Origin of the sequence: Nocardia sp. NPDC057272, assembly GCF_042668615.1 — a bacterium.
Lineage (GTDB): Bacteria > Actinomycetota > Actinomycetes > Mycobacteriales > Mycobacteriaceae > Nocardia.
Window position 1 is genome coordinate 113,098 of sequence record NZ_JBHUYK010000007.1, and the last position, 56,631, is coordinate 169,728.

The following is a 56,631-nucleotide window of genomic DNA, read 5'->3' on the forward strand; positions in this document are numbered from 1 at the left end:
CGGAAGAACTCCGCGGCGTAGGCGATTTCGCCGCGCGCCTCGGTGAGCGGCTTGCCCATCTCGAGCGTCATGACCAGGGCGAGGCGTTCGGTGTCGGCCAGGAGCGCGTGGTGCGCGCGCATGAGGATGTCGCTGCGGGTGCGTGCCGGGGTGTCGGCCCAGGCCGCCTGGGCGGCGGCGGCCGCGGCCAGCGCGTCGAGTCCGTCGGATGGACTCGCGTCCGCCACCGCGCACAGCCGCGCACCGGTCGCGGGATCGAGGACGGGCAGCGTGGCGGCGGACTCACGCCATCGGCCCCCGATGAAAAACCCCTGCGGAACGCTGTCGACCGCGGCCCGCTCGGCGGCGCTCAGGGTGTCGAGCAGCTGCGCGCTGCCCCCGGACTCGTCCATGCGGTGCCTGCCTCCCGACGCGGTGGATCAACCGTTGCTGTGAACCCTGCCGCCATGTTATGCATATTGTCAACAATCCGACAATAGACAATCTGGGGAGTCCTTGATGACCGAGCTGTCTCCCGTCCTGAAGCAGGCCACGCCCGTCCATGTCGACCACGGTGCCGGCTGCTACCTCTACGACACCGACGGTCGCCGGTACCTGGACTTCACCGCCGGGATCGGCGTCACCAGCACCGGGCACTGTCACCCCACCGTGGTCGCGGCGGCGCAGGCCCAGGTCGCCAGCCTGATCCACGGCCAATACACCACGGTGCTGCACCGGCCGCTGCTCGAGCTCACCGAGCGCCTCGGCGCTGTGCTGCCCGAGGGCTTGGACGCGCTGTTCTTCGCCAATTCCGGCAGCGAGGCGGTCGAGGCCGCGCTGCGACTGGTCCGCCAAGCCACCGGGCGCCCGAACGTGATCGTCTTCCACGGCGGTTTTCACGGCCGCACCGTCGCCGCGGCGACCATGACCACCTCGGGAACCCGATTCTCGGCCGGGTTCAGCCCGCTTATGTCCGGGGTGCACGTGGCCCCGTTTCCGACCGCCTTCCGCTACGGGTGGAGCGAAGCGGAAGCCACCGACTTCGCGCTGCGTGAGCTCGACTACCTGCTCGCCACCCTCACCTCGCCCGCCGAGACCGCCGCGTTCATCGTCGAACCGGTGCTCGGCGAGGGCGGCTACATCCCCGGCAACACCCGGTTCTTCCAGGGCCTGCGCGAGCGCGCCGACCGGCACGGCATCCTGCTGGTCTTCGACGAGATCCAGACCGGCTTCGGCCGGACCGGAAAGTTCTTCGGCCACCAGCACTTCGACGTCCGCCCCGACGTGATCACCATCGCCAAGGGGTTGGCCAGCGGATTCCCGCTGTCGGGCATCGCGGCGTCGCGGGAGTTGATGGCCAAGGCCTGGCCGGGGTCGCAGGGCGGGACCTACGGCGGCAACGCGGTGGCCTGTGCCGCCGCGGTCGCGACACTCGAGGTGATCGAGGCCGAGGGTCTCGTCGACAACGCCGCCGTCCGTGGAGCGCAATTGCTCTCCGGCGTCGAGAGTCTCGCCACGAAGGCGATCGGGGACGTCCGTGGCCTCGGTCTGCTCGTCGGCGCCGAGTTCACCACGGCGACCGGCGAACCCGACACCGCGACGGCATCGGCCGCCCAGAAGGCCGCCGTCGACAAGGGGCTGCTGCTGCTCACCTGCGGGGCGCACATGAACGTCGTGCGCATGATTCCGCCGCTGATCGTCACCGAAACTCAGGTCGAGGATGCCCTGGCGATCTGGTCGGAAGTCCTCGCCGAGCTGTAGTCCGCCACGCTGTCCCCGCTCGGGTTCCGGGCGGGGACTCGCACCACAACCGGGGCAATCCCGCACCGCACAGGAAGCAGGAGCCGATGGCCCGCTACATGAGCATCACCCTCACCAAAGCCGGCGTCACCTGCCGCGCGCGCCTGCTCGACGACGAAGCTCCGCGCACGTGTGCCGCCGTCTGGGACGCGCTCCCGCAGGAGGGCGACGCCTTCCACGCCAAATACGCCCGCAACGAGGTCTACGCGCTGGTGCCCCGCATCACGGCGGCCCCACATCGCGAAAACCCCACCGTCACACCGATTCCCGGCGACGTCTGCCTCTTCGACTTCGAACCGTGGGAAATCGGCAACCCGGCCTACGGCTACGAACCGGGCTCCGCCGCCCACCACGCCCAGGGCGCCACCGATCTCGCCCTGTTCTACGGCCGCAACAATCTCCTGATCAACGGCGACCTCGGCTGGGTTCCCGGCAGCGTCTTCGCCACCATCGAGGACGGCCTCGCGGACTTGGCGGCAGCCTGCAACGGGCTGTGGTTGCGCGGTGTCGAGGGCGAGACATTGGCGTTCGCCCGCGCGTGAGACAGCGACCGCTGCGACGCCGCCGAATCCCTCGGCGGCGTCGAAAGTGGTGAACGCCCTCCACGTTTCAGGAGTTCAGCACGAACTCGGCGTGCCGGGCTACCGCGAGGATCAAGTCGTCGGAGTGCCGGGGGCCGACGATCTGCAAGCCCACCGGCATTCCGGTGCGAGTCGTGCCGACCGGGATGCTGATGGCGGGTTGCTGCGTCATGTTGAACGGGTAGGTGAACGGGGTCCAGTCCGGCCAGCCGCGCAGCCCGCTGCCCGGCGGCACATCGTGGCCGGCCTCGAACGCGGTGATCGGCATGGTCGGGGTGATCAGGACGTCGTAGGCGGTGTGGAAGGTGCCCATCGTGATGCCGACTTCCGCCGCGACATGGCGGGCGTCGAGATAGTCCACGGCGCTGACAGCTTCGCCGCGAGCCCAGACCGCGCCCAAGCCGGGATCCACGTTCGCGCGGGAGCCGGCCGGGAACTTCGACAGCATGGTCGCCGCACCCGCTGCCCAGAGGGTTTCGAAGGCTTCGCGTGGGTCGGCGAATCCGGGATCGACCGCATCGATGGTCAGATCGGCCTCGGCCAGGCGCCGCACCGCGCTCTCGACGATCTCGGCCACCTCCGGGTCCACCTGGGCGTACCCGAGCGTGGCGGAGTAGCCGACCGACAGCCCACGCACATCCCGCTGCATCTGACTGCGGAAGGTCGTCAAGGTGGGCGCCAGCGCGGTCGGGTCACGCGGATCCGGCAGCGAGAGGATGTCCATCAGCAGCGCCGCGTCCTCGACGGTGCGCGTCATCGGCCCGGCATGGGCGAGGGGCCCGAACGGGCTGGCCGGGTACAGCGGCACCCGCCCGTGTGTCGGTTTGAAGCCGACGATCCCGCAGAACGAGGCCGGAATACGGATGCTGCCGCCTCCGTCGGTGCCCACGCTCACCGGCGTCATCCCACCCGCCACCGCCGCCGCGCTGCCCCCGGACGATCCGCCCGCGGTCGTCGCGGGATCGGCGGGATTGCGGGTGACGCCGGTGAGCGGACTGTCGGTGACACCCTTCCAGGCGATCTCCGGGGTGGTCGTCTTGCCGACGAACACCATCCCGTCCTCGCGCAGCCGAGCGGCGACCGGACTGTCCACCAGCCACGGCCCGCCCGCGTCGACACAGGTGGAACCACGCAGGGTCGGCCAGCCTTCGGTCAGGAAGATGTCCTTGATGGAAATCGGCACACCGTCGAGTAACCCGCGCGGATGGCCCGACTGCCAGCGCGCCTCGGAGTCCTTCGCCTGCACCAGCGCCCGGTCCGGATCGACCAGGCAGAACGCGTTGAGAGCGCCGTCGCGGGCCGCGACGGCGTCCAGGCAGGCTTGCGCTGCTTCGACGGGGGAGAGCTGCCCGGCCGCATAGGCCGAGACCAACTGAACCGCCGTCAGCACGGTGGGATCGGTGGGGAGATCGGGCTGCGTCATGGCGGGGCTCCTTCAGCCGGGCACGTACCCGAGCGTCTTGTCGACAACGTTGTCCAGCGGCAGTCCGGCTTCCCACCTGCCGAAATTGTCGGTGAATGCGCGGACGATCTCGGTGCGCCAGCCGTGGAAATCACCCGAATTGTGTGGCGTGAGCACCACGTTCGGTAGATCCCAGAGCGGATGACCCGCGGGCAGCGGTTCCGGATCCACCACGTCCAGTGCGGCCGCGGCGATCGAACCGTTGCCGAGCGCGGCGACGAGATCGTCGGTAACCACTAATTCCCCGCGCCCGACATTGACAAACCTGGCATGCGGTTTCATGGCCGCGAACGCGGCGGCGTCGAACATGTGCCGGGTCCGCGCGGTGAGCGGCGCGATCGCGATCACGTAGTCCGCGCCGGGTAGTTCGGCGTGCAGGTCGTCGCTGATGGTGCCGAAATCCGGGTCACCGGAGCGGGCGCGGCGCCCGACCCCGCGCACCGTCATGCCCGCGGCGCGCAGCAATCGCGCGGTGGTGCGGCCGATCGAGCCGGTCCCGACGATCAGTGCCGTGGTCCCGGCCACGCGTTCGGATTCCCGGTGCCGCCACTCGTGCCGCTGCTGCAACCGGATCGAGCCGGGCAGGTCCTTGGCGAACGAGATGATCTGTCCGAGGACATATTCGGCGATGGCCGTATCGAAGACATTGCGGGTATTGGTGACCACCACCTCGGATGCGCGCAGCTCCGGGAACATCACCGGGTCAACCCCCACACCGCCCATGTGCAGCCAGCGCAGGCGATCGGCGCTGGGCCACGCACCGGGAACGGCGCGGGTCTGGAAGTCGTAGACGAACAGCACATCGGCGCCGTGTAGCGCATCGGCGAGCCCGTCGGCCTCGGTGTAGCGCACGTCGGCGCGCTCGGCAACGGGGGCCATGAGGTCCGATTCGGGCAGGCTGTCACGATGTAGGACGGTGACAATCGGCCCGTTTTCCACATTGACACCGTACGATCAGATCGTATGATTGTCAACAATCCGATCGTGTTCGGAGGTCTGCCCGGCTGAGCGCGAGAGGGGCCGCAGTGGAGTTCAGCTTCCCGGACATCGACGGGCCGGTAGCCCAACGAGGTATCGGCGTGATCGCGCCGTTCGACCTCGCCCTCGAACGGGAACTGTGGCGGTGGGCGCCCCTGGAGGTGAGTCTGCACCTGGCCCGCACACCCTATGAACCGGTGCCGGTCTCCCTGGCGATGGCCGAACTCGTGTCCAACCCGCTGCACCTCACGGCGGCCACGCACGACGTGCTGCACGTGGAACCGGAAGTCGTTGCTTACCTGTGTACTTCGGGCAGTTTCATCAACGGGCTCGCCTACGAACGATCCCTGCGGGAAACGATCTGCCTGGCCGGCGCACCGGACGCGGTGACCACCTCCGGCGCCCTGGTGGAAGCGATCAAGCACCTCAACATCACCCGCATGTCGGTGATCACCCCGTACGACGAGATCCTCACCGGCAAACTGCACGAGTTCCTCGACGAAGCGGGCTGCACCACGATCAAGTCCGATCATCTCGGGCTCGGCGGCGGCATCTGGAAGGTCAACTACCGCACCATCGCCGAACGGATACTCGGCGCCGACGACCCCCGCTCGGAAGCGATCTTCGTCAGCTGCACCAACCTGCCGACCTACGACGTGATCGAGCCACTCGAACAGGCACTCGGCAAACCCGTCCTCACCGCCAATCAACTGACCATGTGGGCCTGCCTCGGCCGGATGAAACTCCCCATGATGGGCCCAGGAAAGTGGCTCGTGAATGTCTTCTGACCGAATGGGGACGCGACATTCTGCCCAGGAAAGTGGCTCGTCAATGACTTCTGAACGGAGCGAGATGCACACGCCCACCATCGGATTCATCTACCCCGACCACGCCGCCGAGGACGACTACCCGCGCGCCGCGGCCCTGCTCGGCGCCGCGTTGCCGGTGGCCCACATCTACGGCACCGACCTGCACGCCGTCCCCGAACTGCTCGATCTGGGCAGCCCGGAGAAGCTGAGCCACGGCGCTTCGTTGCTCGCGGCCGAAGACCCCGCCGCCGTGGTCTGGGCGTGCACCTCGGGCAGTTTCGTCTACGGGCCACAGGGTGCGCGCGGTCAGGTCGAGAGTCTTGCCGAGGCGGCCGGAGTGCCAGCCTCGAGCACGAGTTTCGCGTTCGTCGAAGCGGCGCGGGCGCTCGGTGTGCGGCGCGTGGCTGTGGTCGCGAGCTACCCCGAGGAGGTGGCACGGTTGTTCGTCGACTTCCTCGCCGACGCGGGCATCGAAGTGGTGTCGATGTCGAGCGCCGGGATCGACACCGCTGCCGAGGTCGGCACCCTCACTCCCGACCAGGTTTTGACCCTGGCCGTCACCAACGACCACCCCGACGCCCAGGCACTGCTCATCCCGGATACGGCGATGCATACTCTCGAGGTGCTCCCGAAACTCGAGGCCGCGCTCGGCAAGCCGGTGCTGACGGCGAACCAGGTCACCATCTGGGAAGGTCTGCGGCTGGCCGGGGTCACCGCGGTCGCTCCCGAGCTGGGCGCGTTGTTCGCGGAGGGGAGTCGCCATGTCGATCATTGATTTCGAGCCGGTCAACCAGCAGTCCACCGCGGAGATGATCGCCGACCGCCTGCGCGAGGCGATCATGCGCGGCGCGCTGGCGCCCGGCGCCCAACTCGGGGAAGCCGACCTGGCAACCAGTTTCGGCGTCTCCCGTGGACCCGTGCGCGAGGCCATGCAACGCCTCGTGCAAGAGGGCCTGCTGTTCAGCATCCGCAACCGCGGCATCTTCGTCATCGAACTCACCACCGACGATGTCATCGACATCTACCGCGCCCGCACCGCCCTGGAAGGCGGTGCGCTCGACCTCATCCTCGACGGCCGCCGCGACATCGCCTACGCCGCACTGCGACCCAGCGTCACCGCCATGCGGCGCACCGCCGAGGCGGGCGATGCCGCCGGTGTCTCCGATGCCGACCAGGCCTTCCACGAAGCGCTCGTCACCGCCGCCGACAGCCCCCGCCTCGTTCGCGCCGCCCGCACCCTGCTCATCGAAACCCGCATGTGCCTGGGCGCCCTCCAAACCACCTACCCCGACCTGCGCGAACAAGCTCGCGAACACGTCGAACTCCACGAGGCGATCGGCGTCGGCTCACCCGAGCGTGCTCGCGCTCTGCTCGTGGAACACATGGACGACGCGGTGCGGCGCCTGCGCGACCGCTAGCTCCGTTGCCCCCGTCGTCACGTCGGTCCGTCGTGGCTGAGCCGGGAGCGGGTGACGTGCGAGGCGATGGTGCGCGACGGGCAGAATGGACGCGTACGAACACCCCGACTCCCACCAGGAGCTCTCGTGGACAGCGAACAGCGGACACGCGCACAGGCTTTCGTCGATCTGCACCGCGACGGCTGCTTCCTGTTGCCGAATGCCTGGGATGCCGGGAGCGCGCGGATCCTGGAGTCGGTGGGATTTCCCGCCATCGCGACCACCAGCGCTGGGGTCGCCTTCTCGTTCGGTCGACCCGATCACGACTTCTTCACCGAGCACGGTGAGCACGGCCGCGTGGATCGTTCGACGATGATGCGGCGGATCCACGAGATCACCAGCTCCGTGCGGGTGCCGGTCAGCGCCGATCTCGAGGAGGGGTACGGGCCGGACGCCCAGGATGTGGCGACCACCCTCTCCCTCGCCATCGACGCCGGTGCGGCGGGCGGCAACATCGAGGACTTCACCGGCGACCGAACCACGCCGCTGTTCGACGAGGTGCACGCGGTGGACCGGGTCCGGGCGGCGCGCGCGGCGGTGGCCGCCAGCGGTGAGCCGTTCGTGCTCGTCGGCCGTACCGACGCGCTGCTCGTGGACGCCGGTCTCGACGAGGCGATCCGCCGCGCCAACTCCTACCTCGCCGCGGGCGCGGACTGCGCCTTCGTCCCCGGGGCGGCCGACGCCGCCACGATCGCCACGCTCGTCGAGGCGATCGACGGACCGCTCAACGTCGTCATGGGCCTGACCGGTGGCGGCTTGTCGATGGCCGAACTCGCCGACCTCGGCGTCCGCCGGGTCACCGTGGGCGGCAGCATCGCCCGCCTGCTCTACCGCCACCTGCTCGACGCGGCCACCGAGCTCTCCGAGCACGGCACTTTCACCTACGGCGACACCCAACTCACCCAGACGGCGCTCAACGCCCACTTCACCGACCGCACCTGACGGGTGAGCTCGCTCGTCGGTCTCATCAGGAAGTGGGCCGGGCACCTCGCAGGTCGAGGAGCATGCCGAGGTACCCCATTTCCTGACTTTGGGATTGGGCCATGGCGCGGGCGGCCTGTTTCACCGGACCCGAGGTGAGCAGGGTGTCCGCGGCGCGGGCCATCGTGACGCCGCCCGCGTGATGGCGGTACATCAGTTGCAGGAACAAGGTTTCGGCGTCGGCCGCACGGGCCACCGCGAGGGTGTCGAGGTCGGCGATGGTGGCCATACCGGGCATCGTGGTCGGCGCGGCGGTCGAGTGGTGGTGGGTTCCCGCCATCCAGGTCATCGGGACGTCGGCCGTGGGGGCGGCGCCCGCCAGCTGGGTCCAGCCGAGCAAGGTGCCGATCTCCACGCGCTGAGTGTCGGCGATCTGGTCGGCCAGCCGGCGCACGGTGGGATCCGCGGCCGGGTCGAGGCGCTCGGTGAGGATCAGCGCCTGCTGGTGGTGCGCGGTCATGTCCTGGACGAAGCCCAGCTCCGTCGTGGTGAGAACCGGTGCGGGCGTGGCTGTCTCGGTGACGAAGAGCGGTCGCAGGGCCGCCCCGAGTGCCAGCAGGAAGAGGACGGCGGCCCCGGCGAACGCCACGCGGATCACCCGGTTCACGGTCACGACCCGACCGTGGACTGCTGATTCGCGGGCGGTGTGTACACCTCGTTGTCGAGCTGCAACACCATGAACCCGTTGTCGGAACAGGTGACATACAGCTGATCGCCACGCCACTCCGGCGGGGACAGGCACCAGTCCGTGGACAGGTCGCCGAACGCGATATCGCCGGCCCGCGCGGTCAGCACCTGCGTGGGATCGAACAGCCCCTCGGCCATCGACCGCAATGCCGCCGGGGCGCTCATCACCGGAATGCCGATGATCGAGGCCAGGGCATGGGGCGAGTTCCAGATCTCGAGATTGCGTCCGGTGCGGGCAGGCGGATTAAAGTAGGCGATCTCGCGGATGTCGCCGGGATCGCGGACGTCGAACACCCGGATACCGGAGGAGATCCAGCCGCAGGCCAGGGCGGTCGGATCGTCGGGACGGTCGGCGGTGCAGTAGTGCGATTCGTAGGAGAACGCCGAACCGCCCATCGAGGAACCGATGCCCGCGTCGATATTGGCGGGCAGATTGATCTCGAGTTTGATCTTGGCGGTGATCCGGGGAGCGCTGTCGTCGGACACATCGATGAGTTTCACGCCACCGGAACCGCCCTCGTCGACCGTGAACAGATGGGGCACACCGTCATAGGTCACGGGCACGCTGTGCTGGGTGGCCCAGCCGTCGGTCCAGAACGTGCGGCCGAGATGGGGGACATGTGGATTCGGGTCGCGGCGTTGCACCGCGCTCACATCGAGCACGGTGAATCCGCCCAGGGCGGAGATGTAGAGCCGGTTTCCGTCGGGGCTCACCCCGAGCCCGTGCGCCTCGATCCCCGTCAGCCCCTGCCAGATCACCCGGGGATTCGCTGGATCGGTGAGGTCGATCGCACTGAGAAAACCGGGGACAAGGCCAGACGCCCAGTACGTGCGCCCGTCGGGGGAGAAGCCGCCCTCGTGTGTCGTGATCGGTAGCGGCATCAGCAGATTCGAGCCGGTCCCGGGATTGAGCAGCCGGGGATGCGCGCAATCGGAGATGTCGTACACCGACAGGTATCCGGCTCCGATGCCGACCGGCACACCCGTCCCGACGAGCAGTTTGCGAGCCGTGTTGACCTTCAACGTCTCCCAGGTGCCAGCCAGCATGGCGGGTTCGGCGAGGGTCGCGGTCAGCCTCGGATTCGCCGGATCGGAGACATCGAGGACCTGGACGCCGGGGTGCTCGCTGAGCATGTTGCCGGGGAAGAACGTGCCCATGTAGGCGCAGTGCTCGAAACTCGTGGAGGTGATGCCCGCTCCGCGCCCGGCGTAGCCCCCGGCCATCGACATATTGCAGCGATAGCCCTGGGTGCTGCGCCCGCTGTCCCGGTCACCGGCGGGCACGTCGCCCTGCAATCCGGTCTCCGGCAGCGATCCGGGTCCGCAATCGGCCCGCGGCACCGCCGTTCGGCCCACATCGAGGAATTCCTGCACCGCGCCGCTCAGGTCGGCGCCGAAATCGGCTGACGCACCGGAGGGCAGGCAGACGGCCACGAGTGCGGTGATCGCGGCCGCCGCCACGATCCGCACCAGCGAATGTCGTCGGCTGTTCGGCGGTGCCGCACCGGAATCGCCCGGCGGAATCGCGGGCGCGGCCTCGGGTCGTGTGTCGGTGTGCGGACGTGATGGCATCGTTGCCCTCCCGAATCAATGATGCGGCCAACACAACTGGCTCAGACAGTTGTGCCGCATCACGAATAGTAAGCCGGTCGAATGGTTGCCGAAGGGTGTTTCGGGGAACAGGGTGTTGGGCGGGGCTCGCGCTTACCTCGGGTCGCCACCCATACGCTGTACGGTTGCTCTGCACGACCAGCGCGTCTGAAAAGGCGGGGAGTTTCCGCGATCGGAGAGGACTCGGACCCATGTCGAACGATGTCGTAGGAAGTTCCGGCACCGCACCGCCGCCGGGCGGATCGGTAGCCGGTGGGTCGCCGGGCAAGCCGAGGCTGGATCTGCTCATCTTCTGCGCCACCGCGATCGGCGCACTCGCCTTCGTCGCCTGGGGTGTCCTCGACGACGAGAGCCTCGCCTCCGCGGCGAGCACCGCTCAGAAGTGGGTCATCACCAATACCGGCTGGTTGTTCGTGCTCACCGCCACCGCGTTCGTGGTGTTCGTGATCTGGCTGGCGATCAGCCGCTACGGCCGGATCCCGCTGGGCGCCGACGACGAGAAACCCGAATTCCGCACCGTGTCGTGGATCGCGATGATGTTCAGCGCCGGCATGGGCATCGGCCTGATGTTCTGGGGTGTGGCGGAACCGTTGTCGCACTTCGTGAACCCCCCGCCGCACACCGCCGAGCCGGGCTCGCCGGCCGCGGCGGAGGTCGCCATGGCCACCACGCTGTTCCACTGGACACTGCACCCGTGGGCGATCTACGCCGTCGCAGGCCTGGCCATCGCCTACGGCACATTCCGAAAAGGCCGCTCGCAGTTGATCTCCTCGGTGTTCCGCCCGCTGCTGGGCCGGCACGCCGACGGCATCGGCGGCCGGGCGATCGACATGATGGCGATCTTCGCGACCCTGTTCGGCTCGGCGGCCTCCCTCGGCCTCGGCGCGCTGCAGATCGGCGCGGGCATGGAGTTCAACGGCTGGATCGACGGCATCGGAAAGATCGGCCTGGTGGCGATCATCGCGGGCCTGTCGGTGGCCTTCGTGCTGTCGGCGGTCTCGGGCGTCGAACGCGGCATCCAGTGGCTGTCCAACATCAATATGGTGCTGGCCCTTGCGATCGCGGCGTTCGTGTTCATCGCGGGCCCCACGCTGTTCGTCCTCAATATCCTGCCCACCTCCATCGGTGACTACATCGAGGGCCTGCCGACCATGGCCTCGCGCACCGGCGCCGGTGACGACGCGATGCAGACGTGGCTGTCGAGCTGGACCATCTTCTACTGGGCCTGGTGGATCTCGTGGACGCCGTTCGTCGGCATGTTCATCGCGCGGATCAGCCGTGGCCGCACCATTCGTCAGTTCGTCACCGGCGTGCTGCTGGTGCCGAGCGTGGTGAGTCTGCTGTGGTTCGCGATCTTCGGTGGTGCGGGCATCGCCGAACAGGCCGAACACGGCGACCTCACCGAACCGGACGGCTCGGTCGACTCGAACTTCGCGCTGTTCCACCTGCTGGACCAGTACCCGATCACCTCGGTGACCACGGTGGTCGTGATGATCCTCGTCGCGATCTTCTTCGTCTCCGGTGCCGACGCGGCCTCCATCGTGATGGGCACCCTGTCCGAACGCGGCAGCATCGAACCGTCGAAGTGGGTCGTCATCTTCTGGGGCGCGGCCACCGGCGCGGTCGCCGCGATCATGCTGGTGATCGCCGATTCCGACAATCTCGGCGGCGCTCTGACCGGCCTCCAGGCGTTGACCACCGTGGTGTCACTGCCGTTCCTGGTGGTGATGGTGGCGATGTGCGTGTCGCTGTACAAGGACCTGCGCGACGACCCGCTGATCCTGCGCATGGATCGTGGCATCGAACTGGTCGAGGTCGCCGTCGACCAGGGCACCGAATTGCACGAGGGTGACTTCGCGCTCGTCACCGAGGCCTCGCCGGACAAGGTCGAAGTCGCCGACGATCCCCCCGTCGCCGGTACCGAACGCGGCTAGTCCGCGGCGTCGATCCTGGCCTGCGCCGACGACAATTCGGCGCAGGCCAGTCGCAGGCGATCCCGCAGTGCGTCCGCGGATTCGGCGATCGCCGCCTGGGATCGGACGTACTCCGCTCGTCCGGCCGGTGTTTCGATGCGCACCGGCTCGTAGCCGAAGCCCGACAGATCGTAGGGGCTGGCCCGCATGTCGAGTTCCCGTGCGGTGCAGGCGAGTTCGAAGCAATCGAGCAGCAGGTCCGAGGAGATCAGGGGTGCGAGCTTGAAACCCCACTTGTAGAGATCCATATTCGCGTGCAGACAGCCCGGCTGCTCCCGCTGCACCTGGTCCGCGCGAGTGAGCGGTTCGGCATTGCGCCCCACCGCCTCCGGGGTGAAGAACCGGAACGCGTCGAAGTGCGTGCACCGCAACGACATCGACTCCACCACCGCGTCCGTCCCCGCGTGTCCCAGACGCAGCGGAACCTGCTGATGCCGCACGTCGTCGGTGCGATAGACCATCGCCCACTCGTGCAGCCCGAAACACGACAACTGCGCCGGACGTCGTGCTGTCGCGGTGAGCAGTCCGGATACGAAGGAGATCGTGTCGCGCCGCTTGGCCAGATAGGCCGGGTCGGCGGTGAACACCCCCGGCTCGCCCGGTCGCTCGTAGTACCCGCGCGCGCCCCGATATTCTCCCGCCGCGCGCAGCCCGACCCCGAACCCTGGATGCCATCGGCGTAGCTGCGACGGCTTGTTGCCGTAGTAGGTGAACAAGAAATCCACGACCGGATGCGTGGTCCCCGCCGCACGGCGCTCGAGATAGGGACCGACCAGCCGATCGAGCCGATCACAGTGTGCGCGCGCGGCGGTCCGCCACTCGACCGCAGGCAATACCCGCAGGTCGAGAGCGTAGTCCAGGTCGCCGTACGTGCTCACCTGAACATTCTCCCGCACCGATTCTGCGCGGTGGATTCACCCCGAATCCAGACTCTGGGTGGCTGGTCGGGCTGGACGGAGGAGCCTGATGATCGACGTCCGATGTTGCCTACGTCGGTGCAGCTCGTCTCAGCTGGAACCGCTGGGCAACAGTCCAGCCGAGCCACTGCCGAGCTGGGGGTCTCCGGTGATCTCGATGACAAGGGTCTTGGTGGAGGAGCCCTGAGTGGCCACGATCGTGTATGTGCCCTTGGCCGGCGGGCGCCAGGTGCCGCGGATCGCGCTGCGCTCCCGGTCCGGATAGTCCAGGCGCTCGGGCGAACTCAGCTCACGGCCGTTGATCGTCACGGTGGCGGGCAGTGCGTAGTCGGAGCCGAACATCCGGGCCATAACGCTGCAGTTGGCACCCACATAGTCGCAGGCGACGGGTACTTCGCTGTTACCCCAGGCGTAGATCGTGATGTCCTCCACCTCCGCCGAGGCCGCGGGAGCCAGGGTAGCCGGGAGGATCAGTGCGCCCGCCGCGACGGCGGTCAGTCCTGCGATTCGCATGGATTCGGTGGTCCTTCGTATCGGTGTGGTCGGCCCCGGCGCTCGATCGGGAACCGCGTGAAGCGGTAGCGTTCCACAGTTTTCGCGGGGCCGGTACCCCGAAAACCCAGGGCTTGACCCTATGTTCGGGCAGCGGCCGGCGGGGTTGGCGACGGTGGCGTCGACAAGGCGGTGGTCGCCCTCGCCTGGGAGATAGTGTTGCGGGGGTGTCTTCGTCTTCGGCCCTGGTGGGCCCCCGATCGGACCGCGTCGGCCGCAAGCGAGGGCTCACGCGCACGGTCTCGGCCCTTCCCGTTCCGATCCGTTTGATTCTCGTGTCGATCGTTGGGTTCAACATCGGCTTCTACCTGGTCGTGCCCTTTCTCGCGGTCCATTTGGCCGACGATCTCGGGTTGGCGGCTGGAGTGATCGGCACCGTGCTCGGATTGCGGATGTTGGCACAGCAGGGACTGTTCTTTCTCGGTGGGGCGCTGGCGGAACGCCTGGGGTATCGGCGTATGGCCCTGAGTGGAATCGCGTTGCGGGTCACTGGTTTCGGCGTACTCGCTGTGGCGGACTCCTTGGCGACGGTGATCACCGGCGTGCTGCTGGTCGGTGCGGCGGCCGCCCTGTTCGCGCCCGCGGTCGAGGGCGCGAATGCGGCGTACGGTCGCCAGTTGGAGGACGCCGGGGTACTGCCGCGCGCCGAGGTGTTCGGACTCGAGCAGATGGCCGGTCGCGTCGGAATGGTCATGGGGCCGATACTGGGTGCGTTGCTGCTGACAGTGCCGTTCGCGTGGACCGCCGGTATCGCCGCGGCTCTGTTCGCGGTGATCGGAATGCTGTTCCTGCGCTGGTTCCCGGAACCGCCGCGCCGTGATATCGACGTGGTGTCGATCGTCGGGGTATTGCGTGTGGTGGCCCGCAATGGCGAGTTCCTGGCCTATGCCGGATTGTGGGCGATCCAGCTGGCGGCTGTGAGCTTGGTGTATCTGATGCTGCCGATGGAATTGGCCGCAGTCGGCGCTGATCGGTTCGTCGGGTGGGCCTACGTGGTGGCGGCGCTGGTGGTACTGGGCGGACAGATCCCGATGCTGCAGATTATCGCCCGCATCGGAAATCGCCGAGCGTTGACCTGGGGGTTCCTGATCATGGGCGGCGGCTTCGTCGTTCCCTCGATAGTTCCGGTCACTCAGCTATGGGTGTTCATGGGAGTGCTCGGCTGGCTGGTTCTGCTCAACGCCGGTCAGATGCTGCTCGTTCCGGCACTACGTGACGCGGTGGCCGCGACCGCCCGGGAGAGCTACTTGAGCGCACATTTCGGCGCGATGAACTCGCTGGGTGGAGTGCTCTGCGTCTTGGCCTCAGCCGCCGCCGGATCGGCTTACGCCGCGATCGGTGCGACACCGTGGGGTCGGGCGATGGTGTGGTTGGTAGCCGCGGTGTGTATCGCGGGGGGGTCTGCGGTCACACTGGCGCTGTCCCGCCGCCGACGCGCGATCGCGCCGCCGCCGGAGGGCGCGAGCGGCTAGTTCGGCAGCTCGATCGCACGGAGCCGGTCGACGAGTTCATCGAGCGCGAAGGGAATCGTCAACGGGTTCGGCATGGAGATGGCATCGCTGGTGATGGCGTCCAGTTTGACCACCCGGCCTTCGCGCACCGCCGCGAGCGTGGGAAACAACGGATTCGATTCGATGCGCTCGCGGTCTCTGTCCCAGTTGTCGACCACGATCACATCGGCGTCGATGCGCTCCAGCAGTTCGGTCGACAGTTCCTGGTAGAGGCCGTTGGCGAAGGCTCCGGACAATGCGGGCGGCGGGACGAAGCCGAGCGCGGACAGAATCTGGAACCGCGCCGACTCCGGTGCGAAAACCCGGAACTGCCCGGACGGCCACCGGATCACCAATGTGGCCGTGCGTCCGGCGAATTCGGGGTGGGCGGTCCTGGCGCCGGCCAGACGATTCCGGACATCGGTCACCAATTCTTGTGCGCGGCCAGGTAATCCGACGGCCTGGCCGATGCGGGTGGTCACCTCATCCCAGGGCAATACCCAATCCCGGTGTTCGGCTGCGCGCAGCACGGTGGGTGCGATGGCACTGAGCTGCTGGTACACGGTAGCGTCAATGGCATTGTTCACGGCCAGAATCAGGTCCGGGCGTACCGCCGCCACCGCTTCCACACTGAAATCCGTGGTGGCTTCGGAGAGCGCGGGCACCTGCCTGGCACCGAGAGCGGATTCGGCCCAGGCTCCGATGCCGTCGTCGGTGGAGCCTCGCCACACGGGTACAAGAGCCGGGATCACGCCCAAGGCAAGTAGTACGTCGGCGTCGCCGATGCCGATGACCGCGATGCGTGTCGGGGCGCGGTGGATCGTGGTCGCGCCGTGGCGATGGCTGATGGTCACGGGATAGGCCCCCGCTTCCGGTGTGACAGCGGGATGTGCGCCGTCTGCACCGATCGTGGCGTCCGCCGAACATGCTGTCGCGAGGCCGGAGACGACGACGAGCGACAGTTTGAGTGCCTGCCGCCGGGAGATGACGTAATCCACGAGGTTCCTTTCGAGCACCGTCCAAATAATGGCAAGGCTACCCTAATAATGGGCACTCGGTCTCTACGAAGATCAACGGACAAAAACGAACTCGGCCGCTTCATCCCACCGGCACGCGGTATCGCGCATGAAATCGATCAGGGCATGGCGTCGTGTGACAGTGCGGCACGGGTGGTCACGGGGGCGGTCAGTGCGCCGGCGAGCATGTCGATGATCTCTTCCCGTGCTCGCGCGTCGGTGGCCCGCGCCGCACCCGCCTCCGCCGCGCGTTCGTGGTCGGCGACGAGCGCGAAGACCATGGTGGTCAGTGCTCGCAACCGGCGCACCCGCAGCCGGGGTGGCAGGGTGGCGAGCTCTCGGTCCAGGCCCTGCATGATGACGCGCACCGACGTGCGGCCCGCGCTGTCGAGGTTGGCCGCGTCGGAGACCGCCGGGTGCGGGTGGATCTGTTCGAGAAATCGCGCGTAGTGGCGGATTCCGTGCCGTTCGCCGAGTTCGAACATGGGCACCACCAGGGCTTCGAGTAGCCCGTGCACACCGGGGGGCCGATTCGAGCCCGCTTGTTCGGCGAGCAGTTCCAGTCGCCGCACCTCCAACGTCGCCAGCCGGAACTCGACCACTGCTTCGATGAGTCCGTCGCGGGATCCGAAGTGATACTGGATCGCTGAATTGTTTCGCTGACCTGCGGCAGCGGCGATATCGCGCAGCGGCACCGACCGTCCGTGCTCGGCGATCAGACGCTCCGCCGCGACGATGATGCGTTCCCGCGCTGCTGTCCCTGCCACAGTCCGCACAGTAGCCGTTCCCCGGCAAGAATGAGAACTGATCCTTGACAGTTAAGCAATAGTTCTTAAAACTGCGTGTGACCGCAGACACATGCGGCGATATTCGGAGAGGAACTTGCGCCATGATCCTGGATGCCTTCCGGCTCGACGGTCGCGTTGCCATCGTCACCGGAGCGGGCCGCGGTATAGGCGCGGCCACCGCGCTCGCGCTCGCCGAAGCCGGTGCCGACGTCGCCATCGCCGCCCGCACCACCGAACAGCTCGACGAGGTCGCCGGGAAGATCCGCGCCCTGGGCCGCCGTGCCGTGACCGTTACGGCGGATCTGTCCGACCTGGCCGCGGTGAAGGCCTTCGCCGACACCGCCGCCGCCGAACTGGGCCGCATCGACATCGTGGTCAACAATGTCGGCGGCACCATGCCCAATACCTTCATGACCACCTCCCCGGAGTTCCTGGAGGAGGCTTTCCGCTTCAATGTGTCCACCGCGCACGCGCTCACCCAGGCCGCGGTACCGCACCTGCTGGAGTCGGACAACGCCTCGGTGGTCAGCATCTCCTCGATGATGGGCCGCACCGCGGGCCGTGGTTTCCTCGCCTACGGCACCGCCAAAGCCGCTCTCGCGCACTGGACCCGGCTGGCCGCCACCGACCTGTCGCCCCGCATCCGCGTCAATGCCATCGCGGTCGGGTCGGTACTCACCTCGGCGTTGGATGTCGTTGCGAGTCAACCCGAGATCAAGGCCGCGATGGAAGCCGCGACTCCGCTGGGTCGGCTCGGCGAGCCCTGGGAAATCGCGGCGGCCATCGTCTACCTCAGTTCCCGTGCGGGCGGCTACGTCACCGGCAAGATTCTCGAGGTCGACGGCGGCATCGAAAGCCCCAATTTCGAACTCGGCCTGCCCGACCTGTGATCCACTCCCGCGCAAAGGATCTGACATGACCTACCGTGTAATCCAATGGAGCACCGGAAACGTCGGTGCGCGAGCACTGCGTTCCATCATCGCCCGGCCCGAACTGGAACTCGTCGGCGTGTGGGTATCGAGCGCGGCCAAAGCCGGGAAGGACGCGGGCGAGCTCGCCGGGCTGTCCGTCGTCACCGGCATCACCGCCACCACCGATGCCGACGCCCTGGTGGCCATGAAACCCGACTGCATCGTGCACACCGCCATGGCCGACGACCGGCTGATGGAATCTGTCGAGGACCTGAAACGGTTCCTGCGCGCCGGCATCAATGTGGTCTCGAGCAGTCCGGTCTTCCTGCAATACCCGTACGGCACCCTGCCCGACGAGGCGATCGCCCCGATCGTCGCGGCCGCCGAGGAAGGCGGTGCGTCCCTGTGGGTCAACGGTATCGACCCGGGCTGGGCCAACGACTGGCTGCCGCTGCTGCTCTCCAGCGGCTCCGAACGGATCGACCGGATCATCTGCTCGGAGATCATGGACTATTCCACCTACGACAATCCCAAGGTCGTCTTCGACATCATGGGATTCGGCAGTGACCTCGACGCCCTGCCCATGCTGCTGCAACCCGGCGTCCTCACCCTTGCCTGGGGCAGCGTCATCCGGCAGCTCGCCGCCGCGCTCGATATCGAACTCGATTCCGTCACACAACATTTCGAACGGCTACCGGCCACCGGTGAGCTGACTGTCGGCGACCGCACCATCACCGCGGGTACGGCCGCCGCGCTGCGCTTCCAAGTCCACGGCATCCGCGCCGGCCGCGAGGTGCTGACCCTCGAACACGTCACCCGCCTGCACCCCGACCTGGCTCCCGATTGGCCACAGCCGACCGGAAAGGGCGGCTACCGCGTCGAAATCCAGGGCGAACCGGACTACCGACTCGACCTTCAGCTCACCAGCGACGGTGACCACGCTCTCGCCGGTGTGGTCGGCACCGCCGCCCGCTTGGTCAGTGCCGTCTCGGCCGTGGTCGAGGCCCGCCCCGGCCTGCTGACCGCCACCGATCTGCCCCTCACCACCGGCCGTGGACTGATGTCCTGACGGCCCGCTGTTCCGCGACTCGACTGGTGCCGAAAATCTAGAACACGTTATAGTTCGGCTGATCGGGCGACGATGCGGTCGGCCCGTGCTCGGAAGGGTGGACAAGTGCGGGCCTGGGATGACGCAGCCGATGTCGTGGTCGTCGGATACGGCGGAGCGGGAGCGGCCGCCGCGCTGGCCGCGCGGGAATCCGGCGCCGAGGTGCTGGCTGTCGACCGGTATCTGGGTGGCGGCGCTACGGCGCTGTCGGGTGGCATCGTGTACGCGGGCGGTGGCACCTGGGTGCAACGCGACGCGGGCATCGACGACGACGTCGACACCATGCTCGCGTACCTGCAGGCCGAGGTCGGTGACGCCGTGAGCGCCGCGACGCTGCGCCGATTCTGCGAAGAGTCCCCGGCGATGATCGACTGGCTGACCGGGCACGGCGTGCCCTTCCAGCCTTCGGTGTGCCCGTACAAGACGTCCTATCCGACCGATGACTACTACCTGTACTACTCGGGCAGCGAAAACTCCGGCGGTTACCGGGATCTCGCGAAACCGCGTCAACGCGGTCACCGCACGCACGGCCCCGGCGTCTCGGGCAAGGCACTGTTCGGGCCGCTGGCGGCGTCGGCGTCCGAGCACGGCGTTCGCGTCCGGACCGGCACCAGGGCGGCTCGGCTCGTTGTCGAGGACGGGCGCGTGACGGGCATCGAGGCGCTCACGATCGCCGACGCACCCGCGGCGGTACGGCGCCGATTCGCCGCGCTCGCCCGGATGTCGGCGAAACCCGGTGTGTATCACCAGGGTTTGCGCCGGGCGGTGGAAAAGCTGCTGGCCCGGATCGAGCGCAGATACGGTGTGCCGGTCCGGATCCAGGCGAGATCCGGCGTGGTGCTCACCACGGGTGGGTTCATCGCGAACGGGGAGATGGTCGCACGGCACGCCCCCGCGTATCCGTGGTCGCAGGGACTGCCGCTGGGGAGCGCCGGTGACGACGGCAGCGGCATCACCATGGCGCTCGACATCGGCGCGGCGAGCGGCAAGATGGACGCGCTGTCGACCTGGCGGTTCATCGCGCCGCCCAGCGCGTTCTTCGGAGCGATCGCGGTGAATGCCCTGGGCGAGCGCATGATCGACGAGTCCCGCTACGGCGCGGCTCTCGGCGCGGCCATCGCCACCAGTCCAGGTCATCGCGCGTGGCTGCTCGTCGACGCGGAGCTGGAGGCCGAAGCTCGCGGCCAGATCGGCGCACAGTCGGTGTGGTTCCAGCGAATGCAGACCGAGCGTTTGCTGCGGATCGGGCGCGTCACGGGGAACACCGTCGAGGAGGCGGCCGCACGGGCCGGGATCGACCGGTCCGCCCTGCGCGCCACCCTCGACGCGCACAACCGCGCCATCGAGGACAACCGCCCCGATCCGCTGGGCAAGCCCGACGACCTCCGCCGCCCGTTGCGCACCGGACCGTTCGCCCTGCTGGATATCTCGTTCAAGGCGCGGCTCACCTACCCGATGCCGATGCTCACACTCGGCGGCCTGCTGGTGGACGAGGACACCGGCGCTGTTCGCCTCGAGAGCGGGGGAGTCGTGCCGGGACTCTTCGCCGCGGGGCGCGCGGCGGTCGGCGTCTGTTCGAACTCCTACATCAGTGGCCTGTCGCTGGCCGACTGCATCTTCTCGGGGCGGCGGGCGGGCACCCACAGCGCCCAGCCGCTGCTACCTCGGTGAGGACCCTCGCAGACGCCGGCTGATCATGCGGGCATTCGATCCGGCGGGCCGCTCGCTCGATCGATCTCGGTGACGAACGCGCTGACCTCGGCCAAGGCGTACGGCTCGCGCACCGCCGGTTCCTTCGTCGCGGCCAGCCCGACCGAAGGTGAGGTCGGCCACCGGTGAGAACAGCACCAGCCCGGACGGTTGTGGAAGCCCCCGCCGGGCCAGCTCACCGGCGAGGGCCAGTGCCAGGTGTGCGCCCGCGGAGTCTCCAGCGACGACGATGTCGGCGGGGCGATGCCCGCGGGCGAGTACGGGAAAACGCGTCACCGTCCAGGACGACATGACCAGGCGCAACCCGTGCATTGCCGCGCGTCCGATACGGACGCCTGCGCGAGTGGCAGTGTCGCGACGAGATTTCGATCCATGCCGTGCATCATGCTCGGACAACAGGGCAACTGACAAGAACTCATGTCAAAACGCCCGACAGTCCTGTACTTTGTTGACATGACTTCATGTCAAAACTGGGACAGTCAATGAAAGGGCAGGTCATCGCGGTGACCGGCGGTGCGCGTGGGATCGGGAGGGAGATCGCCGCGCGGCTCGCCCGCGCGGGTGCGCGCGTCGCGATCGGCGACATCGACGAATCGGCGGCACACGCCACCGCCACCGAACTGGGGGCGCGGGTGCGGGGCTTCGGCGTCGATGTCGCCGACCGGGATTCGTTCGCGACGTTCCTCGCCACCGTCGAGCAGGAGTGGGGACCGCTCGATGTGCTCGTCAACAACGCCGGCGTGATGTGGGTGGGCCGGTTCGATCGGGAACCCGAAGCGGCGCGGCGACGGCAGTTCGACGTGAACGTCCACGGCGTGATCAACGGGGTGACCCTCGCCGCACCGGCCATGCGCGCGCGAGGCGCCGGGCACATCGTCACCGTGGCCTCCGCCGCGTCGAAGCTCGCCCCGCCCGGTGAGTCCTCCTACGCCGCGACCAAGCACGCCGTCTTCGGCTACCTGAGCGGGGTCCGCGCTGAACTGCGCGGCAGCGGGGTCGCACTCTCGGTGATCATGCCGACCGTGGTGGACACCGAATTGGCGACCGGCACCGCCACCGGCGCGGTGGCACTGCTCCAGCCCGCCGACATCGCCCGCGCCGTCGCCCGGACGATCGAACACCCTCGATTCGAGGTGACAGTGCCCCGCTACCTCGGACCGCTGCTGCGCGCGGTGAACGTCCTCCCGGCCGCCCTGCGCGACCGTGTCCTGTTCGGCATGGTCCCGGATCAGGTTGCCGCTGTTCATGATTCATCGAGCCGGGCCGACTATGAACACAAGGTCTGTGGCCCCACCGAACCTCCACCCACGCCGACGACAGGAACCCTGAAATGACCACAACCGACGCGCTCGGCGATATTCGGCCGATACCGGAGTTCGCCGGTGTCCACGACGTGTGGCCGCGCGGCGACCGGCTCGAGGCGGTGCGCGAAGGCGCCCTCCGCTACCGCGAGCGGTTCCTCCGGCAGGGGCAGGTGCGTGCGGTCAAGAGCTTCGACATCGCCGCCGCCCCGTATCCGCAGCGATTCGCCTTCCAGGGCTATTCGATCGGCCCCAACCCGATGATCTCGATCATCAATCGGATGTTCGTGGTCCAATTCGAAGGATTCGACGGCGCGCTCCGAACGCTGGTCTGGGAGCCCACCGTCGCGGCCGGATCGGGCAAGGCCCCGTTCTACGCGAAACTGCAGAAGCTCTCGCGCACGCTGCGCGCGGAGTCGCTGTTCGTCAAGTACTACAACGATCCCGAGGCGGTGCTGCCCCGGCTGGGCCTGCGCAACGAGGATGTCGACTACGTCAGCTTCGACCACCTGCACGTGCAGGACATCCGCATGATCATGGGCAGCGACGAGCCGATCGACGGTGAGTCCGGCCCCCGTGACCCGCTGTTCCCGAACGCGCGGATGCTGGTGCAGCGCACCGAACTCGGCACGCTGGAATCGGTGCACCCGATGCAATGGGCCTGGTACGTCGACGGCGGCATGGACGGCGTCCCCGCCGAGCGACTGCAGGTCCTCGACGGTGACGTCGAGTTGGGTGTCGGGGTGAGCCTGCTGTGGACACCCGGGCACACCGACGGGAACCACTCGCTGTGCGTGAACACACCCGATGGTGTGTGGGTGTCCTCGGAGAACGGGATGGCCGCCGACAGCTGGCAGCCGGAACTGTCCAGGATTCCCGGGGTTCGGCAGCAGGCGCAGTTCTACGGCCGCGAAGTCGTCCTCAACGCGAACACTCTCGAAGACTCGCTGGATCAGTACGATTCCATGGTCAAGGAGAAGACCATGGCTTCCCGGTCACCGCGCGATCCGCGCTGGCTGCAAGTCGTTCCCTCCTCGGAATGCGCGAACTGGAAGCGGCAGTGGCCGGTCGTGCCGACTTTCACCCACGGCGGACTCGACTACGGGACGATCGCGATCCCACCTCGGGCCGATGACTAGGATGGAGACCTTCAAGATCAGGTAGCCGGATGCGGGAGGACAGTGACCGAGACCGACGCTCCGTCCGGGAACCGAACTCCGTCGCGCCGCTACGGTGGGCGGGACAAGGCGAGTCGAAGCGCTGAGCGTCGAGACGCTCTCCTCGAGGCCGGCCTGGAACTGTTCGGTACCATCGGCTATCCGGCGTCGTCGGTGAAGAAGATCTGCGACCGCGCGGGGTTGACCGAGCGGTACTTCTACGAGTCCTTCACTCATCGTGAGGCACTGCTGCGCGCGGTCTACGACGGTCAGATCGACCAGGTCCGCGCCGCGACCTTGGCGGCGCTCGCGGGGGCCGAACCCGATCTGGCTCCCCAGGCCCACGCCAGTGTCGACGCGTTCGTTCGGACCGTGGCCGCGGACCCGCGCCGCGCCCGGGTCATCTTCATCGAGGTCGTCGGAGTCAGCGCGGAGCTCGAGGTGCACCGGCGCGCGGTCATGCACGAATTCGCCCAGCTGATCGCCGGTTTCGCCGACGCCTACTTCCATGTTCCCGCCACCGATCGCTTGGCGATCGCGGCGATGCTTTTCGCCGGCGGGATGACCGAGCTGATGGTGGACTGGACGCTGGCCGACGCACCCTTGCCGCTCGACGAACTGATCGACGTCGCCGTGAGCATTCTGATCCACGGACTCGGGACCCTGGATCGCCGACCCGGCGAACCGGTGTAGCCGAGTCGGCGATCAGCCGGCGCGCCCGAATTCCTTGCGGTAGTGCTCGGACAATGCGGGGTAGTAGTCCTCGAAGGTCACCGTGGCCGGGTCGCGGTCGGTCTCGGCGGCGACCAGGCGGTCGAGGTAGTAGTCCCAGCCCGGCCCGACGTTCTCCGCCATGGTGGGATCGGGCACGTTCTGGGCGAAGACCAGGGTGGTGACGCCGCCTTCCTCGGCGAGGTCCAGGCGCAGCTGCCAGTGTTCAGGATTCTCCCCGTCGTAGGGCATCGACGTGGTGACCCGCAGCCGGTGCGGGGCATCGCATTCGTCGATCCGGAATCGCTCGGGGGGCATCTCGCCCTCGAAGGTCATCTGGAACTTCACTTCACCCGACGTCGGGTCGCCGGTCCAGGTGCCGAGCCAGCGGGCGAGCCGCTGCGGCTCGGTGACGGCGGCCCAGACGTCCTCGATCGGCGCGCGGAAGGTTCGGGTCCATTCGCAGTAGATGCCGTCGGCGAGGTCGCGGCGGTGTCCGGTCGCGGTGGGGATGGTCATGCGGTCTGCTCCTTGTCGCTATCGGTGCTGGTCGTGGCTCGGCGATCCCGGGTGGTGCGGCGGACTTCGAGATCGAGACCGTCGAGCGCGTGCTCCGGAATCGGCGGCCGGGCCGGTCGCAGCTTTTCCAGATAGTCGTGCAACGGCGCGAGCCCTGCGGGGGCGAGGCGATAGTGGCGTTCGCGGCCGTGCGGTTCGGCGCAGACCAGGCCCGCGTGGGCGAGTATCCGGAGATGTTTGCTGATCGCCGGTCTGCTGATGGGGTATTCCGCGGCGAGATCGACGACCCTGGCCGGTGCGCAGGCGAGCCGCTCGAGCAGATCGCGCCGCACGGAGTCGGCCAGGGCCTCGAACACGTCCACCTCTCAATTGGTAACCGACCGGTTACCAATTGTCAAGAGTGGACCGCTGGTGGTGGTCTCGGCACACGACAACGGCCCGACCGGTTGGTCGGGCCGTTGTCGTGATCTGTCCGCGCCGAGGCGGAGATCGGTTGCCGGGGCGGCCTATTCGGCGAGGCGGTGGGTTCCGTCGCGCACGGTGCCGACGAACTCTTCGATCAGGTCCTCCAGGGCGACCACGCCGACGGTGTTGCCACGGCTGTCGACCACCCGTCCCAGATGGCTACTGGTGCGGCGCAACCGGGCCAGCGCCTCGTACAGCGGAGTTCCGGTGCTCACCGTGGGCAGCGGGCGGATGTCGGTGCGCGGGATGACGGTGTCCGGGCCCGCGTTGTCGTCGGCGACCTCGTCGAGGACGTCCTTGATGTGCAGGTAACCCACCAGGGAGCCGTCGGAGGCGGCGACCGGGTAGCGCGAGAAACCGGTTTCGGACACCGCTGCCTCGACCTCGCCCAGGGTGGTCCCGTTGCCGATCAGCGGCACCGATCTGGCTTGGGCCAGCGGCACCATCACATCGCCGACGACCTGGTCGGACGTGCCGAGAGCCTGGGTGAGCCTGCGGTGTTCCTCTTCGTCGAGCAGCCCCTCGGAGCGGGATTCGCCGATCATCTCGGCCAGCTCCACCGTCGAGACTGTGGCGTCGAGTTCGTCCTTCGGCTCGATCCGCATCATCCGCAGCGTCATGTTCGCGGCCAGGTTGTACAGCGCGATCAGCGGCCGGGCGATCCGCAACCACATCAGGTGGATCGGCACCAGCAGCAGTGCCGAGCGTTCCGGACCGGCCAGGGCGATGTTCTTCGGCACCATCTCGCCGAGCAGGATGTGCAGGATCACCACCACCGTCAGCGCGAGCGCGAAGCCCACCGGGTGCAGCAACTGATCGGGCAGGCCGAGCAGTTCGAACGGGCGCTCGATGAGGTGCGCGATCGCGGGCTCGCCGACGCGGCCGAGCAGGATCGAGCAGATGGTGATGCCGAGCTGAGCCGCGGCGAGCATGATCGACAGGTTCTCGCCCGCCTCGATCACCGTCTGGGCCTTCTTCTTGCCTTGGGCGACAAGGGCTTCCAGCCGATCGCGGCGGGCGGAGATGAGGGCGAACTCGGCGGCGACGAAGAACGCGTTGCCCGCCAGCAGGACGACGGTCAGCAAGATTCCGAACAGGTCACCCATGAGCGTTCTCCCGTGCCGAGAGGTTGGCCGCGTCGACGGGGATCAACCGCACCCGGTCGATGCGCCGTCCGTCCATCCGTTCCACCCGGGCGATCCAGCCGCCCCCGGAACCGCGGGACGCGGGCAGCACCACTTCGTCACCGGTCACCGGGATACGGCCGAGCTGGGCCAGTACCAGACCACCGAGGGTTTCGTATTCGCCCTCGGGCGCGTCGTAGCCGGTCGCGCGCGACACCTCGTCGATGCGCATCAGGCCCGAGCAGTCCCAGCCGTCGGAGACCCGGCGCACATCGCGCTCCTCCTCGTCGTGCTCGTCGCGCACGTCGCCGAGGATCTCCTCGATCAGGTCCTCCATGGTCACCATGCCCGCGGTGCCGCCGTATTCGTCGACGACCAGGGCCACCTGCATGCCGTCGGCGCGGACGCGCTCGAGGACTTCGTCGCCGTCCAGGCTGGCGGGCACGATCGGCACCGCGACGGCGAGGTCGCTGAGCTGGATCTGCTTGCGCAGTTCACCCGGGTGGGTGAACGCCTGCTTGACGTGCACCACGCCGAGGGTGTTGTCGAGGTCGCCGTCGACCACCGGGAATCGGGAGTAGCCGGTGCGCGCGGCGGCGGCGATGAGGTCGGCGATGGTGTCGTGGCGGTCCAGCGATTCGACCTTCACGCGCGGTGTCATCAGGTCCTCGGCGCTGCGCTCACCGAATTCCAGCGAGCGGTCCATCACCTGCGCGGTGCGCTGATCCATCGCGCCACGCATGGCGGAGGTGCGCACCAGCGAACCGAGTTCCTGGGGCGAGCGAGCCGAGCGCAGTTCCTCGGCGGGTTCGATGCCGAGCCTGCGGACCACCCAGTTGGCGGCGCCGTTGAGAAAACGGATGAGCCACTTGAACAGGGCCGAGAAGCCGATCATCGGGCCCGCGGTGAGCCGGGCGACCTTCATCGGCTCGGCGATCGCGATGTTCTTGGGCACCAGCTCGCCGTAGATCATCGACAGCGAGGTCGCGATGATCAGGGCCAGCGCCAAGGCGACGCCGTGCGCGGCGTTTTCGCTCAAGCCGATGCCGTCCAGCAGCGGATCGAGCAGCCGGGCCAGGACGGGTTCGGCGATGTAGCCGGTGATCAGCGTCGTGATGGTGATGCCGAGCTGGGCGCCGGAGAGCTGGAACGACAGAGTGTGATGGGCCTGTTTCACCAGGCGTGACTGGGTGTCACCTTCCCGAGCGGCCGCTTCGACGGTGCTGCGTTCCAGTGCGGTGAGGGAGAACTCGGCGGCGACGAACAGCGCCGTTCCGAGGGTGAGTGCGACGAAGCCGAGCAGGCTGAGCACGGTCAGAACGATGGACATCCTCAGCACCACCCGAGTGGGGGCGCGGTAGGGAAACCGGGGGATCGAACGGACGCTGCGGAAAGGAGGACGCCGGGTTTGTCACCCGGCTCCGTAGAGGAGCCCTCCTGTGTGGCGCCCTTGGACGCGGGTGACAACTGGATCCTTTCGAGGCGGGAGTCGAGCATGTGCCGTGATCGGCAACTCCATAGTAATCCGTGCCCACCCATGATGTGTCAGCGGCGCGGCTCCGCCCGCCGACGGCGGCCGATCGAAGGGTTCGATCGGCCGCCGCGGGCGCGGTTCACCAGCCGCTGGGAAGCGGCCTGCCTTCGGCGAAGCCGGCGGCGGACTGCACGCCGAGCACGGCCTTGTCGTGGAATTCCGGCAGCGAGCGAGCACCGGCGTAGGTGCACGAGCTGCGCACACCCGAGCAGATGTGGTCGATGAGATCCTCGACGCCGGGACGCTCGGGATCCAGACGCATCCGCGAGCTGGAGATGCCCTCTTCGAACAGTGCCTTGCGGGCGCGGTCGAAGCTGCTGTCGGCGGCGGTGCGGGCGGCGACAGCACGCTTGGACGCCATGCCGAAGCTCTCCTTGTACTTGTTGCCGTCGCGGTCGATGCGCAGGTCGCCGGGGGACTCGTAGGTGCCGGCGAACCAGGAACCGATCATCACGTTCGATGCGCCCGCGGCCAGCGCCAGTGCCACGTCGCGGGGGTGCCGGACGCCTCCGTCGGCCCACACGTGCACGCCGAGTTCCTTTGCCGCGGCGGCACATTCGGCCACGGCGGAGAACTGCGGGCGACCGACGCCGGTCATCATGCGGGTGGTGCACATGGCGCCGGGGCCGACACCGACCTTGATGATGGTCGCGCCCGCCTCGGCCAGATCGCGGGTGCCCTCGGCGGAAACCACATTGCCCGCGACCAGGGGCAGGCCGAGGCCGAGATCGGCGACGGTGCGCAAAGATTCGAGCATTTTGGTCTGGTGGCCGTGCGCGGTGTCGAGGACGAGCACATCGGCGCCCGCCTCGGCCAGGGCCTTCGCCTTGGCGGCCACGTCGCCGTTGATGCCGACGGCGGCGGCGACGCGCAGCTTGCCGTTCGCGTCGACCGCGGGGGTGTAGATGCCGGCGCGGACGGTGCCGGTGCGGGTCATCACGCCCGCGAGGGTGCCGTCGGGGTGGGTGAGCACCGCGAGCTGGGCGTGGGCCTCGGCGAGGCGGTCGAAGATATCGCGCGGGGACGCCTCGACGGCCACCTGGACGAAGTCGGTGAACGCGACCTCGCGCAGGCGCGCGAACCGGTCCACATCGGCGCAGGCGGCCTCGGTGACGACGCCGACCGGCTTGCCGTCCTCGACGACCACGACGGCCCCGTGCGCGCGCTTGTGCATCAGCGCCACCGCGTCGGACACCGAACGATCGGGGTCGAGGGTGACCGGGGTGTCGGCGGTGAGCGAGCGGCTCTTCACGAACGCGATGGTGTCGGCGGCCGCGGGGATCGGCAGATCCTGGGGGAGCACCACGATGCCACCGCGGCGAGCGACGGTCTCGGCCATCCGCTTGCCCGCGACCGCGGTCATGTTCGCGACCACGAGGGGGATGGTGGTACCGGTCCCGTCGACGCTGGCCAGGTCCACATCGAACCGGGACGCGACATCGGTCCGGTTCGGGACCAGGAAGAGGTCGTCGTAGGTCAGGTCATACGGCGGCTGGGGTCCCGGAAGAAATCGCACTTGATTGATAGTAGCCCTGTGAGCCCAGCGGCGGGCAAATCCCGCGCCGTGTCAGCGCGTGGGCTCGGCGGTGACCGCTCTGGTGTGGCACAGGGCCACGGTCGCCGCGCACATCACGACGACACAGACTCCGACGACGACGAGTCCGGGACCGCTGGTGCGCAGGTGCTCGTCGAGAGCGGTGAGGCCGAGGAACGCGGCGGCCAGGGGTTCGGCGATGGTCGCCGCGGGGAGTGAGGCCGACAGCGGTCCGGCCTGGAACGCGCGCTGCTGCAGGTACACGCCGAGCAGGCCCGCGGCCACCAGCGTCCAGGTCTGCCACCCGCCGAGCACCGCGCCGATCCCGTCACCGAACAGGGTGACCACGCGATCGGTGAGTGCGGCCGCCGTCCCGAACAGGGCGCCACCGGCGAGACCGAGAGCGAGCGCCTGTCCCGACCGGCTGCTGATCGTCAGCCCGGCGACGGCCGCGGCCACGACGACGCCGAGCAGAATCGCCAACGGTACCAACCATTCCCGGAAGGGCGCCGTGTCCTCGCCCGCTGTCGGATCGCCCACGATCAGGAACAGCGCGAGCGCCGCGACGAGGATCAGCGCGGTCGCGGCGGCGCGCGCGGTGATCCGCTGCCCGTTCAGCCGTGCGGACAGCGGCAGCGCGAAGACCAAGGCGCTCACCAGAATCGGTTGCACCACCAGCACCGCGCCGAATGCCAGCGCGAGAACCTGCATCGCGTAACCACCGGTGTCGCCGACGATTCCGGACCACCAGCGTGGGCTGCGGAGCAGGCCGCCGAGCAGGGACGTGCCTTCGGGCACTGCCGCGGCCGCCCGCTGCTGCGCTACGGCGCCCAGCGCGATCAACATGGCCGCGATCAGCGCGCACGCGATGGTGGCGATCTCGTGGTTCGTCACGGGCTCAGTGTGCGGGATCCGGCGCTCGCCGGCGCTGATCTACGAATGAGAGTCGGGGGGTTCGGGTACCTGGAAACAGACGCGGGGCCGAACCGTAATCGGTTCGGCCCCGCGTTGATTCAGTTTGCCGTGCGGTTGCGGTGCGCGGCGGGAGCGGCCGGACGCGCGGCGCGACGACGAGAATTCGTCGGCGTGTCGCCCGTGCGGGCGTGTCCACCGGAGCGCGTGCGCGGCTCGTGCGCCGGACGCTCGCGGCGCGGTGCGCCACCACGGCCCGCTTCGGCGGCCGGAGCGCCACCGGTGCGCGGACGACGAGTGCGCCCGCCGCCGTTCGCCGCGCGGGTGGGCTGCGCGGGGGCGACCGGCGCGGCCAGCGCGATCCCACTGGGCTTGCGGGCGCCGGTGATCTCCACCAGGTTCCGGTCGCCGGGGCGCACGTCGACACCGTCGGTGCGCACGCCCGCCTTGCGGGTCATCGCGGCGACGTCCTTGCGCTCCTCGTCGGTGACGAGGGTGACCACGACACCGTCCTCACCGGCGCGCGCGGTGCGGCCGGCGCGGTGCAGGTAAGCCTTGTGCTCGGCGGGCGGGTCGAAGTGCACGACCAGCGAGACACCGTCGATGTGGATGCCGCGCGCGGCGACGTCGGTGGTGACCAGCACCGGCACCGACCCGTCGGCGAAGGCCGCCAGAGTGCGGACGCGGTTGTTCTGGGCCTTGCCGCCGTGCAGCGAGCCCGCGTCGACGCCGGCGCCGCGCAGCTGCTTGGCCAGGCGGTCGGCGCCGTGCTTGGTACGCACGAACATGATGGTCAGACCCTCACGCGCGGCGATCTCGGTGGCCACGGTGCGCTTGATGTTCTTGTCGCGCACGTAGAGCAGGTGGTGGGTCATGGTGCTCACCGAGGCCTCGGCGGGCGCGGTCGAGTGGGTCACCGGGTTGTGCATGTAGCGCTTGACGAGCTTGTCCACGTCACCGTCGAGGGTGGCCGAGAACAGCAGGCGCTGACCCTGCTTGGGGGTGCGGTCGAGCAGCCGGGTGACCTGGGGCAGGAAGCCCATGTCGGCCATGTGGTCGGCCTCGTCGAGCGCGGTGATCGTCACGTCCGACAGGTCGGCGGCGCGCTGCTTGATCAGGTCGTCGAGGCGACCGGGGGTGGCGATGAGCAGGTCGACACCGCGGGCGAGGCGGTCGGCCTGACGCTTGATCGGCGCGCCACCGACGACGGAGGCCACGCGCAGGCCCAGCGAGCGGGCGGCCTCTTCGAGGGCCTTTTCGATCTGGGTCGCGAGTTCGCGGGTCGGCACCAGCACGAGGCCGCGCGGGCGACCGGGCTTGGAGGGGGATCCCTGGGCCAGGCGGGTCAGCATCGGCAGACCGAAGGCGAGGGTCTTGCCCGAGCCGGTCGGGCCGCGACCGAGCACGTCACGCCCGGAGAGGGCGTCGCCGATCGTGGCGGCCTGGATGGGGAAGGGCTTGTCGATGCCCGCGTTGCGCAGGGTCTGCACCAGTTCGACGGGCAGGCCGAGTTCGGCGAAGGTCGGTTCGTTGGGCACGGCAGAGTTGGTCAAGGTGGCCTTTCGTTGGGCTGCGAATCGCGCCGAACGATGATCGGCGCCGATTACCCGAATACGCGCCTCGGCGTGAGCGGGGTGCGGCCCAGCAGGAAGGACCGGTCTCCCAGGATAGGCGTGTTCGGGCTCGGTTGGGTAAACAGGCTGGTCAGCGAAGTGGTTGTGGCAAGGTCTGTGCCGCCGCGAATCGGGCAGCGGTGGTGCGGTCGCCGCGCCGTGCGCGCCGGGGAGAAGCTGGCGGCGGATCGCCAGGTCAGCCGTGGAAGAGCCGGTTGAGCTCCTGCAGCCACGGCACCGCGACGGCCAGGGTCGGCACGACCAGAATCGCGGCCGAGCCGAGGTAGGCGGCGGTGGCGACTCTCACGTCTCCGGTGGTGCTCGCGAGCCGCTGGATGCGGATCAGGGTGCTCGGTCCGCCCGCGGCGAGTGCCCCCTGCGGTGCGGTGGATTTGGCGCAGGCGATCAGGGCGCGGGCCAGCGGCTTGGGCCCGGTGACCTTCACCGCCGAGTCGTCGGCAAGCAGTTCGATCAGCAATTTCACCTGGCCGAGCGCGGCCTTGCTGCGGACAACCCGGGGAAAGGCCTCGTGGACGGCGGTGAACGCCTCGAGCACCAGATCGTGGCGTGCGCGCAGGTGTGAGCGTTCGTGGCTCACGATGGCGGTGACCTCGGAGTCGTCGAGGCTGGTCAGCGTGCCTTCGCTGATCACGACCCGCTGGCGAAGGCCGGGCAGGCAGTAGGCGATGGGTTCGGTGGCGGCCAGCACGCGGATGTCGGCGGCGCGACGCACCGGGCCGCCCTGATCGAGCAGGTCGACGAGCATGCGATGACGGGAGCGGCGGCGCCGGGTGTGCACACCGACGCGCACGATCGAGAACATCAGCCGGGCGCCGACCATCAGAGTCAGGGCGAAGACCAGCACATACAGCGTCCACAGCGGCAGACCGAGCGCGTCGATCTCCTGGGTGGGCGAGGTGGTGGGCCTACCGTCGGGGCCGGGGACGAGCAGCAGGCTGGCGATGGCCAGCCCGGATCCGAAGGCGCTGAGCACAGCGGCCAGCGCGATCGCCTGCCACAACACCAGCGCCGCGCGCGGGCTGCGGTGCACCCAGGTAGCGCGACTGAGCAGCGCTGGTACCGGCCCTGCGAGAAGCAAGGCGAGACCAGCAAAGACTGCCGCGGTTGCGTTCATCGACTCTGCTCACTGCGTTGTGGGGCCAGGGGCGCTCACTCCATTGTGAGAGCCGCCAGGGAGTCTAGCCGCTGTTTTCGTCGGATTCGAGCTTGGCGAGTGCTTCGCGCAGCGCATCCGCCTCGTCTTTGCCCACTTGCTCCACGAAATGCACCAGCGCCGCGGCGCGACTACCTGCGGCGTCGGCCTGTTGCAAGGCGTCGACCATCAGGCTCGCGACCAATTCGTCGCGGCTGTGAACCGGTGCGTATCGATGCGCGCGATCGTCGCGTCGCTGAACCACCAGGTCCTTCTTCGCCAGTCGTTGGAGCACCGTCATCACCGTGGTGTACGCGAGCTCGCGCCGCGCGGCCAGCGCTTCGTGGACCTGCCGCACCGTCAGTGGCTCATCGGCCGACCACAACTGGTCCATGACCGCTTTTTCGAGTTCGCCGAGACCTGCCATCCCACCGATTTTACGGCCTCAACGACAAACATGCGTACTACAGATTGTCGTAACGGGGTGTTTGCTGTGTGTCATTCGTCATACCCGACCGCGCCGTGCACGTGCCGGGTCCCGATCGGGACGATCATCGGCCGCCCCGAGACCGGATCTGTCAAAACGGTGGCCTCGAGCCCGAAGACCTCGGCGAGCAGCTCGGCAGTGACGATGTCGGCCGGTTTGCCCCGCGCCACGACCGCGCCCGCGCGCATCACCACGAGCTCGTCGCTGTAGCGGATGGCGAGGTTGAGATCGTGCAGCACCATCACCACCGTGCGTCCGAACTCGGCGTGCAGCCGGTCGACGAGGTCGAGCACTTCCAGCGAGTGCGCGAGATCGAGGTAGGTGGTCGGCTCGTCGAGGAGCAGGATGTCGGTGCCCTGGGCCAGCGCCATGGAGATCCAGGCGCGCTGGCGCTGGCCGCCGGAGAGTTCGTCGAGGGTCCGGTCGGCCAGGTCGGCGATACCGGTCTGGGCCAGCGCGGCCGCGACCTCGGTCTCGTCGTCGGCCGACCACTGCCGCAACCAGGACTGATGCGGATGACGTCCCCGCGCGACCAGATCGGCGACGGTGAGCCCTTCGGGCGCGACCGGAGTCTGCGGCAGCATGCCGATCACCTTGGCCACGTCCTTGGTCTTCATCGACGAGATGGCCTTGCCGTCGAGGACGACCTGTCCCGCGCTGGGGCGCAGCAGCCTGCCCAGCGATTTCAGCAGGGTCGACTTGCCGCAGCCGTTGGGGCCGATGACCGTGGTGACCACGCCGGGCGCGATGTCGAGGCTGAGCTCGTCGACGATCACCCGCTCGCCGTAGCCGAGGGAGACGGCGTCGGCGGAGAGGCGATGAGCGGGGCTGGTCATGAGAGCGTGGCCTTCCGATTCATGCGGACGAGCAGGTAGAGCAGGAACGGTCCACCGAGCGCGGCGGTGACGATACCGACCGGCAGGTCGACGGGCAGGAGCGCGCGCGAGAGGACATCGGCCCCCGCGACCAGTGCGGCACCGGTCAGCGCCGAGGCGATCAGAGGCTCACCCGCGGTCCGCAGCGCCATTCGCGCGATCTGCGGTGCGGCGAGGGCGACGAATCCGACCGGCCCCACGGCGGCGGTCGCCACCGAGGCGGCCACGACCGACGCGCCGATGAGCAGTGCCTGTTGCGACTGGATCCGCACACCGAGCACTCGGGTCGAGTCCTCGCCGAGGCGCAGCGCGGCCAGCGTGCGCGCCGACACCAGCGACACCACGGTCACGACGGACAGCGCGATGACGGCAGGCACCACCCTCGACATGTCGGCTCCGTTGAGCGACCCGGTGAGCCAGAGCTGGGCACGGGCGGCGTCGGTCAGGCTGGCGCGGGTGAGCAGCCAGCTGATCACCGACATCAGGACCGCGTTCACGCCGATGCCGATCAGGACGAGCCGGAACCCGGTGACCCCGCGTTCGCCGCCGCCCCCGCGGCCCCAGGCCAGGAGATAGATGACGACCGCGGTGATCAGGCCGCCGGTCAGCGCGGCGATCGGGGCTCCGACGGTGGCGACCAGCCCGGTTGTCGCACCACCGCTGCCGACCAGCACCGCGACGGCGCCAACGCTGGCGCCGGTGGTGATGCCGAGGACGTCCGGCCCGGCCAGTGGGTTGTGCAGGATCGACTGCATCAGCGCGCCCGACAGTCCGAGCGCGGCGCCGACGACCACGGCCGTCAGCGCACGGGGCAAGCGCGATTCGATGATGATGAAGCGCTGGGATCTGGTACCGCCGCCCCCGAGCACGTCGAGTACGCGTCCCAGTGGGATATGGGTATCGCCGACGGCGATGTCCAGGCAGAACAGTACGAACACCGCGACCGCCAGTGCCACGACGACGCCGAACACGACCGGCCGCAGCACCAGCGACACCGGCCCGACCCGCAGCGCGGGGCGCACCCGGCGCAGCTCGGTCACTGCGCGATCCGCTCGGTCGGCGTTCGGGGGTTCGGCGGCAACCTGGTCGGCGGCTTTGCCCATCTCGACTCCACTCACAGCGCCACCAACTTCTTCCGACGCACCAACGCGATGAAGAACGGCGCGCCGATCGCGGCCAACATCACCCCGACCTGGAGTTCACCGGGGCGGGCGATCACCCGCCCGGCGGTGTCGGCGACGAGCAGCAGCAACCCGCCGAGTAGCCCGGAGTAGGGGATCAGCCACTTGTTGTCCGGTCCGGTGATGGTCCGGGCCATGTGCGGAACCACCAGGCCCAGAAACGCGATCGGTCCGATCGCCGCGGTCGCCCCGCCGCTGAGCAGCACCACCGCGAGCAGGCCGAAGGCCCGCGCCCGGGTGACGTCGACGCCGAGTCCGCGGGCGACATCGTCACCGAGGCTCAGCAGATTCAAGCTGGGGGCCGCGGCCATGGCCATGCCGACGCCGACCACCAGAAACGGCAGGACCTGCCAGAACACTTCCGCTTCGCGCCCGGCCACGTTGCCGACCACCCAGAACCGATAGGTGTCGAGCGCCGCGTTGTCGAGCACGATGATCGCGTTGGTCATCGCCTGGAGGAAGGCGGTGACCGCGGCGCCGGCCAGGATCAGGCTCAACGGACTCGCCTTGCCCCCACCGATCGAGGAGACCCCAAACACGATTACCCCCGCGATCGCCGACCCGGCGAAGGCGAACCAGATGTACTGCGCGGGCGCGGTGAACCCGAACAGGAAGATGCTCAGCGCGGCCAGAAAGCCCGCGCCCGCATTCAGTCCTAACAATCCGGCATCAGCGAGCGGATTCCGGGTATACCCCTGGATGAGCGCGCCCGCGACGCCCATCGCCACTCCGGCGACCAGGGCCAATGCGGTGCGCGGCAGACGCAGCTCACGCACGATTTCCTCGGCGATGGAGCGGGCCGGGCATCGGAACGGGCCGCCGTCGCAGCCGAAAGCGTGTGTGACGGCGTCGAACACCGTGGTGGGTGTGAGCGAGCGGGTGCCGATGGCAATACTCGCCACCACCGCCACGGTGAGCAAGACAACGAGCAGCAGAAGCCCGGTCAGACGACGACGTCTGACGGTGCCAGGGTGGATCACGGCGACGAACTTCTCCTGCCTCGAAACCGGACACGACTTGTGAAGTCTGGTAAGCCTAACCTATGTTCCGAGACATCATCGTCACGGGAACCAACGTTCGAGGAGGTTCGATGTCCGAGCCCGTCACCACCGCCACTTCCCGCACCACCGCCGCGTTCGACCGTGCCTGTGCCAGGTTGCAAGCGCTGCAACCCGAGCATCCGCGCGTGTATGCCGTCGCGGCGATGAGCGGGCAGGGCAAACGGCGATGGTGGCATGTGCCCAACGGGCTGTCCGAGGGCCGCGTCGAGCTGATGTACCGGCGTCACGCCGCGGAGATGATCAACGACGAGATCGCCGCCGAAGTAGTGGCCACCGCGCTCATCCACGCCGTGGCGGGCCGCGTCACGGCACTGTTCGTGATGGACGCGCAGGCATGGGATCCCGGCCGCGACAACCTGTGGATCCACCACGACAACGACGGCGGCATCGACTGGGCAGGCTTGTCCGACACCACGATTCGCGTCGTCGACTGCGATCCCGAGCCGGGTGCGGTCGCCTTCCCCTGCGAAGCCGCCATGGCGGTCTGGCTCGCCCAGCGCTGCGCGTCGTCGCTGATCCCGCTCCAATCGGTCCTCACTCGCTGCTCCGGTCTGCCCGCTCGCCGGTTCTGGACCCTCGTGGGCGAATCCATCATCGGCGCGGCGACCTACGTCCCCGATCTGGCACGCGCCGATGTCTCCGCGGGCGCGCGCCGTGGCCAGCTCCTGCTCGGCGCCTTCGAGGAACGCGGCCTCCCGGTGCGCCGCAGCAGCTGCCTGCAGCGCTAGCCAGATCTGGACGGTTGATCACCAGGATCTCATGCCGGTATCCGCCGCGCGAATTCGGTGATCGCGTATGCGGGCTCGGTCGGGCGGCCGCCGCTCACGCGCTGGTAGGCGCCACTTTCCCGAGGGCGTGCAGGGCGGCGGCAAGTGCGCGGAACGAGGCGAGAATCAACTCGCCGTAATGCTCCGGGTCCGGCATCATCGTGGCGTTCGTCGTGACCGCGATGACGATCTCGTCACCCTGCGAGGTGATCAGGTGACGCAGGCCGTCGCCGTCGAGGATGGGCAGTGACCCGACCGCGCGGCGAACCGGCCTGCCGCAGAAGACCAGCGTGTCGGTCACCGGCGGCACATTGCTGATCGTGGTGTTGCACAACGGCACTGTCGCCGCGTCGTCGAAACGCCGTTGCGCCCTTGCCCATCCGGCGGCGCGCAGCAGGAGCGCGGGTGCGGTCTGCACCCGCCGGTCGGTGCGTTGCACCACCGGGTCGGCGGTGCGCTGTTTGGCGCGGCTCGCCGACCGCTGAATCGCGGTCAGCCGCTCGATCGGGTCGACGATGTCGGTGTGCAGGTCGACGATCATCTGGCTGAGCTGATTCGCCGAATCCCATTCGGCGACACCGCGCATCGACATCGGCACCATGGCGGCCAGCGCGCCGTCGGGCGTTTCGTCGTGTTCGGCGAGGTAGGCGGCCAGTGCGCCGGAGATCGCGGTGAGCATCAGGTCGTTGATCGTGACCCGGTGGGGCGCCGCGGCTTTGGCGGCGAGTACCTCCGGCATCGGAATCGGTGACAGGTGAAAGGTGAGCTCCGCGTGGATGTCCCGGTTGAACCGGGTGGCCGGGCGCTCGGCGACGGGATCGTGGACGGTACCCGCATCGATCAGGGCCCGCAGCTCGTCCTGCGCCTTCCGCGCCCGGCGCAGACCGGCGACGAAGCGCACCGGCGCCGCCGCGAGCGCGCCCGCAGTGCGCACGGCGGTGGTCAGCGGCCGCGCCTCGTCGAGCCGGATCGCGGGCGCGGGTTCCGTGCCGAACAGCCGCCCCTCGAGTGCCCGGGTCGCCACGCCGTCGCCGGCGCTGTGGTGGAACTTCAGCGCCACGACGGTGGTCGTGCCCGGCATCGCCGGTACGCCGTCGACCCGGTCCAGAACATGGATCTCCCACGGTGGTCGTGTCAGATCCATCCGGGCGGAGGTGATCTCGGCGATCCGGGCGCGGGCGTCGTCCCACGAAGCCGCGACCTCCAGGCTGACGTGGTCGCGCACCGACAGGGTCGGGTAGGGCTCCCAGTACGGCAGGTCGAGGTCCATCGGGACGCGCCGCAAGCGCCGGTGGAACAGTTCCGCGTGCCCGATGCTCGCGCGCGCCCAGTCCAGTACCTGCTCGATCGTCAGCGGGGCGTGGCCCGACGCGTCGGCGAAGTAGACCGCGACGATGTTCGACAGGTGCCGGTCGGTTTCGTCGTAGACGAACACCGCGTCGCGCGGACTCAGTCGCCGGGAGCCCACCCGGAGTTCGGCGCTCATATGCCCAGTGCTGTCGCCATCATCGGCCAGGAGGCGTGCAGGTCGTCCTCCCAGTAGCCCCACGAGTGGGTACCGGTCGGTCGGATGTTGTAGGTGATATTCGTGCGGCCGAGTTCTCGGGTGCGCTGAGCCAGATTCGCGGTGCAATACGCCGTCGCGGCTTCGATGCCACCGCCGACGAGCATTTGATTCGTGAGAATCGAAGTCGGATTCTTTCCGTTGATGTGCACGCGCGGATTCGACAACGTGTCGTGTGGTCCCGGCAATCCGGTGCCCGCCGAGATATAGATCGGGATATTCGGCAAACGATGGGCTTGCACGTAGGGATCGTGCTCGCGCCAGGCGGCGTCGGTCTCGGGACCCCACATGTTCTCGGTGTTGCCGCCGCCCATCCGCACGACGAGGGAGACGAAGGCGCGGCCGATCGGATCGCTGGTCATCGCGCACCCGCTGTACGCGGAGACGCTGCGGTACAGGTCGGGCGCCTGGATCGCGAGATCGAGGACCGAGGTTCCCGCCATCGAGATACCGGCGAGGGAGTTGACACCGTTGGTGCCGAAGGCGGCGTCGATCACGGGCGGCAGCTCCCGGGTGAGGAACGTCGTCCACATGTTGTTGCCGTTGTTCTCGAGGTTCTTCGCCAGGCCGGCGTCGGGTCGCTGCCAGTCGGTGTAATAGCTGAACGCGCCTTCCATCGGGATGACGACGTTGACGTGTTTGTCCGCGAAGAACCCACCGGCATCGGTCTGACCGGGCCAGTTGGCCGAATCCTCGCCGCCGCCCGCGCCGTTCAGCAGATACAGCGTCGGTGCCGGGGTCGAAGTGTCGACCGGCCGGAGCACCCGCAGGGCGATCGTGCGATCCATGGCGGGGGAGTAGACGCTGATGTCGGCGACCTGGCCGGACTGCGTCTGGCTCATCAGGCGCGCGCCGGGCGCGGCCGAAGCCTGCGCGCGGTCGACGAACAGGGGCGTCGAGGCCACAGCCAGGACGCAGACGGCCGACATGATCGCGCGGAGCATTTCGTTCTTCATGGTGTTGCGAGCCTGCTGACTTCTCGGGGCGGAAGCGGGGCCGGCCACACCGTGGCCGACCCCGTACCGCGCTGAACTACCTGCGCTGGATCTACTTGCCCGGGGTGGGCGTGCCACCGCTCACGCTGATCAGCGCCTGGATGAAGGGCAGAGCCGCGTCGCTGAGGCTGCCGGCGCCGGTCTGCATCAGTTCGTAGAGGGAACCCATGTCTAACTCCTGGTGATGAGGTGGATCAGGCTCGGTGAACGAGCCGAAGTGCCGATGCGGGCCGGGTTTACGGGAAGAAGGCTTCTACCGAACCCAGGAAGACGGCGAGCAGGCCGTCGCCTTCGGCCGCGGAACCCAGTCCGGCGATCGCGGCCATCATGATCTCGGTCAATGAACCCATCGTGAATCTCCTTGCTCGTGTGAAAGGTCTGATCACAGCTGGATAAACCGCTGCGATGATGTCGGGAATCGACGGCGATTGCCCACTCGGTGGCTATGCGCCGCCGAGGGGCGTGCCGCCACTCAGGCTGATCAGGGCGTCGACGAACGGCAGCGCGCCGTTGCCGAGGCTGGCCATGCCCGTCGCGAACAATTCGTAAAAGGATCCCACGTGTTACTCCTGAATATGGGGAAATTCAGCATCTGGGCTGAATCGACGATGCCGACGAGTGGTCGGGGTTACGGGAAGAACGCTTCCACCGAGCCCAGGAAAGTCCCGAGCAGGAGGTCGCCCGAGTTCGCGGACGCCATTCCGCCCAGGACGCCGAGTAGCAGCTCATCGAATGAGCCCATGGTGTATCTCCTTGCGCTGTTGTCCAGCCCCCGGAACTGGGGTGGTCCCTCGGTTCGGGTGGCTCTCATCATCGGTAACTGATGTGATGCCGGTAACGTAGCGCCGTCGTAGATGTGTGGCAAGGCGATGTTTCACTCATCGTGAATCGTTCATTTTTTTCATTCCTGATGGAAGCTGCTCAGCGGTTGCCATCACTGTCGGCCGGACTGCGTGTGACCTGTAGTTACCGCGACTGTCTGGCACAGTAAACCAGGATTCCACCGTGAACGTCCTCGTTCGCCGCAAGTTCGTCAAGGGGGATTGATGACGATGCTGGGTAGTCTGATCAGCGGCTGCTCTGTGAGTCTGGGTGAGTGGAGACTGTGGCTTGCGGCGTGAGGTTCTTCGATGAGGGGTTCTGGCCGCATCGGGCGAAACGGCCGTAGCTTCGTAGCTGCCTGTTGTCGAGTGGTTCGCCTCGGTACTGGATGTCCGGCGATCGCGCCGACGTCGGCAGTCCTCTTTTTTCCGAGACGGACCTGGCGTGAATCATGTCGATCAGCTATTGAAATGACGCGTTGACACCTGGCGGGGGTAGTAGGTACGAATGGGTCGGGGGCGGACCGTCAACGGCCCGCCCCCGACTGTGTCACCGTGTGTTACTTACCCGGCGTCGGCGTCCCGCCGCTGACCGTGATCAGCGCCTGAATGAAAGGCAGGACGGCGTCGCTCAAGCTGCCTGCGCCGGTCGCCATCAATTCGTACAGGGATCCCATTGTGTCTTCTCCTCGGGTGATGAAGTAATTATCGTTGGTCGGGCGGCGCGTTTACGGGAAGAAGGCCTCGACCGAGCCGAGGAAGGCTGCGAGAAGGCCGTCGCCCTCGACCATGGAACCCAGTCCCGCAATTGCGGCCATCATTATTTCCGTCAGCGAACCCATGGTTAATCTCCTTGCATGATCGGTAAGCATTCCGCCGGAAAATGGTCGTACCGTCGGTCGGAATGTGGATCACAATCAGATCTCTGTTGTGATGGGGGTAACGTAGCTCCGCTCATTTCCTACGGCAAGGAAATCGTCCGATTCGTGCAATTCGGGCAGAGATCCTTCCTGATGGAAGTGCCGGTGGGTATTGGTACCTGTCACGAAGGATCGAGCCGTGACCTGTACGGACGTCCAATCCCGTCAGATCCGACGATGAACGGCCACGTTCGCCGCCGGATCTGTCAATCCCCCTGGAGTTTGCCCCGCCAGAGACGTGCCGGAATTCCGCTGACCAGATCTTGTCGCCGCAGCACCTGGATGCGCCACGGCGTGAGGCGAAGTACCTGGAAGGCCCGGTCGTCGGCGCCCTGCCAGAACTGTCCGGGGTCGTAGCCGGCACCGGGTGGACTGCCGTGCCGGTACAGATCCCACACGTGTGCGCGCTCGCCGGGATCATCGGTCCATTCGGCGACCGCGTCGACGGCGACGGTGTTCTGTGCCGGGCTCCAATAGGAAAACGTCACATGCGGATTCCCCGCGATATGGGCGGCCTTCACCGGCGTGCGGTAGGTTCCGAGCCAGCCGGCCGGGTGGTCGGAATCGGTTTCCCACACCGGAATCAGGACGCGCGACCGTGGGCGTCCCTTGGCGTCGACGGTGGTCATGGTCGCGTAGTTGACGGCGCCGACGATGGCGTCGAAGTCGGGCTTGATATCGGCGAACGTGTGCACGTGGGCGCGGGTGCGGTTGCTCACTGCTGATCCTCCACGCGTGCACCGGCGCGGCGGCCGACGGTGGTGAGGACGAGGTCGGTGGTGCCGCCGTCGAGGAAGCCGTCACGCCCGACGGTGGCGAGGTAGCGGCGGACGTGGTCGGTCACCGGGAGATCGGGGCTGTCGGTCACGGTGTGAGTCATGGATTCACCGTGCCCGGGTGGGCTTCGGACGGACTCAGGGTCTACTCGAGGTGGTCGGGCGATCGAGGTCGGTCGACGGTGTCCGCAGTGAGCTCAGGGCCGGTTCGGGACTTCCGCGAGGTGCAGGGTCGAGGGTTCGGTTCGCTCACCCTCGGCGAGGGTGTCGGCGAACTGGTTCGCTCCGATGTCGGCGAGGATGCGCGCCTCGATGCGGTCGACGTCGCCGCGTTCGGCCTCGGGCAGCGGGGCGCCGGTGGACCGGCGCAGTGCGTCGGCGGCACCGAGTAGCCGCGCGGCGTGGGCCGAGGATCCGGCGAGCGACCGCGCTCCGGCCAGGCCTTCCAGCGCGAGTGCGTGGGCACGGGGGTCGCCGGTGCGCAGGGCGCAGGCGAGTCCACGCAGGTGCTGCCGTTCGGCTTCGCCGGCGTCATCGGCGAGTTCGGCGGTGAAGCCCAGTTCGGCGAGGATCAGGGCGGCACCGAAATGCGACCCCGCCCGCAGATGCCAGTCCAGCCAGGTGCCGAGGTACTCGCGCGCCGCCGCCAGGTCGCCGCGGCGGCGCGCGACGAGACCGAGCCCGAGTACCGCGGATTCTTCCCCGACGAGGTGTCCCTGGTCGACCGCCACCCGACGGGCCCGTTCGTGCAGTTCGGCGCTGCGGTCGAGCTCACCGCGTAGCAGTGCGATCCGGCCGAGCGAGGTGAGCCGCTCGCCGACTTCGGTCCACAGACCGAGTTCCTCGGCGGTGGCCAGCGCGCCGCGGTGGTGGTCACGGGCGGCGTCGAGGTCGCCGGTCACCTCGGCGTGGCTGCCGAGCAGGAATCCGGCGATGGCCTGGCCCCAGCGATCGCCCACCTTCGCGAACAGATCCCGGCTCCGCTGGGCGTGCGCGCTCAGGCCGATCAGGTCGCCGCGGGCGAAGGCGTCGCGCGCCAGCGACACCGAGGCCGCCGCGACGCCCCAGTCATCGGCGTTGTCGGCGAAGGCGTTTCGCAGGTCGGCCGCGTCGTCCATGCCCTGGTGGGCGGCGAATCCGGAGTAGACGTGCGCGAGGTACCAGCGGGCACGCAGTTCGGCGGGTGTGGGTCGCTCGGCGAGGGCGGGCAGAGCATCGACCGTACGGCCGGCGCCGATCTCGAGAGCGCCGCGCCACAACAGGGCAACCCGGCGTGCGGCGGGCGCGGTCTTGCCGGATACCGCGACGGCGATGTCGAGTGACCGGATGCCCTCGGCGAGTCGTCCCCGCATCACCCAGTACCAGGCGAGGGCGTTGACCAACCGCAGCGCGTCCTCGGATCTGCCCGCGGCACGGGCGGTCTCGAGTGCCCGTCGCAGGTCGGCCGATTCGGCATCGAGCCGGGACAGCCAGCGGCGCTGGTCACCGGTGCGTAGGTGCTGGTCGGCCAGTTCGGCGAACGCGAGGTAGTAGGCGAGATGGCGCAGCCGCGTGTCGGATTCCTCGCCGCTGTCGCGCAATCGGTCCGCACCGTAGGCGGCGACCGACTTCAGCAGCCGGTAGCGCGGGCGGGTATCGGTGGCGGGGGTGATGATCAGGGAGCGGTCGACCAAACGGGCCAGCAACTCCGCGACCTCGGCGCCCGCGATGTCGCCACCGGCGCAGACGGCCTCGGCCGATTCCAGCGTGCCGCCGTCGGCGTGTGCCGAAAGCCGCCGCAGCACAGCACGTTCGGGATCGTCGAGCAGTTCCCAGCTCCAGTCGATCACCGCACGCAGGGTGCGCTGGCGATCGGGTGCGTCCCGATAGCCGGACGACAGCAGCGTGAAACGGTCCTCGATCCGTTCGGCGAGCACGTGCACCCCGAGCGCGCGGACTCGCGTCGCCGCCAGTTCCAGTGCCAGTGGCAGGCCGTCGAGATGGGTGACGATCGTCGCGATCGCCGCCGCATTGTCGTCGGTGACAGCGAAGCCGGGCGCGCTCGAGCGGGCCCGTTCGACGAAAAGCTGTGCGGCAGGCGAGGTTTCCACCTCGCTCGACCCCGGTCCGGCGGCGGGTGCGGTGGGCAGGGCCAGCGGTGCCACCGGCCGGATGTGCTCGCCCGCGATATTCAGTGGCACCTGACTGGTTACCAGCACCCGCAGCTCCGGTGCGGCGGCGAGCAGCCGTGACACCACCGTGGCGGCCGCGTCGGCGACGTGCTCGCCGTTGTCCAGCACCAGCAGCACCTGCTTGGCCCGCACCGCCTCGGCGAGATGGTCGAGCTGAGAGCCGTTGCCGGGCACCGGGAACGGGCTCGAACCGGCCGAATCGTCACGGACATCGAAGGCGCCCGCCACGACTTCGATGACCGTCGTCAGCGCGCTGTCGGTGTCGGTGCCCAGGCACAGTCCGGCGAGCTCGACGAACAGCACGCCGTCGCGCGCCGGATGCGCGGCCGCGGTGGCCAGTGCCAGGCGGGTCTTGCCGACACCGCCCGGCCCGGTGAGCGTCACCAGCCGTTCGGCGCCGATCAGCGCCTCGACCGCGGCGAGATCGTCCGCGCGCCCGATCAGGGAGGTGGGCGGCACGGGCAGGTTCCGGCGCGGTGTCACCGGTGCCGCGGGCGCGGGCCGCGCGGGCGCACCGAGAGCCGGATCCTGTTCCAGCACAGCACGATGCAATGCGGTGAGCTCGGGACTGGGATCGAGGCCGAGCTCTTCGGCGAGGTGTTCGCGCAGCCGACGGTAGGTTTCCAGGGCTTCGCCGTGCCGACCCGACCGGTACAGCGCCAGCATGTGGGCCGAGCGTAACCGTTCCCGCAGCGGATGGAGCGCGGTGAGTTCACCGAGTTCGTCGGCGACCTGATCGTGTTCGCCGAGCGTGATCCGGGTCTGCGCGAGTTCCTCGACAGCGGTGAGCCGCTGTTCCTCCAGCCGCAGCACCGGGATCCGCGCGAACTCGTGATCGGCGAGGTCGGCCAGGGCCTCGCCCCGCCACAACGCCAGGGCTTCGGCGAGAAGCGTTGCCCGAGCGGCGGTGTCGTCGGTGGCGCGCGCCCGGTGGAGCAATCGCTGGAACACCTGGGAGTCCACCGAGCCGTCGGTGACCTCGAGCAGGTAGCCGGGGGAGCGCGACACCAGCAGCTCGCGCCCGCCCACCTCGGCGTCGCCGAGAACCCGGCGCAACTGTGAGGCTCGCGTCTGCAACGAACCAGCGGGGTTGGCGGGCAGGGCCGTATCCCACAGATGCTCGACGAGCCGGTCGGTGGGCACGATCCGGCCCGGTTCGACCAGCAGTGCGCCGAGCAGAACCCGCACCTTGAGCTCTGGAACCCGGACGGATTGTCCCCCGTCGGTCCAGACCGCCAACGGACCGAGCACTCCGAAACGCATGTCACCCACCCTAAACGGCCCGTTCGCCGGCCCGACGGCGCACGGCGGGCGGCGCGGCGCCTCGACCATCGCGCCGGACAACCGCTCGAGGTCGTCTGGAGTCGACCCGAAGGGTTCCTGAAGCGCGGCCCGGCACTGTCGGTCCCAGTTCGAATCGTCCTCGAAGGGAAACTCCTGATGTCCGAGTTCACCGATGTCCCCGAGCGGGCAGGTACCCGCCAATGGCTGGGACTCGCGGTCCTGCTCCTGCCCACGGTCCTGCTGTTCCTGACCATGACCGTGCTGTTCCTCGCTACCCCGTATATCGCCGCCGACCTGTCGCCGAGCAGCGGTCAGCTGCTGTGGATCAACGACATCTACGGTTTCGTGATGGCCGGTTTCCTCGTCACCATGGGCACCCTCGGTGACCGGCTCGGCCGCCGCCGGCTGCTGCTGGCCGGGGCCGTGCTGTTCGGCGCCGCCTCGATCCTGGCCGCGTTCGCGCCGGGCCCCGAACTGCTGATCGCCGCCCGGGCGGTGATGGGCTTCGGTGCGGCCGCCGTCATGCCCGCCACATTGTCGCTGATCACGACCATGTTCCGGGACGACAGGCAGCGCGCCACCGCCATCGGCCTCTGGGCCGCGTCGGTGTCGGCGGGTGTGGCGCTCGGGCCGCTGCTGGGCGGTCTGATGCTCGCCTCGCTGTGGTGGGGTGCGTCGATGCTCATCGGTGTGCCGGTCATGCTGGTCGTCGTTGCCGCGGTACCGGTGCTGATTCCCGAATACCGTGCGCCGAGCGCGGGTCGACTCGATCCGATCAGTGTCGCGTTGTCGCTGGCCGCGCTGCTGCCGTTCGTCTACGGCGTGAAGAAGCTGGCCGAGACCGGATTCGCCGCCGAATCGCTGCTCACGCTGCTCGCTGGTGTGGTGTTCGCGGTGGTCTTCGTCCGCAGGCAGCTGCGCCTGGCCGATCCGCTGCTCGACGTGCGACTGTTCGCGAATCGCACGTTCAGTGGGTCGCTCGGTGTGTACATGCTGGCCGCCGTCGCCCTGGGCGGGGTGTACCTGCTGTTCACCCAGTACTTGCAGCTGGTCGCGGCCCAGTCGCCGCTGCAGGCCGGGCTGTGGATTCTGCCCGCCGCCATCGGCCTGGTCGTCGTTTCCACCGTCACCCCCGCTCTCGCTCGCCGCGTTCGTCCCGCCTATCTCATCGCCGCGGGCCTGGCAGTCTCGGCCGTCGGCTACCTGGTGCTCACCCAGGTCGGTAGCGTTGCCGGGCTACCGCTGCTCATCGTCGGCTTCTACGTCCTCTACCCGGGCATCGCCCCGGCGATGGCCCTGATCCCGGGCCTGGTCATCGGTGCGGCCCCGGCGGAGAAGGCAGGCGCGGCCTCGGCCGTGAACAGCACCGCCAGCGACCTGGGCGTGGCATTGGGCGTCGCGCTACTCGGTAGCGTTGGCGCGGCCATCTACCGCGCCGATATGTCCGATGCGGAGGGAGCCGCCTCGGAAACCCTTCCTGCAGCGCTGAGTTCGGCCGGGTCGCTGCCCGCCGGCCTCGCCGATTCGCTCGTACTGGCTGCTCGGGAAGCGTTCACCAACGGACTCAACGCCGCCGCGTGGACCGCCGCGGTGCTCTCGGCAGCCGGTGCGGTGCTGGCGGTGGCGTTGCTGCGGCGGATCCCGGCGGGGGCGACCTCGGTGCCGGAGACAACGGAGGTTACGGAAGCAGGCGGTGTCGCCGAGCGAACCACTGTCGCTGTCTGACGGTCGCGAAATCTCGCCGACCGACAGCGGTCCGCAGCACCGGTTCGCCGGGTGCTGCGGATCGCTGTAATTCGTTGCCCTACAAAGTATTTCGAAGGGCTTCGCCGAGGATCCCGCAGTTGTGCGTCGGCGACTACCGCCGGTCGACTCGTTCATCGGGGGAGGTGCGGCCGGTGACAACCATCAGTAGCTCTGCCGCCGTACCGGTGATCGGTGTGCCGTTGCCCGCGGTCCAGGAGCTGTCGGTGGCTCGCAACGAGTATCCGGCCAGCCGATTCTGCGCGTGGAAAGGTGCGCCCATCGTCCACACGCGGTCCAGTGCGAGTTGCGCTGCCGTAGGTGGCATCACCCGGTCGATGCCGAGCGGAACGGCGATGTCCTGCCCGTGCACCAGCAGATCCATCAGCCGATCGATCGGTGTGGTGCCGATCGGGATGACCCTGGAGTCGATCGTGGCGCGCAGTTCGGCGAGCAACTCGGCGGTCGGTGTCCGGTCGGCGTGCCGGACAGCGGTGTCATGGATGAGGCGGTCGGTGTTGCCGCGAGCGCGGATCAGGTTCACCAGCAAGGCCGCGACCGTGACGCGGGTGGCCAGTACCAGGTGGGCCACGACGTCCCGGATCCGCCACCCCTCGCACAGTGACGCGGTGTCCCATGCCGATGCGGGCAGGCCGCGCAGCAATTCGACCAGGGTGGTGCGTTCGTCGGCCACCGCCTGCCAGATCGTGTCGTTCCTCGTGTCCGGTCCGGTCATCGTCGGTTCTCCTTCGCGTGGGCGTCCTCGGTACCGTAGGAGTTCCACCGAGGTGGAGGTGCCAGCGAAAGTGACTCACATCACATATCTGACGATCGGCGAGCTCGCCACCAGGACCGGCGTCGCGGTACGAACAGTCCGGTACTACTGCGATGCGGGCCTGCTGGACGCGGCGCGCACGCCCACCGGACATCGAGTGTTCGAACCCGGCGCGGTCGACCGGCTGGTGCTGCTTCGCCGGCTGCGCTCCTTCGGCATCGGACTCGCGTCGATCGAGGACGTGCTCGACGGCACCCGCTCGCTCGCCGAGGTGATCGCGACCGAACGCGTCGCCGTCGACGACGAACTCGACGCGTTGAACCGTCGCCGGGCGCTCCTGCGCGCCGTCGAATCGGCCGCTCCCGACCGGCAGGACGAACACCTGAATCTGCTTGCCGCCGTGGTGGACCCGCGAGCGGCCCACGATGTGCTCGTCACGTTCTGGCGCCGCCAACTCACCCCGCTACCGGCCGCGGCCATCGACGGTTTCCTCAGCATGAACGTCCCCGAGCTGGCACCCGACGCCCACCCCGAACACCTCCTCGCCTACGCGGAACTGATTGCCGCGGTATCGGATCCGGAGACCGCCACCGCCGTGTACGACACCATCCGCCACCGCAGCACCCCCGGCATCCGCGACGAACGCCGCCTCCTGTTCGACGTAGCCGATGCCTGCGTCGCGGTCGCACCTCTCGTCACCGCAGGCCAGCCACCCCGCCCCGGCCCTGAACTGGACCATTACGTCGCGATCCACGCGACCGCCCGCGACCGCCACGACACCCCGTCCTTCCGCCGCCAACTCCTCGTCGACGCCGCGGGCGCAGACCAGCGAGTCCGCCGATACTGGCACCTCACAACAACTCTCACCGGCGAAGCCGCCACCTCCGGCACCACCCAACTCTGGCTCGTCGACGCCCTCACCGCCTCGGTGACGTGAAAAAGGGAGGCCGATGAACGGCCTCCCTTTTTCACGACGCAGAACTCAGGGAACGACTTCGACGATGTCGCCCGGCTCCAGCCACTCGTAGTGTGCCTTGGCGCCTTCCGGAGTCAGGCGGATGCAGCCGTGGGACTGCTCCTCGGTGGGTCCGATGTGGTATGCGATGTCACCGTTGAAGAAGACCGCGTACTCCATGGGGGCGTTGTGCAGGGTGCTCCAGTGGAACGGCTTCTTGAAGGCCACCTTGAAGACTCCGGGCGGCGTTTCGTAACCGGGGCGGCCGTGGGACATCGGGCTCGGCCCGAAGGTGACCTTGCCGTTGTCCATCAACCACGCGTTGTTGGTCGACAACTGCAGGCACGCACGGGCTTTCTCGCTGCACGGGGCCACCACGGGCTCCGGCGGCGGGGCGGGAATGATGGCGGGCACGCCGGGCACATCGGGCCCGCCGGGCCATAGTGGTTCGGCCTGAACGGGTGCTGTGACCGCGGCCCCGACCACCGCCGCGCACATCGCCGCCTGCACGGCCCATCGGGGAATACGACTACTACTCACGAAATCTTGCCTCTCTCGCCGCGCCCACCCCTGGTCGTCGTACGCCCAGAACATGAGCTTTCACCATCGACACAAGCCTCGGAAACATAGAGGTACAGCGATCATGGAGTATTACGATCGTGTTGAGCAAGCCCAGGGCCGGGCTACCGGCGCGTCACGCGCCGCAGCGGATCGACCCGGGCCGCCGCGGGAGGGTTCGCCCGGAACACGCGGGCCGCCAGCGGTGGCAACACCATCAGCCGGGTGAGCTGGTTGCGCAGCCAGATCCCGGTGTTCGTGGCGGGGACGAGCATGGCGCTGCCGGGGCCGACCGAACGCTGGCGAGCTCGCACGATCGGGCGGAAGTCGTGTTCGTAGCGGGCGAAGGCGGCGGCGTGGCCGTAGCTTTCGGCGAGGGTGGTGGCGAGACGATGCGCGCCTTCGATGGCGAGGGCGGCGCCCGAACCGGAGAACGCGGTGGGGCAGTAGGCGGCATCGCCGACCAGACCGACACGGCCGCGCGACCAGTTCGGCATGCGGATCTGCGTCATCGCGTCGAGGTAGAACGTCGGATCGGCGGTGGCGGCGTCGAGCAGGGCCGGGATTTCCCAGGCAGCGCCGGCGAATTGTTCGCGCAGTAGCTCGATCTGTGACGGCCTGTCGCGCGGGAAGTCGAACTCACGCGCTGTGCGAAACGCGAAGAACGCTTGCGCGTCTCGGTGATCGCCGGATCGATACACTCCGGCGACGCGGCCCGGCGTGTTGTGCAGCGTCACCTCCCGCCGCGCGCCGAAGCTCACATCCACCGTGGCGGTCGCGAAGCCGATGCCGAGCGGGTGCGCCGCCTCGGCCTCGCTCAGCACCGCGAGATTGCGCACCCGCGAATGCAATCCGTCGGCGCCGAAGACCAGGTCGAACTCCGCACCGGTGCCACCGGCGAAACTCACCTGCACCACGTCGCCGTCCTGGGTGATGGTGTCGACGGTGTCGCCGAAGCGGTAGTCGACGTCGTGAGCGGTGGCGTCGTAGAGAACGCGGGCGAGGTCGCCGCGCATCACCTCGATATCGCCGGGCTCGTCGAAGGTGCTGGTCGGCATACCGGCGACGCGTCGTCCCTCGGCATCGACGAAGGTGAGCGCCCGGATATCGGTGGCGAGGTCGCGCAACGCGGGCAGCACCCCCATGGATTCGGCGATACCGACCGCCGCGCCGCGCAGATCGACGCCGTTGCCGCCCGCGCGCAGCGCCGGAGCTTGTTCGGCGACGGTGGGACGGAACCCCTGGCGGGCGAGCCAGTAGGCGAGAGTGGGCCCGGCGATGCTGGCGCCGGAGATGAGAATGCGGGGACTGGTCGACATGGCGACTCCTCAGTGACTGACCGTTGGTCAGTTTCCACGGTAAGCTTCTGACCGGTGGTCAGTCAAGGGATAGAATGCGCCGATGAGTGATGACGCAGCGGTCGGCACCAGGGAGCGCATCCTTGCCGTCGCGATGGATCTGTTCGGCGCGCACGGTTACCACCGCACGACGGTGCGGGCGATCGCCGACCAGCTGGACATCTCCAAGGCCGGTGTCCTCTACCACTTTCCGAGCAAGTACGACATCCTCGCCGGACTGGCCGAGCCGCTGCTCGTCGCCCTCGCCGACGCCGTGGCCGCGGCGGCCGACCCCGATCCGCGGATCGCTCGCAGGCAGGCTCTCGAAGGCATTCTCGAGGTCTACATCGAGCATCGATATCTGCTGCGCCTCAACGTCAACGATCTCGCGCTCGCCGCGTCGGGCAGCACCTTCGAGCGGTTCCGCGACTTGGTGCTGGCAGCGAACGTGCTGGTGGCGGGACCGAATCCGACGCTGTCCGACCGCGTGCGCGCCGTGCAGGCATTGGGCGTGCTCAGCGACCCGGTGGTGTTGTTCGCGGACGAATCGCCGGCTGCCCTGCGTGCGGAAGTGCTGGCGGGGGTGGATCTGCTGTACCCCGACGAAGCGAATACTGTTGTGGCGCACCGTGGTAGGCCCACCCTGCTCGATGAGAAGGGGGTAGCCGCGGCGCGCAGGATGAGCCGGGTCGAGCACCGTAGCGCCTCGGAGATCGCCGCCGCCCTCGGCGTCTCGCGAGCAACCGTGTATCGGTATCTCAAGGACTAATTATGAGACGAATTATGAGACATTAATGAGACGATTGCGTGCGCACTTGACGACTTAGGTAAGCCTGACCTACTCTGATCTCGGCGTACGGATGAGCCGGTGGTCCCGAGGGCTGCGGTCGACTCCGCCATCCTGCCGCGGCGGGCTCTGTTTTCGAGACGGAGCCCGCCGCTACGTCTTACCGGCTGCCGAGCGCCGTTTCGGATGGTGTAAACCGGACCGTATGAGCGAAACGCCCCTGTCCCTGGCCGATGTCACCCCCGAGTTGATGACCAAGGCCAGCGAAGGCACCTTCACCGACCTCATCGGCTTGCGCTACACCGAAGTCGGCCCAGACCGGGTCCGCGGTGAATGGCAGGTGCGCCCCGAACTGCACCAGCCCGCGGGTATCCAGAACGGTGGCGTCTACTGCACCATCATCGAAACTCTCGCGAGCGTCGGCGGCGGCGTCTGGTTCGGCGAGCGTGGTTCGGTCGTGGGCGTCAACAACAACACCGACTTCCTGCGCGCGGTCCGCGAGGGCCTCCTCACCGCCGAGGCCACCCCCATCCACCGCGGCCGCAGCCAGCAGCTCTGGGTCGTCGTCATCACCGACGCGGAAGGTCGCACCGTCGCCCGCGGCCAGGTCCGCCTCCAGAATCTCGCCGCCTAGCGGTCCCTCCGTCGATAGCCCTCGGGTCGATCGACGGTGGTGACCCGCCATCCGCCGCGGCCGAGCACCTCGACGACCAGCGCGCCGATGTTCCACGCGTCGTCGTCACCGCGGTGATGGGTGCCTTCGAGGGGGATGTCGGCGATCCGGAGTGCGTGGTCCATGCCGGGGCGCCGCCGCAGGTCGTAGGACTCGGCGAAGACCTGCTTGGCGTTGGTGTGCTCCGGGCCGAAGGGGTAGTCGACGCCGGTGGCCGCGCACTGGGTGCGGAACTGTTTGCGGTCGTAGTCGCCCCAGCTCGCCCACGGCCGCTCGCCTGCCGCGAACTCGTCGGCCAGGCGGCGGCACGCCTCACCGAACTCGACACCGTTGTCGACCTGCCGCTGGGTGAGAGTGGTGAGCTCGGTGCAGAAATCGCTCACCGTGGACCGGGTCGGGCGCACGATGATGTCGTGCTTGCTCACCCTGGTCCGGGTGGCGAGATCGACCACGGTGATCCCGATCTCGATGATCTCGTTGACCTGTCCGGCGGGCGGGTCGCCCGCCCAGCAGGTGGCTTCCACGTCGACCACGTTGAGCAGGCCGGTCCAATCGTTCATGGGGGTGACGGTACGGGCGCGTCATGGTGTGCTCCAGTGATATTCGTGGCGCGGCGATCCGTGGCACAGGCGCACCCGCCACTCGGCCGGTGAGTCGGCCGTTCCCGGGCCGATCCTGGACCCATCGTTAACATCTCGTTAACCGCCTCGGGGTCGTCCCCGGTCGCGCTCGGCGGCGGTCGCCGCGCGGCCGCGGGACGTGCCAGAATGTCGCTCACCGACCACCACCCGCCGAGGAGAGAACGTATGCGCCTGTCGCCGCACGAGCAGGAACGGCTGCTGCTGAGCTATGCGGCCGAGCTGGCGCGCCGCAGGCAGGCGCGGGGGTTGAAGCTGAACCATCCGGAGTCGATCGCGTTGATCACCGATCACGTGCTCGAGGGAGCACGGGACGGGCGGACCGTGGCGGAATTGATGTCGTCGGGGCGGTCGGTGCTCACCCGTGAGGATGTGATGGAGGGGGTGCCCGAGATGATTCACGACGTGCAGGTCGAGGCGACGTTTCCCGACGGCACCAAGCTCGTCACCGTGCACCACCCGATCGGATAGGCGAGACCCATGATTCCCGGCGAATACCTCTGTGCCGAGGGCACGATCGAACTGAACGCGGGCGCGGTGCGCGTCGAGCTCGATGTGGTCAATACCGGCGATCGCCCCGTTCAGGTGGGCAGCCACGTGCATTTCCCGCAGTCCAACGCCGCGCTGGAGTTCGACCGTGAGGCCGCCCACGGGCACCGGCTGGATATTCCCGCAGGCACGGCGGTTCGATTCGAACCCGGTCTGCCGCAGCGGATTTCGCTGGTTCCGCTCGGCGGTACCCGCGAGGTCTACGGCATCAGCATGAACCCGCCGGGGCACCTGGATGCCTGAGTTGACCGAAAACTATCGCGCGGCGGCCCGCTCGCCGCGACGTCCGGGAGAGAGTCGATGACCGAACTGAGCCGCGCCCGCTACGCCGAACTGTTCGGGCCGACCACCGGCGACCGTATTCGCCTGGCCGACACCGACCTGATCGTCGAGATCACCGAAGACCGCAGTGGCGGACCGGGACTCGCCGGTGAGGAAGCGGTGTTCGGCGGCGGCAAGGTGCTGCGCGAGTCGATGGGCCAGTCGCGCGCCACCCGCGCCGACGGCGCACCCGACACCGTCATCACCGGTGTCGTGATCATCGACCACTGGGGCATCATCAAGGCCGACGTGGGCATCCGCGACGGCCGCATCTGCGGTATCGGCAAGGCAGGCAACCCCGACACGATGTCGGGCGTGCACCCGGCCCTCGTCGTCGGCCCGTCGACCGAGATCATCGCGGGCAACGGCCGAATTCTCACGGCGGGCGCCATCGACTGCCACGTCCACTTCATCTGCCCGCAGCTGATGGACGAGGCGCTCGGCGGCGGCATCACCACCCTCATCGGCGGCGGCACCGGCCCCGCCGAGGGTTCCAAGGCCACCACCGTCACGCCGGGCTCCTGGCACCTGGCGCGGATGCTGGAATCCCTGGACCACTGGCCGATGAACATCGTGCTGCTCGGCAAGGGCAACACGGTCAGCCAGGAATCGATGTGGGAGCAATTGCGCGGCGGCGCTTCGGGTTTCAAACTGCACGAGGACTGGGGCTCCACCCCGGCCGCGATCGATGCCTGCCTCACCGTCGCCGACGCGGCGGGCGTGCAGGTGGCACTGCACTCGGACACGCTGAACGAGGCCGGTTTCGTCGAGGACACCCTCGCCGCCATCGCGGGCCGCGGCATCCACGCCTACCACACCGAGGGTGCCGGTGGCGGCCACGCACCCGACATCATCACTGTCGCTTCCCATCTCAATGTGCTGCCCAGCTCCACCAACCCCACCCGGCCGCACACCGTCAACACCCTCGACGAGCACCTCGACATGCTGATGGTGTGCCATCACCTGAGTCCGTCGATCCCCGAGGACCTGGCCTTCGCCGAATCGCGGATCCGCCCGTCTACCATCGCCGCCGAAGACCTCCTGCACGATCTGGGCGCCATCTCCATGATCGGCTCGGACTCCCAGGCGATGGGCCGCATCGGTGAAGTGGTGATGCGCACCTGGCAGACCGCGCACGTGATGAAACGTCGCCGTGGCGCCCTGCCCGGTGACGGCGCGGCCGACAACGCCCGCGTGCAGCGCTATATCGCCAAATACACCATCTGCCCGGCGGTTTCGCACGGGCTCGACGACGAGATCGGCTCGATCGAGGTCGGCAAGCTCGCCGACCTGGTGCTGTGGGAACCGGCGTTCTTCGGTGTCCGGCCGCACGCGGTTCTCAAGGGCGGCATGATCGCCTGGGCCGCGATGGGCGACGCCAACGCCTCCATCCCCACCCCGCAGCCCGTGCTCCCACGCCCCATGTTCGGGGCCGCGGCCCCGGCCGCCGCGGCGACCTCCCTGCACTTCGTCTCCGAACAGGCCATCGACGACGGCCTCGCGAACCGTCTGAACGTGCGCCGAAAGCTGGTGCCGGTCAAGAACGCTCGCCGCGTCACCAAGGCCGACATGCCCCACAACGACGCCATGCCCCACATCGAAGTAGACCCCGACACCTTCACCGTCCGCATCGACGGCGAAGTCTGGGCCGAGGAACCCGCCACCGAACTCCCGATGGCCCAGCGCTACTTCCTTTTCTGACCGCCGCCTTCGCTGCGTCCGTGCCGGGCTGACGAACGCTGTCGCGGCTGTGTCCATTAGGCTCGTCGCGATCCGAGCGGGGCGGGTTTCGGCACGCCTTCCGCCGCACAGCGCCGGGGACCCCGGCGGGAGGGGAACACAGCATGGACGACCTGAACAACGCCGCCGCGGACCTGTCGCGCTGGGCGCAGGACCTGGAACAGAAGGCGCAGCGCTACCAGGAGCTGCACGCCAAGATGACAGCGGTGAGCGTCACCGATACCTCGGCCGACGGCCGGATCAGCGTCACCGTGGACGCCAACGGTTCGACCACCGCGATCACTTTGGCGGCCGCCGTGCGCGGCATGGATCCCACCGCCGTGGCGACCGAACTCATGGCCTGCACGCATCGCGCCCAGGCGCGCCTGCGTGATCAGGTCACCGGCCTGGTCCATGACACGGTCGGCACCGACGAGGCCGGGGCGGCGATCGTCGGCCAGTACAGCGACCGGTTCCCCGACCTCGACCCGACCTCGCCGGCGCCCGTGCCGCCCTCGGCGCCGCCCGCCGCTGCGGCCGCACCCATCGCATCGTGGCCGTCCGCGCCCGAGGCTCCCGCCACCCGCAAACCCGACCGTGATCGGGTTGTCGCGCCCGAGGAGCCGTCCGACGAGGACATGTTCTACCAGCGCAAATCCTGGTTGCAGTAGCCACCGCTACAACCCGGCACACATTCGAGGGAACCGAACGGGGTCGGGGCGCGTCCAACTAGATCGAGAGCTGCGGACTCGACCGAGTTCGCCGGAGGAGGGATTCTGCGTGACCAGTCTGGTGAATGTGAATCTGGATGCGATCAGGTCACAGGCCTGCTCGGTGGACG

At 68.4% G+C, this 56,631-nt stretch carries 54 protein-coding genes and 1 pseudogene (2 of these 55 cut by a window edge); 24 read left to right on the forward strand and 31 right to left on the reverse strand.

All coding sequences use genetic code 11. From position 1 onward, the window contains the following. Positions 1–392 carry the start of an NAD-dependent succinate-semialdehyde dehydrogenase gene (locus tag ACFULV_RS13085; RefSeq protein WP_378656141.1) on the reverse strand. It extends 1,102 nt beyond the left edge of the window, so the window shows 392 of its 1,494 coding nt (coding positions 1–392); the start codon lies at positions 390–392; its stop codon lies beyond the left edge, outside the window. A gap of 106 nt (positions 393–498) precedes the next feature. Between ACFULV_RS13085 and ACFULV_RS13090 the strand changes: the two genes are divergently transcribed. Then, positions 499–1,740 (forward strand): aspartate aminotransferase family protein, encoded by a 1,242-nt coding sequence (locus tag ACFULV_RS13090; RefSeq protein ID WP_378656144.1) that lies wholly within the window; start codon positions 499–501, stop codon positions 1,738–1,740. Between the two features lie 86 nt (positions 1,741–1,826). Next, positions 1,827–2,321 (forward strand): DUF3830 family protein, encoded by a 495-nt coding sequence (locus ACFULV_RS13095; protein WP_358072207.1) that lies wholly within the window; start codon positions 1,827–1,829, stop codon positions 2,319–2,321. A gap of 67 nt (positions 2,322–2,388) precedes the next feature. Here the strand turns inward: ACFULV_RS13095 and ACFULV_RS13100 are convergent, their stop codons facing one another. Further along, a complete protein-coding gene (locus ACFULV_RS13100; RefSeq protein ID WP_378656147.1) occupies positions 2,389–3,783 on the reverse strand; it encodes an amidase in 1,395 nt (464 codons plus the stop codon). Between the two features lie 12 nt (positions 3,784–3,795). Then, positions 3,796–4,761, reverse strand: coding sequence for a D-2-hydroxyacid dehydrogenase (locus ACFULV_RS13105; RefSeq protein ID WP_378627183.1), 966 nt, complete (start codon positions 4,759–4,761; stop codon positions 3,796–3,798). A gap of 86 nt (positions 4,762–4,847) precedes the next feature. On the opposite strand from ACFULV_RS13105, the gene ACFULV_RS13110 reads away from it, so the two are divergent. The 4 genes from ACFULV_RS13110 to ACFULV_RS13125 all read left to right on the forward strand — a co-directional run bounded on the left by ACFULV_RS13110 (position 4,848) and on the right by ACFULV_RS13125 (position 8,008). Next, complete coding sequence (locus tag ACFULV_RS13110; RefSeq protein ID WP_378627184.1) at positions 4,848–5,588, forward strand: Asp/Glu/hydantoin racemase; 741 nt, start codon at positions 4,848–4,850, stop codon at positions 5,586–5,588. 64 nt (positions 5,589–5,652) lie between these two features. Continuing rightward, the gene (locus ACFULV_RS13115) at positions 5,653–6,384 is read left to right on the forward strand and encodes a maleate cis-trans isomerase (protein ID WP_378656398.1); all 732 of its coding nucleotides are present in this window, start codon (positions 5,653–5,655) and stop codon (positions 6,382–6,384) included. Next, entirely contained in the window at positions 6,371–7,027 is a 657-nt protein-coding gene (locus tag ACFULV_RS13120) for a GntR family transcriptional regulator (protein WP_378656150.1), read from the forward strand. The genes ACFULV_RS13115 and ACFULV_RS13120 overlap by 14 nt, the downstream gene beginning before the upstream one ends. A 126-nt stretch (positions 7,028–7,153) precedes the next feature. Continuing rightward, positions 7,154–8,008, forward strand: coding sequence for an isocitrate lyase/phosphoenolpyruvate mutase family protein (locus ACFULV_RS13125; RefSeq protein WP_378627188.1), 855 nt, complete (start codon positions 7,154–7,156; stop codon positions 8,006–8,008). 25 nt (positions 8,009–8,033) lie between these two features. On the opposite strand, the gene ACFULV_RS13130 is transcribed toward ACFULV_RS13125, so the two are convergent. Together ACFULV_RS13130 and ACFULV_RS13135 are read right to left on the reverse strand one after the other, a co-directional pair. Beyond that, on the reverse strand, positions 8,034–8,660 hold the full coding sequence (locus tag ACFULV_RS13130; RefSeq protein ID WP_378656152.1) for a DUF305 domain-containing protein: 627 nt from the start codon (positions 8,658–8,660) through the stop codon (positions 8,034–8,036). Further along, positions 8,657–10,306: an LVIVD repeat-containing protein gene (locus ACFULV_RS13135; protein ID WP_378656154.1), complete on the reverse strand. Its 1,650-nt coding sequence runs from the start codon at positions 10,304–10,306 to the stop codon at positions 8,657–8,659. The genes ACFULV_RS13130 and ACFULV_RS13135 overlap by 4 nt, the downstream gene beginning before the upstream one ends. Before the next feature lie 230 nt (positions 10,307–10,536). Here ACFULV_RS13135 and ACFULV_RS13140 point away from each other — a divergent pair, with 230 nt between their 5' ends. After that, entirely contained in the window at positions 10,537–12,279 is a 1,743-nt protein-coding gene (locus ACFULV_RS13140; RefSeq protein WP_378627192.1) for a BCCT family transporter, read from the forward strand. On the opposite strand, the gene ACFULV_RS13145 is transcribed toward ACFULV_RS13140, so the two are convergent. Beyond that, positions 12,276–13,196, reverse strand: a complete 921-nt coding sequence (locus tag ACFULV_RS13145; RefSeq protein WP_378656157.1) for a 3-methyladenine DNA glycosylase — start codon at positions 13,194–13,196, stop codon at positions 12,276–12,278. The genes ACFULV_RS13140 and ACFULV_RS13145 overlap by 4 nt on opposite strands. A gap of 129 nt (positions 13,197–13,325) precedes the next feature. Further along, the gene (locus tag ACFULV_RS13150) at positions 13,326–13,748 is read right to left on the reverse strand and encodes a hypothetical protein (protein ID WP_378627194.1); all 423 of its coding nucleotides are present in this window, start codon (positions 13,746–13,748) and stop codon (positions 13,326–13,328) included. A gap of 206 nt (positions 13,749–13,954) precedes the next feature. Here ACFULV_RS13150 and ACFULV_RS13155 point away from each other — a divergent pair, with 206 nt between their 5' ends. Then, a complete protein-coding gene (locus ACFULV_RS13155; protein WP_378656160.1) occupies positions 13,955–15,259 on the forward strand; it encodes an MFS transporter in 1,305 nt (434 codons plus the stop codon). Here the strand turns inward: ACFULV_RS13155 and ACFULV_RS13160 are convergent. Both ACFULV_RS13160 and ACFULV_RS13165 read right to left on the reverse strand, forming a co-directional pair. Next, positions 15,256–16,293: an iron-siderophore ABC transporter substrate-binding protein gene (locus ACFULV_RS13160; RefSeq protein WP_378656163.1), complete on the reverse strand. Its 1,038-nt coding sequence runs from the start codon at positions 16,291–16,293 to the stop codon at positions 15,256–15,258. The two genes, ACFULV_RS13155 and ACFULV_RS13160, sit on opposite strands and share 4 nt — an antisense overlap. Before the next feature lie 119 nt (positions 16,294–16,412). Beyond that, entirely contained in the window at positions 16,413–17,060 is a 648-nt protein-coding gene (locus ACFULV_RS13165) for a TetR family transcriptional regulator (RefSeq protein ID WP_378656165.1), read from the reverse strand. Between the two features lie 122 nt (positions 17,061–17,182). Between ACFULV_RS13165 and ACFULV_RS13170 the strand changes: the two genes are divergently transcribed. The 3 genes from ACFULV_RS13170 to ACFULV_RS13180 all read left to right on the forward strand — a co-directional run bounded on the left by ACFULV_RS13170 (position 17,183) and on the right by ACFULV_RS13180 (position 20,771). Continuing rightward, positions 17,183–17,971: an SDR family oxidoreductase gene (locus ACFULV_RS13170; RefSeq protein ID WP_378656167.1), complete on the forward strand. Its 789-nt coding sequence runs from the start codon at positions 17,183–17,185 to the stop codon at positions 17,969–17,971. 25 nt (positions 17,972–17,996) lie between these two features. Next, positions 17,997–19,061, forward strand: a complete 1,065-nt coding sequence (locus ACFULV_RS13175) for a diacylglycerol kinase (RefSeq protein WP_378656169.1) — start codon at positions 17,997–17,999, stop codon at positions 19,059–19,061. 72 nt (positions 19,062–19,133) lie between these two features. After that, positions 19,134–20,771: an FAD-binding protein gene (locus ACFULV_RS13180; protein ID WP_378656172.1), complete on the forward strand. Its 1,638-nt coding sequence runs from the start codon at positions 19,134–19,136 to the stop codon at positions 20,769–20,771. 207 nt (positions 20,772–20,978) lie between these two features. On the opposite strand, the pseudogene ACFULV_RS13185 reads toward ACFULV_RS13180, so the two are convergent. Next, positions 20,979–21,122: pseudogene (locus ACFULV_RS13185) on the reverse strand (esterase); the annotation flags it as partial. 170 nt (positions 21,123–21,292) lie between these two features. Here ACFULV_RS13185 and ACFULV_RS13190 point away from each other — a divergent pair. The 3 genes from ACFULV_RS13190 to ACFULV_RS13200 are packed head-to-tail and all read left to right on the forward strand — an operon-like array spanning position 21,293 to position 23,961. Further along, positions 21,293–22,144 (forward strand): SDR family oxidoreductase, encoded by an 852-nt coding sequence (locus ACFULV_RS13190; protein WP_378656175.1) that lies wholly within the window; start codon positions 21,293–21,295, stop codon positions 22,142–22,144. Beyond that, complete coding sequence (locus ACFULV_RS13195) at positions 22,141–23,250, forward strand: hypothetical protein (RefSeq protein WP_378656177.1); 1,110 nt, start codon at positions 22,141–22,143, stop codon at positions 23,248–23,250. The genes ACFULV_RS13190 and ACFULV_RS13195 overlap by 4 nt, the downstream gene beginning before the upstream one ends. Before the next feature lie 42 nt (positions 23,251–23,292). Then, a complete protein-coding gene (locus tag ACFULV_RS13200; protein WP_378656180.1) occupies positions 23,293–23,961 on the forward strand; it encodes a TetR/AcrR family transcriptional regulator in 669 nt (222 codons plus the stop codon). A gap of 12 nt (positions 23,962–23,973) precedes the next feature. Here the strand turns inward: ACFULV_RS13200 and ACFULV_RS13205 are convergent, their stop codons facing one another. From ACFULV_RS13205 to ACFULV_RS13260, 12 genes are all read right to left on the reverse strand, one after another. Beyond that, entirely contained in the window at positions 23,974–24,498 is a 525-nt protein-coding gene (locus ACFULV_RS13205) for an SRPBCC family protein (RefSeq protein WP_378627208.1), read from the reverse strand. Beyond that, positions 24,495–24,860 carry an ArsR/SmtB family transcription factor gene (locus tag ACFULV_RS13210; RefSeq protein ID WP_378656183.1) on the reverse strand — a complete coding sequence of 122 codons (366 nt, stop codon included), beginning with the start codon at positions 24,858–24,860 and terminating at the stop codon, positions 24,495–24,497. Before ACFULV_RS13210 ends, ACFULV_RS13205 begins: the two co-directional genes overlap by 4 nt. Positions 24,861–25,004: 144 nt before the next feature. Beyond that, positions 25,005–26,069 carry a hemolysin family protein gene (locus ACFULV_RS13215; protein ID WP_378627210.1) on the reverse strand — a complete coding sequence of 355 codons (1,065 nt, stop codon included), beginning with the start codon at positions 26,067–26,069 and terminating at the stop codon, positions 25,005–25,007. Then, entirely contained in the window at positions 26,062–27,417 is a 1,356-nt protein-coding gene (locus ACFULV_RS13220) for a hemolysin family protein (protein ID WP_378627211.1), read from the reverse strand. Before ACFULV_RS13220 ends, ACFULV_RS13215 begins: the two co-directional genes overlap by 8 nt. A gap of 283 nt (positions 27,418–27,700) precedes the next feature. After that, positions 27,701–29,137, reverse strand: a complete 1,437-nt coding sequence (locus ACFULV_RS13225) for a GuaB1 family IMP dehydrogenase-related protein (protein WP_378627213.1) — start codon at positions 29,135–29,137, stop codon at positions 27,701–27,703. 51 nt (positions 29,138–29,188) lie between these two features. Further along, positions 29,189–30,049, reverse strand: coding sequence for a DMT family transporter (locus ACFULV_RS13230; protein WP_378656186.1), 861 nt, complete (start codon positions 30,047–30,049; stop codon positions 29,189–29,191). Positions 30,050–30,168: 119 nt separating this feature from the next. Next, entirely contained in the window at positions 30,169–31,620 is a 1,452-nt protein-coding gene (locus ACFULV_RS13235; protein WP_378627216.1) for a DEAD/DEAH box helicase, read from the reverse strand. Between the two features lie 256 nt (positions 31,621–31,876). Continuing rightward, entirely contained in the window at positions 31,877–32,815 is a 939-nt protein-coding gene (locus ACFULV_RS13240; RefSeq protein WP_378627217.1) for a M56 family metallopeptidase, read from the reverse strand. A gap of 64 nt (positions 32,816–32,879) precedes the next feature. Then, entirely contained in the window at positions 32,880–33,269 is a 390-nt protein-coding gene (locus ACFULV_RS13245; RefSeq protein WP_279537543.1) for a BlaI/MecI/CopY family transcriptional regulator, read from the reverse strand. Between the two features lie 62 nt (positions 33,270–33,331). Beyond that, positions 33,332–34,156, reverse strand: coding sequence for an ABC transporter ATP-binding protein (locus ACFULV_RS13250; RefSeq protein WP_378656189.1), 825 nt, complete (start codon positions 34,154–34,156; stop codon positions 33,332–33,334). After that, the gene (locus ACFULV_RS13255; protein ID WP_378656192.1) at positions 34,153–35,313 is read right to left on the reverse strand and encodes a FecCD family ABC transporter permease; all 1,161 of its coding nucleotides are present in this window, start codon (positions 35,311–35,313) and stop codon (positions 34,153–34,155) included. The genes ACFULV_RS13250 and ACFULV_RS13255 overlap by 4 nt, the downstream gene beginning before the upstream one ends. Further along, positions 35,310–36,356, reverse strand: coding sequence for a FecCD family ABC transporter permease (locus tag ACFULV_RS13260; protein ID WP_378656194.1), 1,047 nt, complete (start codon positions 36,354–36,356; stop codon positions 35,310–35,312). Before ACFULV_RS13260 ends, ACFULV_RS13255 begins: the two co-directional genes overlap by 4 nt. Before the next feature lie 110 nt (positions 36,357–36,466). Here ACFULV_RS13260 and ACFULV_RS13265 point away from each other — a divergent pair, with 110 nt between their 5' ends. After that, on the forward strand, positions 36,467–37,165 hold the full coding sequence (locus ACFULV_RS13265; protein ID WP_378656196.1) for a hypothetical protein: 699 nt from the start codon (positions 36,467–36,469) through the stop codon (positions 37,163–37,165). A 94-nt stretch (positions 37,166–37,259) separates the two neighbouring features. Here ACFULV_RS13265 and ACFULV_RS13270 read toward each other — a convergent pair whose 3' ends face one another. The 5 genes from ACFULV_RS13270 to ACFULV_RS13290 form a co-directional block, all read right to left on the reverse strand. Further along, complete coding sequence (locus ACFULV_RS13270; RefSeq protein ID WP_378656199.1) at positions 37,260–38,690, reverse strand: wax ester/triacylglycerol synthase family O-acyltransferase; 1,431 nt, start codon at positions 38,688–38,690, stop codon at positions 37,260–37,262. After that, on the reverse strand, positions 38,687–39,724 hold the full coding sequence (locus tag ACFULV_RS13275) for an alpha/beta hydrolase (RefSeq protein ID WP_378627226.1): 1,038 nt from the start codon (positions 39,722–39,724) through the stop codon (positions 38,687–38,689). The genes ACFULV_RS13270 and ACFULV_RS13275 overlap by 4 nt, the downstream gene beginning before the upstream one ends. Positions 39,725–41,710: 1,986 nt before the next feature. Continuing rightward, positions 41,711–42,223: a pyridoxamine 5'-phosphate oxidase family protein gene (locus ACFULV_RS13280; RefSeq protein ID WP_378627227.1), complete on the reverse strand. Its 513-nt coding sequence runs from the start codon at positions 42,221–42,223 to the stop codon at positions 41,711–41,713. Then, positions 42,220–42,384, reverse strand: a complete 165-nt coding sequence (locus tag ACFULV_RS13285) for a hypothetical protein (RefSeq protein ID WP_378656202.1) — start codon at positions 42,382–42,384, stop codon at positions 42,220–42,222. The genes ACFULV_RS13280 and ACFULV_RS13285 overlap by 4 nt, the downstream gene beginning before the upstream one ends. A gap of 93 nt (positions 42,385–42,477) precedes the next feature. Then, a complete protein-coding gene (locus ACFULV_RS13290; protein ID WP_378656205.1) occupies positions 42,478–45,714 on the reverse strand; it encodes a BTAD domain-containing putative transcriptional regulator in 3,237 nt (1,078 codons plus the stop codon). Positions 45,715–45,891: 177 nt separating this feature from the next. Here ACFULV_RS13290 and ACFULV_RS13295 point away from each other — a divergent pair, with 177 nt between their 5' ends. Beyond that, complete coding sequence (locus ACFULV_RS13295) at positions 45,892–47,460, forward strand: MFS transporter (protein ID WP_378656208.1); 1,569 nt, start codon at positions 45,892–45,894, stop codon at positions 47,458–47,460. A 133-nt stretch (positions 47,461–47,593) separates the two neighbouring features. Here ACFULV_RS13295 and ACFULV_RS13300 read toward each other — a convergent pair whose 3' ends face one another. Beyond that, positions 47,594–48,214 carry a maleylpyruvate isomerase family mycothiol-dependent enzyme gene (locus tag ACFULV_RS13300; protein ID WP_378656211.1) on the reverse strand — a complete coding sequence of 207 codons (621 nt, stop codon included), beginning with the start codon at positions 48,212–48,214 and terminating at the stop codon, positions 47,594–47,596. A 70-nt stretch (positions 48,215–48,284) separates the two neighbouring features. Here ACFULV_RS13300 and ACFULV_RS13305 point away from each other — a divergent pair, with 70 nt between their 5' ends. Continuing rightward, on the forward strand, positions 48,285–49,190 hold the full coding sequence (locus tag ACFULV_RS13305) for a MerR family transcriptional regulator (RefSeq protein WP_378656214.1): 906 nt from the start codon (positions 48,285–48,287) through the stop codon (positions 49,188–49,190). Positions 49,191–49,235: 45 nt separating this feature from the next. Here ACFULV_RS13305 and ACFULV_RS13310 read toward each other — a convergent pair whose 3' ends face one another. Next, positions 49,236–49,748 (reverse strand): L,D-transpeptidase, encoded by a 513-nt coding sequence (locus ACFULV_RS13310; RefSeq protein WP_378627236.1) that lies wholly within the window; start codon positions 49,746–49,748, stop codon positions 49,236–49,238. A gap of 143 nt (positions 49,749–49,891) precedes the next feature. Then, a complete protein-coding gene (locus ACFULV_RS13315; RefSeq protein ID WP_378656216.1) occupies positions 49,892–51,085 on the reverse strand; it encodes an FAD-dependent monooxygenase in 1,194 nt (397 codons plus the stop codon). Positions 51,086–51,167: 82 nt separating this feature from the next. Between ACFULV_RS13315 and ACFULV_RS13320 the strand changes: the two genes are divergently transcribed. Both ACFULV_RS13320 and ACFULV_RS13325 read left to right on the forward strand, forming a co-directional pair. Further along, positions 51,168–51,872: a TetR family transcriptional regulator gene (locus tag ACFULV_RS13320; RefSeq protein ID WP_378656218.1), complete on the forward strand. Its 705-nt coding sequence runs from the start codon at positions 51,168–51,170 to the stop codon at positions 51,870–51,872. Between the two features lie 268 nt (positions 51,873–52,140). Beyond that, complete coding sequence (locus ACFULV_RS13325) at positions 52,141–52,524, forward strand: PaaI family thioesterase (protein WP_378628326.1); 384 nt, start codon at positions 52,141–52,143, stop codon at positions 52,522–52,524. Here the strand turns inward: ACFULV_RS13325 and ACFULV_RS13330 are convergent. Next, positions 52,521–53,123, reverse strand: a complete 603-nt coding sequence (locus ACFULV_RS13330) for an exonuclease domain-containing protein (protein ID WP_378656221.1) — start codon at positions 53,121–53,123, stop codon at positions 52,521–52,523. The genes ACFULV_RS13325 and ACFULV_RS13330 overlap by 4 nt on opposite strands. Before the next feature lie 246 nt (positions 53,124–53,369). Here ACFULV_RS13330 and ACFULV_RS13335 point away from each other — a divergent pair, with 246 nt between their 5' ends. From ACFULV_RS13335 to ACFULV_RS13355, 5 genes are all read left to right on the forward strand, one after another. Next, positions 53,370–53,672 carry an urease subunit gamma gene (locus ACFULV_RS13335; protein ID WP_101467224.1) on the forward strand — a complete coding sequence of 101 codons (303 nt, stop codon included), beginning with the start codon at positions 53,370–53,372 and terminating at the stop codon, positions 53,670–53,672. Between the two features lie 9 nt (positions 53,673–53,681). Next, positions 53,682–53,993, forward strand: coding sequence for an urease subunit beta (locus ACFULV_RS13340; protein WP_378627242.1), 312 nt, complete (start codon positions 53,682–53,684; stop codon positions 53,991–53,993). A gap of 57 nt (positions 53,994–54,050) precedes the next feature. Further along, positions 54,051–55,772, forward strand: a complete 1,722-nt coding sequence (locus ACFULV_RS13345) for an urease subunit alpha (protein WP_378656223.1) — start codon at positions 54,051–54,053, stop codon at positions 55,770–55,772. Positions 55,773–55,915: 143 nt separating this feature from the next. Continuing rightward, a complete protein-coding gene (locus ACFULV_RS13350) occupies positions 55,916–56,461 on the forward strand; it encodes a YbaB/EbfC family nucleoid-associated protein (RefSeq protein ID WP_378656225.1) in 546 nt (181 codons plus the stop codon). Between the two features lie 109 nt (positions 56,462–56,570). Next, positions 56,571–56,631: the beginning of a type VII secretion target gene (locus tag ACFULV_RS13355; RefSeq protein WP_378627246.1), read on the forward strand. Its footprint extends 269 nt past the window's final position; only the first 61 of its 330 coding nucleotides appear in the window; the start codon lies at positions 56,571–56,573; the stop codon falls past the right edge of the window.

What these genes read in the sequence shown, in the direction of transcription:
- ACFULV_RS13090 (WP_378656144.1), top strand. Translation starts at nt 499, where the DNA reads ATGACCGAGCTGTCTCCCGTCCTGAAGCAGGCCACGCCCGTCCATGTC.
- ACFULV_RS13095 (WP_358072207.1), top strand. Translation starts at nt 1,827, where the DNA reads ATGGCCCGCTACATGAGCATCACCCTCACCAAAGCCGGCGTCACCTGC.
- ACFULV_RS13100 (WP_378656147.1), bottom strand. Translation starts at nt 3,783, where the DNA reads ATGACGCAGCCCGATCTCCCCACCGATCCCACCGTGCTGACGGCGGTT.
- ACFULV_RS13115 (WP_378656398.1), top strand. Translation starts at nt 5,653, where the DNA reads ATGCACACGCCCACCATCGGATTCATCTACCCCGACCACGCCGCCGAG.
- ACFULV_RS13120 (WP_378656150.1), top strand. Translation starts at nt 6,371, where the DNA reads ATGTCGATCATTGATTTCGAGCCGGTCAACCAGCAGTCCACCGCGGAG.
- ACFULV_RS13135 (WP_378656154.1), bottom strand. Translation starts at nt 10,306, where the DNA reads ATGCCATCACGTCCGCACACCGACACACGACCCGAGGCCGCGCCCGCG.
- ACFULV_RS13140 (WP_378627192.1), top strand. Translation starts at nt 10,537, where the DNA reads ATGTCGAACGATGTCGTAGGAAGTTCCGGCACCGCACCGCCGCCGGGC.
- ACFULV_RS13150 (WP_378627194.1), bottom strand. Translation starts at nt 13,748, where the DNA reads ATGCGAATCGCAGGACTGACCGCCGTCGCGGCGGGCGCACTGATCCTC.
- ACFULV_RS13170 (WP_378656167.1), top strand. Translation starts at nt 17,183, where the DNA reads ATGATCCTGGATGCCTTCCGGCTCGACGGTCGCGTTGCCATCGTCACC.
- ACFULV_RS13175 (WP_378656169.1), top strand. Translation starts at nt 17,997, where the DNA reads ATGACCTACCGTGTAATCCAATGGAGCACCGGAAACGTCGGTGCGCGA.
- ACFULV_RS13180 (WP_378656172.1), top strand. Translation starts at nt 19,134, where the DNA reads ATGCGGTCGGCCCGTGCTCGGAAGGGTGGACAAGTGCGGGCCTGGGAT.
- ACFULV_RS13190 (WP_378656175.1), top strand. Translation starts at nt 21,293, where the DNA reads ATGAAAGGGCAGGTCATCGCGGTGACCGGCGGTGCGCGTGGGATCGGG.
- ACFULV_RS13195 (WP_378656177.1), top strand. Translation starts at nt 22,141, where the DNA reads ATGACCACAACCGACGCGCTCGGCGATATTCGGCCGATACCGGAGTTC.
- ACFULV_RS13205 (WP_378627208.1), bottom strand. Translation starts at nt 24,498, where the DNA reads ATGACCATCCCCACCGCGACCGGACACCGCCGCGACCTCGCCGACGGC.
- ACFULV_RS13215 (WP_378627210.1), bottom strand. Translation starts at nt 26,069, where the DNA reads ATGGGTGACCTGTTCGGAATCTTGCTGACCGTCGTCCTGCTGGCGGGC.
- ACFULV_RS13220 (WP_378627211.1), bottom strand. Translation starts at nt 27,417, where the DNA reads ATGTCCATCGTTCTGACCGTGCTCAGCCTGCTCGGCTTCGTCGCACTC.
- ACFULV_RS13240 (WP_378627217.1), bottom strand. Translation starts at nt 32,815, where the DNA reads ATGAACGCAACCGCGGCAGTCTTTGCTGGTCTCGCCTTGCTTCTCGCA.
- ACFULV_RS13250 (WP_378656189.1), bottom strand. Translation starts at nt 34,156, where the DNA reads ATGACCAGCCCCGCTCATCGCCTCTCCGCCGACGCCGTCTCCCTCGGC.
- ACFULV_RS13265 (WP_378656196.1), top strand. Translation starts at nt 36,467, where the DNA reads ATGTCCGAGCCCGTCACCACCGCCACTTCCCGCACCACCGCCGCGTTC.
- ACFULV_RS13270 (WP_378656199.1), bottom strand. Translation starts at nt 38,690, where the DNA reads ATGAGCGCCGAACTCCGGGTGGGCTCCCGGCGACTGAGTCCGCGCGAC.
- ACFULV_RS13275 (WP_378627226.1), bottom strand. Translation starts at nt 39,724, where the DNA reads ATGAAGAACGAAATGCTCCGCGCGATCATGTCGGCCGTCTGCGTCCTG.
- ACFULV_RS13285 (WP_378656202.1), bottom strand. Translation starts at nt 42,384, where the DNA reads ATGACTCACACCGTGACCGACAGCCCCGATCTCCCGGTGACCGACCAC.
- ACFULV_RS13290 (WP_378656205.1), bottom strand. Translation starts at nt 45,714, where the DNA reads ATGCGTTTCGGAGTGCTCGGTCCGTTGGCGGTCTGGACCGACGGGGGA.
- ACFULV_RS13295 (WP_378656208.1), top strand. Translation starts at nt 45,892, where the DNA reads ATGTCCGAGTTCACCGATGTCCCCGAGCGGGCAGGTACCCGCCAATGG.
- ACFULV_RS13300 (WP_378656211.1), bottom strand. Translation starts at nt 48,214, where the DNA reads ATGACCGGACCGGACACGAGGAACGACACGATCTGGCAGGCGGTGGCC.
- ACFULV_RS13315 (WP_378656216.1), bottom strand. Translation starts at nt 51,085, where the DNA reads ATGTCGACCAGTCCCCGCATTCTCATCTCCGGCGCCAGCATCGCCGGG.
- ACFULV_RS13320 (WP_378656218.1), top strand. Translation starts at nt 51,168, where the DNA reads ATGAGTGATGACGCAGCGGTCGGCACCAGGGAGCGCATCCTTGCCGTC.
- ACFULV_RS13325 (WP_378628326.1), top strand. Translation starts at nt 52,141, where the DNA reads ATGACCAAGGCCAGCGAAGGCACCTTCACCGACCTCATCGGCTTGCGC.
- ACFULV_RS13330 (WP_378656221.1), bottom strand. Translation starts at nt 53,123, where the DNA reads ATGAACGATTGGACCGGCCTGCTCAACGTGGTCGACGTGGAAGCCACC.
- ACFULV_RS13335 (WP_101467224.1), top strand. Translation starts at nt 53,370, where the DNA reads ATGCGCCTGTCGCCGCACGAGCAGGAACGGCTGCTGCTGAGCTATGCG.
- ACFULV_RS13340 (WP_378627242.1), top strand. Translation starts at nt 53,682, where the DNA reads ATGATTCCCGGCGAATACCTCTGTGCCGAGGGCACGATCGAACTGAAC.
- ACFULV_RS13345 (WP_378656223.1), top strand. Translation starts at nt 54,051, where the DNA reads ATGACCGAACTGAGCCGCGCCCGCTACGCCGAACTGTTCGGGCCGACC.
- ACFULV_RS13350 (WP_378656225.1), top strand. Translation starts at nt 55,916, where the DNA reads ATGGACGACCTGAACAACGCCGCCGCGGACCTGTCGCGCTGGGCGCAG.